39 protein-coding genes (1 of these 39 cut by a window edge) are annotated in these 56,465 nt (G+C 48.6%); 17 read left to right on the top strand and 22 right to left on the bottom strand.

The genetic code is table 11. The features are described from left to right. The coding region (locus tag B7982_RS13305) for an ORF6N domain-containing protein (protein ID WP_144065971.1) at positions 1 to 243 on the bottom strand (243 nt) is incomplete at its 3' end. Positions 244 to 774: 531 nt separating this feature from the next. Here B7982_RS13305 and B7982_RS13300 point away from each other — a divergent pair. The 3 genes from B7982_RS13300 to B7982_RS13290 all read left to right on the top strand — a co-directional run bounded on the left by B7982_RS13300 (position 775) and on the right by B7982_RS13290 (position 6,016). Next, on the top strand, positions 775 to 3,945 hold the full coding sequence (locus tag B7982_RS13300) for a type ISP restriction/modification enzyme (protein WP_088661170.1): 3,171 nt from the start codon (positions 775 to 777) through the stop codon (positions 3,943 to 3,945). Positions 3,946 to 4,046: 101 nt separating this feature from the next. Next, the gene (locus tag B7982_RS13295; RefSeq protein ID WP_088661169.1) at positions 4,047 to 4,289 is read left to right on the top strand and encodes a hypothetical protein; all 243 of its coding nucleotides are present in this window, start codon (positions 4,047 to 4,049) and stop codon (positions 4,287 to 4,289) included. Next, positions 4,280 to 6,016 (top strand): toxin-antitoxin system YwqK family antitoxin, encoded by a 1,737-nt coding sequence (locus tag B7982_RS13290; RefSeq protein WP_088661168.1) that lies wholly within the window; start codon positions 4,280 to 4,282, stop codon positions 6,014 to 6,016. The genes B7982_RS13295 and B7982_RS13290 overlap by 10 nt, the downstream gene beginning before the upstream one ends. Positions 6,017 to 6,025: 9 nt before the next feature. On the opposite strand, the gene B7982_RS13285 is transcribed toward B7982_RS13290, so the two are convergent. Continuing rightward, positions 6,026 to 6,514 carry a hypothetical protein gene (locus B7982_RS13285; protein ID WP_088661167.1) on the bottom strand — a complete coding sequence of 163 codons (489 nt, stop codon included), beginning with the start codon at positions 6,512 to 6,514 and terminating at the stop codon, positions 6,026 to 6,028. A 611-nt stretch (positions 6,515 to 7,125) separates the two neighbouring features. Between B7982_RS13285 and B7982_RS13280 the strand changes: the two genes are divergently transcribed. The 3 genes from B7982_RS13280 to B7982_RS13270 all read left to right on the top strand — a co-directional run bounded on the left by B7982_RS13280 (position 7,126) and on the right by B7982_RS13270 (position 13,458). Then, the gene (locus tag B7982_RS13280) at positions 7,126 to 9,882 is read left to right on the top strand and encodes a valine--tRNA ligase (RefSeq protein ID WP_233138561.1); all 2,757 of its coding nucleotides are present in this window, start codon (positions 7,126 to 7,128) and stop codon (positions 9,880 to 9,882) included. Positions 9,883 to 9,988: 106 nt separating this feature from the next. After that, positions 9,989 to 11,542: a hypothetical protein gene (locus B7982_RS13275; RefSeq protein WP_088661165.1), complete on the top strand. Its 1,554-nt coding sequence runs from the start codon at positions 9,989 to 9,991 to the stop codon at positions 11,540 to 11,542. A gap of 341 nt (positions 11,543 to 11,883) precedes the next feature. Further along, positions 11,884 to 13,458: a hypothetical protein gene (locus tag B7982_RS13270; protein WP_088661164.1), complete on the top strand. Its 1,575-nt coding sequence runs from the start codon at positions 11,884 to 11,886 to the stop codon at positions 13,456 to 13,458. A gap of 111 nt (positions 13,459 to 13,569) precedes the next feature. Here B7982_RS13270 and B7982_RS13265 read toward each other — a convergent pair whose 3' ends face one another. Then, complete coding sequence (locus B7982_RS13265; protein WP_088661163.1) at positions 13,570 to 15,045, bottom strand: amidophosphoribosyltransferase; 1,476 nt, start codon at positions 15,043 to 15,045, stop codon at positions 13,570 to 13,572. A 223-nt stretch (positions 15,046 to 15,268) separates the two neighbouring features. Between B7982_RS13265 and B7982_RS13260 the strand changes: the two genes are divergently transcribed. Further along, positions 15,269 to 16,018, top strand: coding sequence for an MBL fold metallo-hydrolase (locus tag B7982_RS13260; protein ID WP_088661162.1), 750 nt, complete (start codon positions 15,269 to 15,271; stop codon positions 16,016 to 16,018). Positions 16,019 to 16,071: 53 nt separating this feature from the next. On the opposite strand, the gene B7982_RS13255 is transcribed toward B7982_RS13260, so the two are convergent. From B7982_RS13255 to B7982_RS13240, 4 genes are all read right to left on the bottom strand, one after another. Then, positions 16,072 to 17,496: a hypothetical protein gene (locus B7982_RS13255; RefSeq protein WP_088661161.1), complete on the bottom strand. Its 1,425-nt coding sequence runs from the start codon at positions 17,494 to 17,496 to the stop codon at positions 16,072 to 16,074. Positions 17,497 to 17,627: 131 nt separating this feature from the next. Then, entirely contained in the window at positions 17,628 to 18,791 is a 1,164-nt protein-coding gene (locus B7982_RS13250; protein ID WP_088661160.1) for a glycosyltransferase, read from the bottom strand. 9 nt (positions 18,792 to 18,800) lie between these two features. Then, the gene (locus B7982_RS13245) at positions 18,801 to 19,817 is read right to left on the bottom strand and encodes a hypothetical protein (protein WP_233138560.1); all 1,017 of its coding nucleotides are present in this window, start codon (positions 19,815 to 19,817) and stop codon (positions 18,801 to 18,803) included. A gap of 8 nt (positions 19,818 to 19,825) precedes the next feature. Then, positions 19,826 to 20,629: a glycosyltransferase family 32 protein gene (locus B7982_RS13240; protein WP_088661158.1), complete on the bottom strand. Its 804-nt coding sequence runs from the start codon at positions 20,627 to 20,629 to the stop codon at positions 19,826 to 19,828. 57 nt (positions 20,630 to 20,686) lie between these two features. On the opposite strand from B7982_RS13240, the gene B7982_RS13235 reads away from it, so the two are divergent. After that, on the top strand, positions 20,687 to 21,586 hold the full coding sequence (locus B7982_RS13235; protein ID WP_088661178.1) for a glycosyltransferase: 900 nt from the start codon (positions 20,687 to 20,689) through the stop codon (positions 21,584 to 21,586). Here B7982_RS13235 and B7982_RS13230 read toward each other — a convergent pair. Continuing rightward, positions 21,583 to 22,992: a polysaccharide biosynthesis C-terminal domain-containing protein gene (locus B7982_RS13230; RefSeq protein WP_088661157.1), complete on the bottom strand. Its 1,410-nt coding sequence runs from the start codon at positions 22,990 to 22,992 to the stop codon at positions 21,583 to 21,585. The two genes, B7982_RS13235 and B7982_RS13230, sit on opposite strands and share 4 nt — an antisense overlap. A 94-nt stretch (positions 22,993 to 23,086) precedes the next feature. Here B7982_RS13230 and B7982_RS13225 point away from each other — a divergent pair, with 94 nt between their 5' ends. From B7982_RS13225 to B7982_RS13215, 3 genes are read left to right on the top strand one after another with little or no spacing between them, the layout of a single operon-like run. Further along, on the top strand, positions 23,087 to 23,599 hold the full coding sequence (locus B7982_RS13225; protein ID WP_088661156.1) for a hypothetical protein: 513 nt from the start codon (positions 23,087 to 23,089) through the stop codon (positions 23,597 to 23,599). A gap of 4 nt (positions 23,600 to 23,603) precedes the next feature. Then, positions 23,604 to 25,481, top strand: a complete 1,878-nt coding sequence (locus tag B7982_RS13220; protein ID WP_088661155.1) for a UbiD family decarboxylase — start codon at positions 23,604 to 23,606, stop codon at positions 25,479 to 25,481. A 1-nt stretch (position 25,482) separates the two neighbouring features. Further along, complete coding sequence (locus B7982_RS13215) at positions 25,483 to 27,111, top strand: hypothetical protein (protein WP_088661154.1); 1,629 nt, start codon at positions 25,483 to 25,485, stop codon at positions 27,109 to 27,111. A gap of 13 nt (positions 27,112 to 27,124) precedes the next feature. Here B7982_RS13215 and B7982_RS13210 read toward each other — a convergent pair whose 3' ends face one another. The 4 genes from B7982_RS13210 to B7982_RS13195 are packed head-to-tail and all read right to left on the bottom strand — an operon-like array spanning position 27,125 to position 32,670. Continuing rightward, complete coding sequence (locus tag B7982_RS13210; protein WP_088661153.1) at positions 27,125 to 28,723, bottom strand: glycoside hydrolase family 57 protein; 1,599 nt, start codon at positions 28,721 to 28,723, stop codon at positions 27,125 to 27,127. Beyond that, complete coding sequence (locus B7982_RS13205) at positions 28,723 to 29,955, bottom strand: DUF4912 domain-containing protein (protein WP_088661152.1); 1,233 nt, start codon at positions 29,953 to 29,955, stop codon at positions 28,723 to 28,725. The genes B7982_RS13210 and B7982_RS13205 overlap by 1 nt, the downstream gene beginning before the upstream one ends. A 22-nt stretch (positions 29,956 to 29,977) precedes the next feature. Then, on the bottom strand, positions 29,978 to 31,219 hold the full coding sequence (locus B7982_RS13200) for an OmpP1/FadL family transporter (RefSeq protein WP_088661151.1): 1,242 nt from the start codon (positions 31,217 to 31,219) through the stop codon (positions 29,978 to 29,980). Further along, on the bottom strand, positions 31,219 to 32,670 hold the full coding sequence (locus B7982_RS13195) for a hypothetical protein (protein ID WP_088661150.1): 1,452 nt from the start codon (positions 32,668 to 32,670) through the stop codon (positions 31,219 to 31,221). Before B7982_RS13195 ends, B7982_RS13200 begins: the two co-directional genes overlap by 1 nt. A gap of 212 nt (positions 32,671 to 32,882) precedes the next feature. On the opposite strand from B7982_RS13195, the gene thrC reads away from it, so the two are divergent. Together thrC and B7982_RS13185 are read left to right on the top strand one after the other, a co-directional pair. Continuing rightward, entirely contained in the window at positions 32,883 to 34,223 is a 1,341-nt protein-coding gene (gene thrC / locus B7982_RS13190; RefSeq protein ID WP_088661149.1) for a threonine synthase, read from the top strand. A gap of 153 nt (positions 34,224 to 34,376) precedes the next feature. Beyond that, on the top strand, positions 34,377 to 34,616 hold the full coding sequence (locus tag B7982_RS13185) for a hypothetical protein (protein WP_088661148.1): 240 nt from the start codon (positions 34,377 to 34,379) through the stop codon (positions 34,614 to 34,616). A 139-nt stretch (positions 34,617 to 34,755) separates the two neighbouring features. Here the strand turns inward: B7982_RS13185 and B7982_RS13180 are convergent, their stop codons facing one another. Beyond that, positions 34,756 to 36,054 carry a hypothetical protein gene (locus B7982_RS13180; RefSeq protein WP_088661147.1) on the bottom strand — a complete coding sequence of 433 codons (1,299 nt, stop codon included), beginning with the start codon at positions 36,052 to 36,054 and terminating at the stop codon, positions 34,756 to 34,758. 101 nt (positions 36,055 to 36,155) lie between these two features. Here B7982_RS13180 and mutL point away from each other — a divergent pair, with 101 nt between their 5' ends. After that, entirely contained in the window at positions 36,156 to 38,099 is a 1,944-nt protein-coding gene (gene mutL / locus B7982_RS13175) for a DNA mismatch repair endonuclease MutL (protein WP_088661146.1), read from the top strand. On the opposite strand, the gene B7982_RS13170 is transcribed toward mutL, so the two are convergent. From B7982_RS13170 to B7982_RS13155, 4 genes are all read right to left on the bottom strand, one after another. After that, positions 38,061 to 39,227 carry a lipid-A-disaccharide synthase gene (locus B7982_RS13170; RefSeq protein ID WP_088661145.1) on the bottom strand — a complete coding sequence of 389 codons (1,167 nt, stop codon included), beginning with the start codon at positions 39,225 to 39,227 and terminating at the stop codon, positions 38,061 to 38,063. The genes mutL and B7982_RS13170 overlap by 39 nt on opposite strands. After that, a complete protein-coding gene (dnaE, locus tag B7982_RS13165) occupies positions 39,214 to 43,071 on the bottom strand; it encodes a DNA polymerase III subunit alpha (RefSeq protein WP_088661144.1) in 3,858 nt (1,285 codons plus the stop codon). The genes B7982_RS13170 and dnaE overlap by 14 nt, the downstream gene beginning before the upstream one ends. 29 nt (positions 43,072 to 43,100) lie before the next feature. Continuing rightward, complete coding sequence (locus B7982_RS13160; protein WP_088661143.1) at positions 43,101 to 44,078, bottom strand: glycosyltransferase family 2 protein; 978 nt, start codon at positions 44,076 to 44,078, stop codon at positions 43,101 to 43,103. Positions 44,079 to 44,152: 74 nt separating this feature from the next. Then, positions 44,153 to 46,708 carry a LamG-like jellyroll fold domain-containing protein gene (locus B7982_RS13155; RefSeq protein WP_088661142.1) on the bottom strand — a complete coding sequence of 852 codons (2,556 nt, stop codon included), beginning with the start codon at positions 46,706 to 46,708 and terminating at the stop codon, positions 44,153 to 44,155. Between the two features lie 226 nt (positions 46,709 to 46,934). Here B7982_RS13155 and B7982_RS13150 point away from each other — a divergent pair, with 226 nt between their 5' ends. Genes B7982_RS13150 through B7982_RS13140 form a run of 3 tightly spaced genes read left to right on the top strand, consistent with a single transcriptional unit; the run spans position 46,935 to position 51,155 of the window. Then, on the top strand, positions 46,935 to 47,879 hold the full coding sequence (locus B7982_RS13150) for a lysylphosphatidylglycerol synthase transmembrane domain-containing protein (RefSeq protein WP_088661141.1): 945 nt from the start codon (positions 46,935 to 46,937) through the stop codon (positions 47,877 to 47,879). Between the two features lie 25 nt (positions 47,880 to 47,904). After that, positions 47,905 to 49,707, top strand: a complete 1,803-nt coding sequence (locus B7982_RS13145; RefSeq protein WP_088661140.1) for a hypothetical protein — start codon at positions 47,905 to 47,907, stop codon at positions 49,705 to 49,707. Then, entirely contained in the window at positions 49,707 to 51,155 is a 1,449-nt protein-coding gene (locus tag B7982_RS13140; RefSeq protein ID WP_088661139.1) for a hypothetical protein, read from the top strand. Before B7982_RS13145 ends, B7982_RS13140 begins: the two co-directional genes overlap by 1 nt. 50 nt (positions 51,156 to 51,205) lie before the next feature. On the opposite strand, the gene B7982_RS13135 is transcribed toward B7982_RS13140, so the two are convergent. The 5 genes from B7982_RS13135 to B7982_RS13115 form a co-directional block, all read right to left on the bottom strand. Beyond that, positions 51,206 to 51,844 (bottom strand): hypothetical protein, encoded by a 639-nt coding sequence (locus tag B7982_RS13135; RefSeq protein WP_073423419.1) that lies wholly within the window; start codon positions 51,842 to 51,844, stop codon positions 51,206 to 51,208. Between the two features lie 102 nt (positions 51,845 to 51,946). After that, positions 51,947 to 52,756, bottom strand: a complete 810-nt coding sequence (gene murI / locus B7982_RS13130) for a glutamate racemase (RefSeq protein WP_014545465.1) — start codon at positions 52,754 to 52,756, stop codon at positions 51,947 to 51,949. Next, positions 52,740 to 54,953: a UvrD-helicase domain-containing protein gene (locus B7982_RS13125; protein WP_088661138.1), complete on the bottom strand. Its 2,214-nt coding sequence runs from the start codon at positions 54,951 to 54,953 to the stop codon at positions 52,740 to 52,742. The genes murI and B7982_RS13125 overlap by 17 nt, the downstream gene beginning before the upstream one ends. Positions 54,954 to 55,042: 89 nt before the next feature. Further along, positions 55,043 to 56,065: a lysylphosphatidylglycerol synthase transmembrane domain-containing protein gene (locus B7982_RS13120; RefSeq protein WP_088661137.1), complete on the bottom strand. Its 1,023-nt coding sequence runs from the start codon at positions 56,063 to 56,065 to the stop codon at positions 55,043 to 55,045. Further along, positions 56,062 to 56,465: the final stretch of a glycosyltransferase family 4 protein gene (locus B7982_RS13115; RefSeq protein WP_233138556.1), read on the bottom strand. The gene runs 709 nt beyond the window's last position; the window shows 404 of its 1,113 coding nt (coding positions 710-1,113); its start codon lies off the right edge, out of view — the gene reads right to left on this strand; it ends in the stop codon at positions 56,062 to 56,064. The genes B7982_RS13120 and B7982_RS13115 overlap by 4 nt, the downstream gene beginning before the upstream one ends.

Here is a 56,465-nt window from a genome sequence, read left to right as displayed (position 1 = left end):
CGGTAAAATGCATGATGCGTCCTCTAGTTGTGTCCAACTATTCGTCCGCATCCCCTTTTTTGACCTTGAAAGTTCTTCAATTTCGCTGTTTGATAACTGAAAGCGAAAATCCTCGTCAAATTTTTCAATATTATTCTTAACCTGTCGATTGAAAGCTTTAGTGCTATACCCATAAATCTCAGCCAAATCGGCATCAAGCATTACCTTAAGCCCACGAATCGTATAGATTCGCGACTTGAGCATATTCTCATCAATCAGGGAAAATTCAGACTTTGCCGAAACATCAACTTCGCCAACACTTGTGGCAGCGGCAATAACTTTTTTCATTTTTCACTCCTTTGCAGAACAAGCTAAAAATCCGCAAATACAAATTCTACGATTGCAAAATACACAAATGTTCACTATTTGTCAAGAGGTAGAATATTTTTAAACCGAAAGTTGATTTTTCACGTCATTGCAATCGTAGCGAAGCAATCTCTATTCCGCATATTTATATATTTCATTAAGACATAGCCCTGCACCTTGTGGTGTAGGGCGCATAGAAATTTGAGATTCGTCTCTTATTCTTTGACGCAGAAATTCACCACTTCAAAAGTCAACATAAGAATAAGACGAACGCTCACGTCCCATTTGGGGCGTGGGCCGTTTGTGCTTATTTGTTGACTGGGTTGTGGTGACCCACTGCGTCAGTAAGTGCTCACGGTTCCACGCCTTTTTCATTTGGTGGACTTCGCGGTACGGGTTAGAAACGGCTCTCGCAACGCTGGAGCCGCCATGACTGATTTAGATAAAAGCAAGTTTCAATTCGTCGCTCAGTATATCGATGATGTATCTAAACAGTTTGCTACAGGCAAAGCTACAGAACACAGCTATCGCCCTGCGTTGGCTAAACTGCTTAGCGATTTACTCCCGGATCATACGGTCACAAACGAACCAACCCGCATCAAGTGCGGAGCTCCGGATTACATTATCGCAAAAGGGAGTGGTGCAACTTCAATCCCCGTTGCTTTTGTAGAAGCTAAGGATGTAGGCGATAGTGACTTGAACGGAAATCGCCAGCACAAGGAACAGTTCAACCGCTATAAGAATTCGCTAGACCACATTCTCTTTACGGACTATCTTGATTTTCATCGGTACGAAAATGGCGAGTTTTCCAGTAGCGTTCGTATTGCAGAAATCAAAGGGAATAAAATTGAACTAATAGAAGCTAATGTTCCGATGTTTTTGGAGATGGTTGCATCTTTTGCTGATGCCCAACCTCAGAAAATTACGAGTTCTACAAAACTAGCTCAGATGATGGCGGCAAAGGCTAAACTTCTTGCAGAAGTGATTGAAAAAACTCTTGTTGCTGATTCTGAAAAAACGGGGGAATTGGCAGGACAGTGGAAATCTTTTCAGAGAGTTTTGATTCATGATTTGACCGAACGCAAATTTGCAGATATTTACGCGCAGACGATTTGCTATGGAATGTTTGCAGCTAGGCTTCACGATGATACTCCTGAAACATTTAGCCGTCAAGAAGCGGCGACGTTAATTCCTAAGACGAATCCATTTTTGCGTAAAGTTTTCCAGAATGTGGCCGCCTTCGATGTGGATACAAGTATTGCGTGGATTGTAGATGACCTTGCAGAAACATTTCGTGTGACGGATATGTCGAAGGTCATGAAAAACTTCGGAAAGACGACAGGTCAAGCTGACCCGATGATTCACTTTTACGAAGATTTTCTGCACTATTACGACCCTAAGCAGAAAAAATCTTGCGGCGTTTATTACACGCCTGAACCTGTTGTACATTTTATCGTCAATGCTGTCGATGAAATTTTGAAGTCTCGGTTTCATTTGAGTGACGGGCTTGCTGACACGAGTAAAGTGACGGTTCGCCAAACTTCGAACCTCTATACGGACAATCGCACTAAAGACCACAAGAGGTACGAAAACCGTGAATACCATAAAGTTCAGATTCTAGACCCGGCAACGGGTACGGGAACATTCCTTGCTGAGGTGGTGCATAAAATTTATTCCAGCATGGAAAATCAAAAGGGCGCATGGCAAAATTATGTCGAAGAACATTTGCTCCCTCGTCTGAATGGTTTTGAATTTATGATGGCTCCGTATGCAGTTGCTCACTTAAAGTTGGATATGGTGCTTGCACAGACTGGCTATAAGGCTAAACAAGATAAGCGTCTTCGCATATTCCTTACAAATTCTCTTGAAGAATGTGACCACGATACAGGAACGTTGTTTGCTCAGTGGCTCGCTCAAGAAGCTAATGAGGCGAACCTTGTCAAACGCGACACACCTGTAATGGTGATGATGGGGAATCCTCCGTATAGCGTAAGTAGTAGCAATAAAAGTGCGTGGATTCTGAATCTTTTAAATGATTATAAGAAAAATCTGAATGAGAAAAAGCTTAATCTAGATGACGATTATATCAAGTTTATTCGTCTTGGGCATTACTATGTAGAAAAAAATGGGGAAGGGATTCTTGCATATATTTCAAACAATAGTTTCATTGATGGAATAACGCATCGTCAAATGCGAAAAGCGTTGATGGAAAATTTTGATGAAATTTACATTCTGAATTTGCATGGTGATACACGAAAAAATGAAGTTGCATCTGATGGCGGTAAAGACGAAAACGTCTTTGATATCATGCAAGGCGTAAGCATAAACATTTTTATTAAGAAAAAACAGAACGTCACCCCAAACGATTCATCTTGTCATTCCCGGCTTGACCGGGAATCTCCCTCTTCGTTAGCTAAACTATTCCATTACGAACTCTTCGGCAAACGTTTTGAAAAATACGCATTTCTTGCTAAAACATCGTTTAGCGATATTCCTTGGTATGAACTCACTCCGCAAGCACCACAGTATTTCTTTGTACCTAAAGATTTTTCAGTGCAGGAAGAATATGAAAAGGGATTCAAAGTTGACGATTTGATGAAAGTCCGAAATTCTGGTGTAAAAACTGATAGAGATTTGTTGTTTTATGATTGTGATAAAGACTGTCTTATAGAAAGAATAAGTAGTCTTTTGTCAGGAAAACAATTAGAAAAGAATTTTATAGAGCTATATAATGTTGTTGATTCCTCCTCTTATAAAATTACAGACAAAATTAAATGCTGTAAATTTGATAATTCTAAGATTCAAAAAGCAGAGTATAGAGTATTAGATTTCTATTACATCTATTATGATGAAAAATTGGTATCACGAGCTGCATTTAATGTAATGCAACACCTGCGTAAAGCGAATGTAGCTTTGGTTGTTCCGAGACAATGTTCTAGCGATTGGAAATATGTTTTTTGCACAAATACAATCGGAGATCATAACTTGATTGCAAGTGCGGGGAAACTTGGTGCAGGAGATTTATTCCCTCTCTACCTCTACCCAACAGAAGGTGAGAAAAATCTTGGCGAAATTCGCAAACCCAACCTAGACGAAAAAATTTGGAGTAAAATCGACAAGAACGTTAAACTCAAAACAACTCCAGAACAAGTCTTTGATTACATCTATGGAGTTCTCCATACACCAAGCTATCGCGAAAAATACAAAGAATTCTTGAAAATAGATTTTCCGCGTATTCCGTATCCCGAAAATAACGATGAATTCGAACGCATCATTGCTATCGGTAACAAACTCCGCAAATTGCATCTGATGGAAGAAATTCCACCGCAGGCAACATCCTTCGACATCGAAGGCGACAACATCGTAACAGAAGTGCGTTTTGAAACAGAAAAAGTCTATATTAACAAAACGCAGTATTTTGCAAACGTTCCTGAATTAGCCTGGAATTTCTACATCGGTGGCTACCAACCCGCCCAAAAGTGGCTCAAAGATCGCAAAAACCGCACCCTGACCTACGACGACATCTCGCACTACCGCAAAATCATCGCCATCCTTATCGAAACACACAAATTGATGCAAAAACTCGACGAAAAACCTTAAAATGCCTTGATTTTAGGCAAAAATGAACTTTTTTCTGTCAAAGGACAGATTTTGACATTCTGCGAGGGTATATTAATATAAAGCCGAAAGGAGTCCGAAAAATGATCCCCTTTTTCAAACATAAAGGAACTTTAGCAGCTTTAGATGAAGTTGAAAAAAACAAAATTGTTGATATATCTAGGTTTCCCAAAGGTGTTGTTGAAGATTTAAAGGGATATGATAAAGCAGTATATTTCTTCTATGGTCACCATCCATTCGTATTTGTAGATAATACAAAAGGTCAAAACAAAAGCGGTCAAGTACGCCACAAAAATAAAACGCGCAAAAAGAAAAAATGCCTATAGAGACCATATACCATAGGAATGGCGAAATTCGCGAACTACGCCCCATTGAAAAAGGAATAATCAATGGCGTTGTCAAGCGTTATTCTGAAAAAGGATTTCTTGCAAGTGAAATTCCTTATGTGGATGGTCTTATGAATGGCGTGAAAAAGCGCTACTTTCCTGATGGTACGATTAAGGCTGAAATTCCGTATACTGACGGATTGATTCATGGGTTGAAAAAAAGATATAACAAGCATGGAATATTATTTGAATCTATTCAGTATGATCATGGTAATTATGTAGAAAGAAGCTATTATGATTCCTATTTTGCATCTGGGCTTACAGAAGCGGAACGCTTAAGTGAAATACAAAGGGAAAAAATCCGTAAGACTGCAAATTCTGTATTTTTGAACGAATCAGAATCTTATTTTGCATTGGACGAAACATTTCTAAGCTTTAATCCCTCTAAAATTATAACGGACGATGTTCCGGAGCCAGAGGGAAAAGTTTTAGAAAGACCTAAGGAAAAAAGAATCGTCGATCCGAAAGTTGAAGCTTTTACACATCCCGTAGAAAATGGAAGATTCCTAAAAGAACGAATTGACCGTGGCGTTATTGTCGGTGATTCTAATTTCACGAGCGAAACTGTCACATCCTTTGAAATCACGTATTTCAAGGGGATAAATCAGGAAATGACAGCAACTACATCCAAACGTCCTATTAAAGAAAATCCAATCACTGTTTGGATTGAAAAAGGCGATGGGGTGGAATTCAAAACTCGCGTATGGATAAGGAACGGCAAGTGGTTTGGCTGCTTTATAACATCTAAAAACATTAGTTGGGAATACTACATGTGGGTTCTGTTCCAAAAAATCAATATTTTGGAATGGAAATCCGATAGCGGAATAGACGCAAACCCTGGCGAGTATGGTTTAATTCGTATCTATACTCAGAAACTTGAAAAAAGTTTTTCTTGGACAAGTCAAAAGCCTGAAAATTGGGACGAATTTCTGACTTTCTTCAATCGGTTCTTCGGAAAAAATACCAGAACTTCTTTTGAAGAGGGCTTCTTCCTCGCAAAAGAACAAGAATCTTTTCTCGATAATGGCGGTACAATAAAGGATTTTTGTGGTGCTAAATATAATCTACAGAATCTTCAAAAGCCTGATGATATCTTCTATCCTAAAGACACTAAGCCTTGCAAGTGTCCTTGCTGCGGTGGAGATACGAATTATAGAGATTATCAAAATCTTTCAAAAAGATTTTGTTATAAATGCTATAACAAAGCATGTGAGAAATTTCCTTTACCCAATGGCGTTGAATTGGCAGATGTCGTTTCATTTGTTAAAATCGAATTTGCTACGGATCAACTGTTTTCAGAAAATACAACAGGATTCGTATTAACGATTTCAAAAAAGAAAGATATTCTACTCAAATATGCCAATCTAAAGCAGGGCAAATTAGAAAAGAAGTCTTATATAATAAGCAATGATGATTGGCGAGAATTCCTTGAAATTCTATTTAACAAAGCTTTTTGCCATGAGTGGGCTCAGGCGTACGAAAAACATTTATCTCACATGTATGATGGGCGTTGTGATAATTGGGGATTTCTTAAAGTATGTTTCAAAAATTTCCATTTAGGATACAGAAAAATATTGTCCCGTTGGTCTGGTAAAGAGCCACCTTATTGGGCGATTGCTTTTGATGGCGTACAGGAACTTATTGAAAAGATTACTTGTACACCGTAATATTGAAATTTATTTGTAATCGTGCAAAACTATTGCAGATTGCCAGGTTGGTTTCATGTTTAGATATTCGTCGTCGTTATATACGGTTTTTGCGTGGTATGAAAGGTCTTTCTTTCTAATCGCAGGTAAAGAGCCTAATATTGGAATACTTCCATTATGACAGCGCAAACCGAATACATAATCATTTTCATTTTCTAGAATTCCAACAATTTTGAAACTATTAATCCGCTTGTAAATGATTTTGATAGCTTTGATCAAGTTGTCGGTCACGATGCGAGATTTTTTGTGATAACTAGCGTATATTTCGTAATTTGTTATTTCAATTTCTCCCTTTCCCTGATTCGATTGATAAAATTCTCTAAAAATTTCAGTAGGGACAGGCTCATTGTCTGTTACGGTTACAAAATAGTCATCGATCCTCTTATTTATCGAACTTTTCCTAGCATAAGAATATGCGATTACAAAAATGAAAACGCCTTTTTGCTGTTTTATTTCCATATGGCATACGTCCTGACTATTAAGAACAATCTTCTTTAAAATATATATTGTTGAAGTCAATTCGTATGGTTTACTATGGATCTCAATACAACTTTACCCTTCATTCTCGGTAATCCTCGCAATTCCATTTACATTCAGAGGTGCTGATGGCTAAAGAAATGGAATTTTTCAGGAAGCCTTGCAAAATGCTTTTGATGACTTAGACAAACTACTTACGTAGAAAGCCCGGGGCGTTGCGGGGCGCGGCGATTGTGCGCCCGCTCGAAGGGGTGATGGAAGACGCGTAGCGGCTGCAATCAGGGGACAACTGTATAAGGCGAGCGTTGCGACAGATTGCTAGCAAGCTGTCATAACCGAGCCGAACAGTTGAGACTTGAGCGTAGCGAAAGTCTAACGCTTTCCCCCTCCTACCCTATTTTCCAAGACTTTACTAGATCCTGCTCCTACGAACCTAATTCAACTAAGGCTCTAAAGAGCGAAGTTTCATATATCGACTTCGGCGCATTGCGCCTACGCTCAGGATGACGCGATTAGCGCATTTCCCGCTGCATTTCACTTCCTACTTCCTACCACCTACTTCCTACTTTTACTAAATTTGGCGCATTATGGAAATGGAAACTCGTTATAATCCGAAAATTGTAGAAGACCGTTGGCACGCCCAATGGGAAAAGAATAATGATTTTGCCCCGAGCGGAAAGGGCGAACCGTTCTCCGTCGTCATTCCGCCTCCGAACGTTACGGGCGCTTTGCACCTCGGCCACGCTCTGAACGACACGCTGCAGGACATTCTCGTCCGCTATCGCCGTAAGACTGGTCGCGACACGCTCTGGATTCCGGGCACGGACCACGCCGGCATTGCCACGCAGGCTGTCGTCGAAAAGAGACTTTTCCAGGACGAACACAAGACTCGCCACGACATTGGCCGCGACGCCCTCGTGGAACGCATTTGGAAGTGGAAGGACGAATACGAAGCCCGCATCACGAAGCAGCTCAAGAGCCTCGGCGTCAGCTGCGACTGGAGCCGTCAGCGCTTCACGCTCGACCCGGTTTGCGCAAAGGCTGTCCGCCACGCATTCTTCAACCTTTTCAAGAAGGGTCTTATCTACCGCGGCAAGCGTCTCGTGAACTGGGACACCAAGCTCCAGACGGCTGTGGCAGACGATGAAATTTATTACGAAACTGTGAAGGGTCACTTCTGGACATTCAAGTATCCTCTCGCCGACGGTTCGGGATTCATCCCGGTTTCAACGACTCGTCCGGAAACGATCATGGGCGATACGGCTCTTGCTGTGCACCCGAACGACGAACGCTACAAGCAGTTCATCGGCAAGATGCTCAAGGTTCCGTTCGTGAACCGCGAAATTCCGGTGATTGCAGACGCTATCCTCGTCGATATGGAATTCGGTACGGGTTCCGTGAAGGTGACTCCGGCTCATGACCCGAACGACTACGCTACGGGCCTCCGCCACAAGCTCCCGATGATCAACATCATGAACGACGACGGCAGCTTGAACGAAAACGCCGGTCCGTTCCAGGGCATGAAGGGTCAGGCCGCACGCGACGCTGTGGTGAAGGGTCTCGAAGACTTGGGCCTCCTCATCAAGGTCGAAGACCACGAAATGCAGGTGGGTCACTCCGACCGTTCCAAGACTGTGATTGAACCGTACTTGAGCGACCAGTGGTTCGTGAAGATGGACGTCCTCGCCGACAACGCCATGAAGGCTGTCACGAGCGGCGAAATCAAGATCATTCCGGAACGCTATGCAAACAAGTACCTCGACTGGCTCAAGGAAAAGCGCGACTGGTGCATCAGCCGTCAGCTCTGGTGGGGCCACCGCATTCCTATTTGGCACGCCGACGAAACGACGACCGAAGAGGACTTGAACAAGGCATTCGCAGGCCGTAACGACATTTACTACTACAAGGCACAGAACGGCATCTGGCTCATCTGCTCCGAAGAAGAAAACTTGAAGGAAGATGCTGTTGCCGGTCACAAGATTGTGCAGGAAGAAGACGTGCTCGACACGTGGTTCTCCAGTGGTCTCTGGCCGCACTCCACGATGGGCTGGCCGGAACAGACGGACACGCTCAAGAAGTACTACCCGACTTCTGTGCTTGTGACGAGCCGCGACATCATTACGCTCTGGGTCGCCCGCATGGTGCTCTTCAGCCAGGAAAACATGGGCACGGTTCCGTTCCACACGGTGTACATCCACCCGAAGATTTTGGACGGCAATGGCATGACCATGAGCAAGTCCAAGGGCAATGGCGTGGACCCGATGGATATCGAAAAGAAGTACGGCACGGACGCTCTCCGTTTCGTGATGGCAAGCCTCTGCACCGACAACCAGGACGTTCGTCTCCCGGTGAAGAAGGAAAAGCAGGAAGATGGTTCTGTCATCAACACGAGCGAAAAGTTCGAAATTGGTCGTAATTTCTCGAACAAGCTTTGGAACGCTTGCCGCTTCTTGTTCCCGCACTTGGAACAGGCTGGCGCACTTTCCAAGGACATGCTCCCGATGGATTCTTCGATCTTCGCACTCGAAGACCGCTGGATTCTCTCTCGCTTGAACTCCACCATCCAGGACGCAACGAAGATGCTCGAAGAGTTCCACTTTGCTGAACTCGCCGGTTTCCTCTACCGCTTTGTCTGGGACGATGTCTGCTCTAGCTACTTGGAAATCAAGAAGGCCGTGATCAACAGCGAAACGCTCACCGCCGAAAAGAAGAACGCTATGGCTATCCTCAGCCACGTGCTCCGCGGCGTGATTGACCTGTTGCATCCGGTGATGCCGTTCATTACGGAAGAACTGAACGCAACGCTCTTCCCGGGTTCTGAACGCGTGATCAACAGTGCATGGCCGAAGGCTGACACGAGCCTCATCGACGCCAAGATCGAAGCAGCTTTCAACCAGGCATTCGCCGTCGTGGAAAGCGTGCGTGGCGTGCGCGGTCGCTACAACGTAAGCCCGGCGACCAAGCTCAAGGCTGTCGTGAGCGTCGATACCGCCGAAACCGAAGCAAGCGTGAAGGATTGCCAGGCCATCATCACCGAACTCGGTGGACTTGAATCGTTCTCTGTAGCCGTGAAGGCCGCAAAGCCGAAGTTCAGCGCAAGCTCCGTGGTGCCGGGTGGCGAACTCTACATCCCGCTCGAAGGTATCCTTGACCCGGCTGCAGAAATCGCACGCCTCGAAAAGGAAATCGAAAAGGCCAAATCATTCGCCGCTTCTATCGAAAAGAAGCTCTCCAACGAGAAGTTCGTCAATGGAGCTCCGGAAGCTGTCGTGAACGCCGAACGCACCAAGCTCGCAACGCAAAGAGAAATTATCGCCAAGGACGAAGCAGCCCTGAAGGATCTGCGCTAATAGCGACAATCAAGAATGTCAAAAGAGGTGTTCCTAACGGAGCACCTCTTTTATTTTGTCCTATTTCACTCCAAATAACTTATATTTAAAAATGGAGGAAAAAAAAATGCATTTGAAGAGATGTGGATTAACGCTGTCAGCAATCGCTGCAGCATCTTTTATGGTTTCTGCGTGTAGCGATTCCAACCCGGGTGCGCCTATTGAAGTTTCGTCAAGCAGCGAAGCTCTCTCTAGTTCGCAGATTCCACAATCAAGTTCTACGCAATCGAGCTCTAGCGCACAATTGCCCGCCACACAGTCCAAAGAGGCAATTTGCGGCGACATGTGGTGTGCTCGGAGAGACAGAGAATCACGCGTCAACACCGGTTTCGATGCAGGTTTCCAAACATCCGGTTATTGGTTTGAAAGAACCGACGAAGGATATCAAGACGAAGGCTCTCAAATCACCTGGAATGGCTTTACCAGACTAGACTGCGACTGGTCTGAAGATTGCTTTACGCGAATGATAAACCAATACGGAGGCATTAGCGTCACGCAAACGCTCAAAAAGCGAGACAAAGTCAGCAATTTATACGCAGGCATCGGATTTAACATTGCTGGCATTGACGAACTAGATAAGATTTATTCCGCTGACGTTTCCAACAAAGATGGCATTTGTGTCGTTTACACATCCGATTCGGACATTTCGCTCGAAATGCACATTGACGAAAATTCGAACACGTTTCTCGAACCCGATTTTCCTCGCGTAACGCTCCCGCCTGCAACCACGCCTGTCATGAAAGAATTCACTTGGAAAGACTTCAAGCAAGACGGCACGGGCAATATGAAAATCACCGGCGTAGATGCGGCCAAAAATCTTGTCTCGCTCATGTTTATGCTAAGAGGCAACCAAGACAAATCCAACCAATTGAACATCATGTCTATCGGTCGTTACGGGAGTTGCAGAACTTTACCAAATGTAGACTCCGTCGCGCAGCTATCTATAAACCCATTCCAAACTTGGCACGGATCTAGAGATTTCGAAATCAAAACCGGTTACGACAACGGGAGTAAAACATCGGGTATATGGTTCAGCATTTTCGATGACCAGCAAAATGGCACTTCATCAATAACCTGGCCGATAGACCCACCTTATGACAACTTCAGCGAAGACTCCTTTGACAGTTGGAGAATGGAGCTTATAGAAGAATGTAAGGGAATTTGCGCGGAATACTATCTTAACAAATTCCAATTCCCTGACGAAAAAGAGCCATTTGTAGGAATTGGCATCATTATAGCTGGAGAAGAAATCGATCCCGAGAGCAATATATCCTACCTGACAACAGTAGATGCAACAAACATGGGCGGGGTTTGCGTTTCGTACACATCCGACAACGACATGTATATACAAATGGGACTCGGCGATAAAAAAGACGAAGAACTGAATTACGCGTTGCCAATCGTTTCGGTTCCTGCAAGCAAAGAAGTCAACACGGTGTACGTGAAATGGTCGCAATTCCAGCAGCCCTCATGGTACGATGGAGACAAAAAGATTACAGGAGCAGAAGCCGCAAAATCACTAGCCGCAGTTCATTTCCTAGCGCACGGTAAAAGTGGTTCTGCAGGCAAGCTCAACATCATGTCTATCGGCCCGTACAACAGAGGCTATTGCTACCCATAAACGACACTATTCAACTTGAAAACAGGCGCTCCGCATGGGGCGCTTTTTTTGCGTTTTTCAGTGTCATATTTATGAAAGCAAAAAATTACATTCAAAAATTAGCCCATAAAAAGCGTATCATAAAGAACAAAATAAGCATCATTTTCTGTATTATATAAAGCAAAAGCTATTACCATACAACATTTTCAACGTATAATGAAAAATTTTTACTTTGTATTATCCAACTATACATTAAAACAAATAAAGTAATAAAACAAGCATTTATTCAAAAAACGGGTTATCTTTTTCAAATTATTTTATTTATGTTTGTTAACATCCTAGAACAATCAAGGAGGAAGATCATGAGATACAACAAGTTCCACAAGAAATCAATCTTAACGGCAGCGGCAGCATCTATGCTTTTTGTCGGCTGCGGTTACCTCGACGACCTCATCCCGCCAGATCACGAGCCAAAGAGCTCTTCTAGCAACTTTGGCATTTCATCTTCAGCATACCATCCGTATGGCCCATTCGAGACCTGGTACGGTTACGAAGGTTATCCGCAAATTCAGACCGGATTCGGCAACGACACAGAGACATACGGCTACTGGTATGAATACGCCGACGATCTCGACGGCGGACGTTCCAAAATTCTTTGGCCGACATACAAAGGCAACGAGTATAGCGAAGATGCAATGGATCCGATCATCGAGCTTTGCAACGGCGTTTGCGGAACTTACAGCCTTAACAAAGGTTCTTTGACTTACAATCCGTTTGTCGGCCTCGGTTTCCACCTCGTCGGCGAAAAGAACATTTTCGACGGAACCCCAGATGTCGCAGACGCATCTAGCATGGGTGGCGTTTGCGTCTCATACGCCTCCGAAATGGCCGTTTCTCTCGAAATGGGTCTCAGTGAAGAAGCCGAAGCAGAAATCGGTTACGCCGTTCCTGCAGTCACTCTTCCCAAGAGCGCCACGGGCATAACAAAGTATATCGCCTGGTCCGACTTCAAGCAGCCCAGTTGGTATAAGGGCGCAACCAAGATGCCAGGCGAAGCAGCGGCCAAGCAGTTGGCATCGCTCAGATTCAAGTTCCAGGGCACCAGCGGCACCCTCGGCCGTTTCAACATAGCTGCAGTCGGTCCGTACGATGGTTGCGGAGCAGCCAAGTTCCCCATTTACTTGCCCACAACGACGCAACCGGATCCGGTTGACCCTGACCCAATCATTCCAGATCCGATCAATCCGCCATCGACAACAAATAGTTTCGAAACCTGGTTTGGCACCAACAGCGAATACCAAATTCAAACCGGCTACGATAACGGCACCACAACGTCTGGCTACTGGTTCAGCTACGGTGATGACGTCGATGGTGGCGCATCTGTAGTCGTTTGGCCTGTTGAACGCGGGAACGAATACAGCGATGACGCCTTGGATCCAGTTATTGACTATTGCGGCGGTCTCTGTGGCACGGCCGTTCTCTCCAAGGGAACAATGACGTTCAATCCGTATGTTGGCGTTGGTTTTGGTTTGGCCGGTGAATCGGACTACGGCGACCTCGAACCGGCCGATGCCGCAGGCATGGGTGGTGTATGCATCTCGTACACCTCTGATATTGCCCCAGCCCTCGAAATGAGCCTCGGCGAAGAAATGGACGCTGCGATCGGTTACGCATTACCGATGGCAACACTCCCGAAGAGCACCGTTGGCACGACAAAGTTCATCAAATGGGCCGACTTCAAACAGCCCTCTTGGTACAAGGGAGCCACCAAGATCACTGGCGAACAGGCATCCAGAATGCTCACCTCCCTCAAATTCAAGATGCAGGGGACTCCGGGGTCATACAAATTCAACATTCAGGCCGTTGGTCCGTATAACGGAGGCACGTGCAGTAACAACTTCACAGCGCTTCCCAACAACAAGAAGAAACGTCACTAAAAAGTCCCATAGACATCTCCTGATATAAAAAAATCCGGCCTCGTAAGAGGTCGGATTTTCAATTTCAAAGAACTTGAAATGGGGATTCCCGCTCGGAGGCGGGAATGACAACTACTTGTCTTCTTCCTTTTCCTTGTCGTGGCAATGGCACGGGCAATGATAGCAGTCACCCGTTTCGGCGTAGTCCTTGCCAGTCCAGCAGTAAGTGCAAAGGTCTTCTTCCGGGAGGCCGATAGCCTGGATCAAGTCGTCAATGCGCTGGAACGCAAGCGACGTGAGGTTCAGCTTCTTGCGGATGTATTCGACCATGTCCTTGTACGGCTGGCCATTCGGATCGGTGTACTTGTCGAGATCGGCGTTTTCACCTTCCTGGTCGCGAATGTAACGGCGCGTGATGAGGTCGTATTCATTCTTGGAGCGTGAGAAGTTGATGAACTTGCACGGATAAACGAGCGGCGGGCAAGCGATACGCATATGCGTTTCCTTGCAGCCCATCGAATAAAGTTTTGCAGCCTGCTTGCCGAGCTGAGTTCCGCGAACGATGGAGTCATCGCAGAAAACGAGGCGACGGTCCTTGATGAGACCCGGAATCGGAATGAGCTTCATCGAGGCAACGTGTTCGCGCTGGCGCTGGTCCTGCGGCATAAACGAACGTGCCCAAGTCGGCGTGTACTTCACGAACGGACGGGCAAACTTGATGCCGGCTTCGTGTGCATAACCCAAAGCGTGAGAAGTACCGGAGTCCGGAATACCGCAAGCGGCATCGGCTTCGGTCGGGGTGCGCTTCGCAAGAGCGGAACCGCAACGGTAACGGGTCATTTCCACGTTACGACCTTCGTAACTGGAGGCCGGGTAACCGTAATACACCCAGAGGAACGAACAAATTGCCATCTTCTTGCGCGGAGGAACAAGCACCGTTTCGCCATCCGGTGTGAGCTCGACCACTTCACCCGGACCAAGATCACGGACGTATTCGTAACCGAGGTTCGGAAGAGCGCAGCTTTCTTGCAAGGCAATCATGGCGCCATCCTTCTTACCAAGGATTACAGCCGTACGGCCCCACTTGTCGCGGCAGGCATAAAAACGCCCCGCACTATCCATAATCAGCACGGAGCAACTTCCCTTCACCTTGTCCTGAACATACTTGAGACCGTCAATAATTGAATCCTGCGTAGCGATAAGCGCTGAAACAACTTCGGTCGGACCGACCATGCCACTCGTTGTAGAGAACTGGAGCTGCATGCAGTTGTTGCGGAAAAGTTCGTTCTTAATATCTTCAATGTTCGTGATGAGACCAACGGTCACAATCGCGAACGTTCCCAGCTTGGAGGTCATGACGAGCGGCTGCGGGTCCGTGTCAGAGATGACGCCTAAGCCAACCTTGCCGGAAAAATGTGTTAAATCGTGTTCAAACTTACTGCGGAACGGAGTGTTCTGGATGTTGTGAATCGAGCGATGGAAAACTCCATCCGATTTCAAAACAGCCATACCGCCGCGGTGAGTGCCAAGGTGAGAATGGTAGTCGGTTCCGTAAAAGAGATCGCAAACGCAATCTTCTTTGGAAATAACACCACAAAAGCCGCCCATATAAGACTCCTGGATAGAAAAGGATTTTCCACGCACAAAAATAGAAATCTTAAGCAATATTCAAGCCCTAAAATGCGAAAAATTTTATTTCAACCGCCGAGCGAGCCCCGCAAATGGCCATTTTTTTTGCTTACACCCCAAATTGGAGTAATGCCCCATTTTGATTTGGGACCTTTTGAGTATATATTGGTATAAAAGCATACATTTTCAGAAGGGGAAGCATATGGAAATTAAAGCCGTACGCATGTTTGACCATGGTTTCATGAACCAAGCGTTTGCCTTTGGCGGTGAAGAAGGCAAGGACAAGTTCGACGAACAGATTATCTACCGCAGCAGCCTGCAAAACTTTCTTATCGACACCGGGAGCGAAGTCATCCTCGTCGATACAGGGTTCGTCAACGACTTTGAAGCGCCCGAAAAGAAACTCGGCGCACCGCTTTACATGGGTGAAAAGTTAAAGGACTACACCAAAGCCTTTGCGGAACTCGGCTACAGGCCCGACCAGGTCACGAAAATCCTCATCACGCACAAGCACCCGGACCATTCAGCGGCCATCCAGTACTTCAAAAACGCGATGGTGTTCGTCTCGCCCGAAGATGCCGACGCCATGAAACTCGAAGGTCCGCACATCGTGCGTTGTACATACAAGGACGGGCCTTACCACAACTTCCCGAAATGCGAAAAAATCGCAAACGGAATCTATTTCATTGAAGCGAAGGGACACACCAAAGGCAACAGCATCATCGTCGTCGAAAACGACGGACTCTTCTACATGATGCACGGCGATGTGACCTACTGCGATGCAGCCCTCAAGGCAAACAAATTAAGCATCGTTTTTGAAGACATCATTGCCGCCCGCGAAACGCTCGACCGTGTCCGCGAATTCATCGCCAACAACCCGACCGTTTACCTCTCGACGCATTGCCCCGAAGGCTATGAAAATCTCGAGATGAAGCGCGTGATGAAGCTATAGAAAAATCCACAGTCTCACACTTGTCATCCCGGCCTCCGAGCCGGGATCCTTTTTTACAAATCCCCCGATTCTGGGCCGTATTTGATTGTACCATCGCGGCGGATGATGAGGTAGTTACAATAGCCATCACGAAGTGAATTCTTTTTTGAGTCGAACCCTTCACATCGTTCTATGCGAGGTTCAACACTATAAGTCCTTCCAAACCGATTTCTTTTGAAATTTTCAATATTGAAGAACTCTTCCATATTTGGAACAAACGCAAATGTAACGAGCACATCACCATTATCGCTTAACCAAAATTCATACTGAGGCAAATCATTATCTCGATACCGTATCGTGGCCACATACTCGCCATTCATTCCAACATCTCTCCAAATTTTTTCTCTTGAAGCAAGTTCTACACGAGCATCGATTAAATCTTCACGTTCAATGGCAACATCCTGATAATTCATCAAAGGACTTTTATAATTCAACCATTTTTCAAACGACGGATTTTTACGAATGGCGATAAGAGTTCTTAAAAACAACTTAATAGACTCCACCGGGTCTTTTTCAAACGTTTCATATTTGCGGAGTCTAAAGATTATTTCTTTAAATGGAGTTTTTCCTTTAGGCGATACATAAAAAACATAATGGTCATCCGATCCAAACCGATCATAATACCACATGCTTATCGCATTAATTTTAAAGAAATCTTCAAATTTTTTAAACCTCGGATCTATCCTAGATTCTTCAAGATATTCTTCCATACCTTTATCATCTAACACTTGGCGTAAGCTATCTAAAACTTTGTAATAATCGACAAACGGAGAATTTCCTTCTTGATAGAGTTTCGGACTCAGCAAATCTGGTTCAGCATTCATTCTTTTGGAATTATGTTGCATTACAGGTTTTGTACCACGACCACCTACAAGCATTCCTTCATATATTATTTTCCGAGGTTCAGAAACAACCCTACCTTCCTTTACATAGCTGCTATAACCCGATTCACATTCAAATTTAATGGTATCGCTAACAAAATCTGCAAACAATGGTTCGCTCTTTTGATTTTTGAAAATTCGTTTTTTTGCAGATGTATTCAAAACAATTTCCTGCGGGGGAATACTCACCGAAACAACTCTTTGGTCATCACTCTTTGTATATAAAGAACGCGAGCAAGCATTTATCTTCACGCTATCTAAATAAAGCGATGAATCTCGAAAACGCCAAAAAGCAGTATAACCGCCACCATTTTCAGGACCAAAATAAGCAAATATCGGGCGATTACCAAGCACTGTACAAGCATTTATCGGTCTAAATGGCCACTCCGCATAATGTTTGGCGACAAACTCGTTAAGCGGATGCGTTAAAATACTGCACATTTTACCATTGAAATAAACATGATCCGACCCGCCTTCTTTATACACCCACAAAGGAATCTGATGTGCAAGCACTACACACGCAAACGCAACAACCAAGAAACAGATTTTCTTTATCATAATTACAAATTATAATAAAATGCTCATGCAAGAGCATGTACAAAATGTATATGGAGATGCCCGCATCCTTCGACTTCGCTCAGGACAGGCTCTAGCGGGCATGACAGAATCGGAGCTATCACTCCTAATAATTATTCACCGAGGACAAAGGCGACGGCTTTTTCGAGGTCTTCTTGTTGGCGTTTATGCACTTCACCGTATCGGGCAAGGCCGCGGGATGCGTACATGGCATAGATATCCGAATCCAGCAATTGAATCATGCGGTTCTTGATTTCGCTCACGGAATACGGGTCAAAGTAAAGTGCCGCATTTTCGCAGACTTCGGGCACAGACGTCGTACCGCTTGCAGCAACTGGCACGCCATAACGCATCGACTGCACTGGCGGATAGCCAAAGCCTTCGTTCAAACTCGGGAAAATAAACGCATACGCGTTCTTGTGCAAAAATTCGAGTTCCTTCGATTCCACGTAGCCGAGGAACACAAACGCATCCTTGTTGCGGATATGTTTGCGGTAAACCTTGACGTTTGTCGCCCCCGTAATCACGAGTTTCATATCGAATTCATGATTCGTCGAACGCATCATCGTCACGAGTTCGTCGAACGCCTTGACCGCACGCAGGTTATTCTTTTCCCAGCGGGCACCGCTCGTGAGCAAGAAATACTTTTTCGTTTTCACCGTCGGCGGCAAGAATCCTTCCGGTTCGTAATCCAGCATTGGGCTATAGAAAACTGGAATTTCTTTGTCAAGAAGCTCCGGGAAAAACGACTTAATAGAAGCGCGGCTGTGTTCGCTCACGGTAATGCATTCGGCACGGCCATCGGCAATGCGGGCCGCCAAATCGCGATACTTGGGCGCATAGAAATACTTTTTCCAACTGTCGCGATAACGTACAAGCGCTTCGAGCTTTTGTGCAAGTTTTTTCGCAAAGCCAACGCCTTGCCAGCTATACTGCATTTCGAGAGCGCGCACTCCATGCCACGTGAACACAAAACGCTTCACCTGAATTTGCCATTTGCCTTCCAGCGAATAAAGCGGCGTGTAAAACGCATCAATCGCATTTTCGTCGATAATCTGCTGCGGAGTCTTTTCGGCAATGTCAAAAAGCGGGATGCCACATTTTTCGCAAGCCGCAATAATATCCGGGGCCAAATACTTTCGGCTATCATAGACGCAACTGAACTTTGCGCCACGTTTCACAAGCGCCCAGAATATCACTTCGCCATAGCTGCCGCCACCGTGAAATTTTGCACTGTGAATCGGCTGCACCGCCACGAGATTAAAAAGCAAATTCATAAACGTCCCCTAGAAAAGCTTGCCCAAGATTTCCAAAGGCTTCACGAGAAAAGGCACATTCTTGTACAGCCAGGCGAGCGACTTCGCAAACGCATAGCTACGAATAATGTAAGCGCCCGCAGCACCAACTTTGTTCGTCTGGTACATGAAAGCGTCCTTCGCGTGGGCAATCACGTCATCGTAATACTCGTTGATGTGAATGGACTTGTCCGCGTTTACCGTCACGGGGAGGTTCTTCAAGTTCGTATAAAAGTCCTTGCGCAAAATTTTCGGCAAAAAGATGTTCATCGATTCCGGCACCTTGCGGCCACGCGTATCGATAATGCGCGAACCGAAGAAATGCAGCACTTTCGCCGTCGGCAAAAAGCGATTGCCGTAAGCCAGCTGGCAGTTCCAGCCGCCATCCATCTTTTTCGTCACGTAACCGAACTTGTAGTTCGTCTCAGCAAGCGAAGCCATGTCATACGGGAAATTTTTCGAAACGCAGTAAAGCCAAAGTTCATGCCAAGTCTTGAAGAACTCGCGAGCTTCCGGCGTATCGGCGGCAAACATCACGCCCCCGTTGAAAATCTCATCGTTGAGGATTGGCGAAAAGCCCATCATCTTCGCGTTGTTCAAGACCTTCTTGCGGTTAATTGCCTTCGAAAGATTCGTGTGGAAGTCGAGTACCGCGTAAATGCCACCGCGCCATTCGTCCGGAATCGAGAGGTCATCGACAATCGCGATGTCCGAATCCATGTACAAGAAGTCGCCATCGACCACATTACGCATCACCGTCTTGAGGTAACGAGAACGAAGCATCGGCGTGAACTTTTCATCAAGCGTGAGTACCTTGAGTTCATCGACAGCGTCCTTCAAGACCGCACGCTGCCCCGTCAGAGTTTCGGCCGTTTTGTCGTCCGTCAAAAGCGTCACGAACGCATTCGGGTTATGGACGCGCAGCGAAGCAATCGCCACAAGCGTCTGCTCGCAGAAAAAGTCCTTCGGGGAACTCGTCAACACAAAAAGATATTTCACAGAAGGCATAGTCATCCTTAAAGCTCAATCGGTTTCTTGTTTTCGTATGCGGCAAGGCGGCTTTCCATCGTGCCACGCGGTGCATTTCGGAGGAAGTTCTTGATGCGTTGCCAAAGCGGGCGCCAGCTGCCGTTCGTCACGTGAATCGCAAAAGGTTTCGTCTTTGATTCGTTCAAGCTCGGCAAAAACACATCGCCCGGATAAATCGTCATTCCCTCAGAAAGTTTCTGCAATTCATTTTTATAAACAAAACCAAATTGCTGTGCCGTATGCGCATAAACAAACGGAGAAATATTCTGGATATTCAATTCACCATTCGGCAAAATGAACTTCTGGTTTTCGTAGTATTCCATGCACTTCTTAAGGAACGGATGCCCCGCCTCGCCACCGAAAATGGCCGCCTGCAAAGCAAGCCCCGGGAGCGCAATCTGGTTCGGGTCCTTCTTGGTTCCGTCCTCGTTCAAGTACTGCCAAGACTTGTTTTTCTTGAAGTGCGATGTAAACTCTATATTCGTGAAATAGCGATTGTCCAGGAACGGATCAAAGCTCTGGTACATGTAAACATCGCTATCCAAATAGATTCCGCCCTCGCTATAGACGGCATAAAGGCGAATGTAGTCGCTTGCGAAAGCCCACTTAGAAAGCGAAACCGCCTCGCGCACAAACGGGACCGAATCGATAATCTTCTGGCATTTTGCCATATCCCAGTGGACAATTTCGTAATCAGGGCAATGACGTTTCCAGCTATTCAAGCACAACTGAGGAAGTTGCGGCAGCGGGTCATTGGAAAGCCAAATATAGTGCAACTTTTTAGGAATCATAAAAATAATGTAGAAAATTACTACTGTTCGGCCACTCCAAATAGCTATATTTATGTCATGATTTCAATTGCAATGGCGACATATAACGGCAAGACTTTTATTCGGGAACAGCTGGACTCGATTCTGGCACAGACCGAACAAGATTTCGAAATCGTAATTTGCGATGACGCTTCGACCGATTCCACGCCCCAAATCCTTGACGAATACGCCCGCAAGGATTCGAGAATCCATGTTTACAGGAACGAGAAAAACTTAGGTTATCGCGAAAACTTCAACAAGGCCGTATCGCTTTGCAAAGGTGATTTTGTCGCATTCAGCGATCAGGACGATTTGTGGCTCCCGAACCACCTCGAAACTTTGCATAAAGCCATTGGTGACAATCTCGTTTGCGGAGGCCGCACAGTCCGTTGCCGCGAAGATGGGTCCACGCTCAAGGAATTTTCCCCGACGCCGTACCAGTCTAATTGCCTGACTTCGCAAAAAGACCGTTTCATTTACCAGTGCTACGCCTTCAATCTTTATCAAGGCGCATCGCAACTCATCAGCCGTAAAGCGGTCGAGAGGTTCTTCCCTATCGAAAACGACGAATATGCCCACGACTGGTCCCTTGCCGCAAACGCCATTGGCGAAAACCGATTTGTCTATACCGACACTGTCGTGACAAAATGGCGCAAGCATTCTTCGCAGGTGACACACAAGAGGCATTCAAGAGAAGTCCGCAAGAACCGTCTCGCACAATTTGCGCTGTACATGTGGTCGCATAACGAAAAACTCAAAAAAGACCACGATATCAAGGAAATCTTGCGCAAGGCCATCGAGTTCCATACAAACTCTAGACTTTCGTACCGTCTCAAGAACCTCGCCCATGCGTGGAGAACATCCAAGACAATTTACGGGCGCAACTTCACCGGAACGCTCAAGACCGTTCTCGGCTACTTGTTCACCGCATCGCTTTAAAATTTTCTCTTGTAGAACAGGAACTGCGCCCCAAGCAGGAGCAGCACGCACACGTAAACGGCAATCTTTCCGACCATCGTGAGCGTAACCACTTGGGCGTTAATCAAGATGTAAAGCGCAAGCAAGAGCACCATCCACACGATATCAATCCAAAGCTTGGAAGAATACGGCTGGAGACTTCTCTTGAGCAGATACACGTTGCAATAAACAGACGAGACGATTCCGTAAATCAGCATCGAAAGCGCAGCGCCCAAAAGTCCAAATTGCGGGATCAAAATAAAGCCCGCCACGACAGAAGTTAAAAGCTGGATAACGCTCGCCTTCAAGTTGACTACGCTCTTGCCGATGCCATCGATGACCGTATTCACCATGCCAAAGAACGTCACGACAAGCTGGAAGAAGAGCAAAATGCCAAGCGCCATCGGCTGCACCACGTAACTCTTGCCCGCAATCGACATGATTTCTTCAGGGAAAAGCACGATGAAAAATCCAATAATCACCTGAATCATCGTCGCCATCGAAACGCAATACGAATAAACAGGTTTCAAGTCCGTCTTGAGGCGGGATTCATCCATGCCCGAAACGACCGGCGTAATAATCGGGTTAAAACCGTTTCGAATCGTCTGGAGGCCGTTCGCTAGCGTCATCATCAAGGCATAAACGCCAGAAGCCTCTGCCCCGAGGAAGAACAGAACCATCCACAAAGTCGAACGCTGCAACAAGTTCCCGACAAACACCGTCAAGCCAAGCGGAATGGAATACATCACCAGTTCCTTAGATGCGCGGCCCTGCGGAATCACCGGCATCGTCTTGAACTGCTTGCGCACTGCCTTTGCGTGCAAAGTAAATCCAATCACCTGTCCGAACAAAAGGCCAAATGGGAGCGCATGCGGAATATTCAAGTAATGGAGCACAATCGACACGAGCGGCGCCATCACTGCAATCACAAAGTCATTGATGAAAATAGAGATCCACGGCTTACGGTTCCCTTCCGAAGAACTGCTGAGCACGTACATTCCCGAATAGAACACCAACGAAATCGCGTAGTACGGGAGTTCGTCCGAAATAAGCGACGTGAACGAGCCTAGGATAATCACCACCGTGATGAACAACGAAACGGCAACAGAAATCCAGAACGATTCCATAATGCCGTTGTACGCCACACGCCCATGAAGCTTGTTCTGAGGCAAATACCAGCGGAGCCCAATATCCAGGCCAAGAGTCGAGGCACGAGCAATCGTAAGCAACAGGCCCTGAGTCGAGACAAATATGCCGAATTCGCCTGCGCCAAAGATGCGCGCAAGCATAATGGTCAAAAGCGGGCCGCAAATTTTGAGGACTGTACCCAAAATATTAAAGAGGGTACTTTTTTTCAAAAAACTTTTATCAACATCTAACTCGTTCATGCTCAACGCAATTTAAAAAAATGGAATAACAGATTAAACCCTAAAATTTAACGAAATGCGTATAAAAACAAAAAAATTTACTACATTATACGGCATGGTTCAATTCAGTCAAACTTCTTGGCAATACGGCACGCTTTCGGATACGCTTGATATCTTGCGCTATGCGCCGATGTCTCTATCCGTCGGAACAAACGCCGTACTCTATTACACATTGCCCAAGACCATTGAATCTGGCGAGTTTATCCGCTACACCATTATGGCGGGTTTCAGAAAATTAAGTTGGACTGGCATCATTGGAGCGGTCACGCCGGGCAAGACGAGCAACGTTGTTGAAATCGCCGTGCGCCTTGGCGAAGGTCCTTTCCGTGGCTTTACGGCAACTCACACGTTTGATTCCGTTAAAGGCATGACGACCTGCTTTGACAACCTCACCTTCCAGGGATGCAAGGATTTTGCAGAAGACACGTTCGCCATTGTCATGAACAGCGCTAGCCTGGTTTACGCCATGAAGGCTAGAGAAATGGCTCGCGAACAAATTGCTATTGTAGAAGCAAAGAAGAAGACGCAGGCTTTCGAAGCGTTGGATCAGTCCGCAACCGCCGGATAAAATCATGTACAAGTCCCTCGAACAGGCCCTGCTGGATTTGGAAAAAGCGGGAATGCTCAAACGTATTCACGCCGAAGTCGATCCGCATTTGGAAATGGCCGAAATCGCGAGGGAAAATTTTAGGCAGGGTGGCCCAGCACTCCTTTTTGAACATGTCAAAGGGAGCAAGTTCCGTGCCGCCTGTAACATTTTCGGAAGCGACGAAAGGTTCAATTTTCTGTTCCGTGAAGGCTTTGAGCAGACGAAAATCGCTGTAAATTTCAAGGCAAATCCGGTCGAATTTTTCAAGAACGCATTCAGGCACCCGCTGCAATTGTTCAAGGCGGGTTTTGCCGGAATAAGCTCTTTGCCGAGACGCTCCGGTGGCATCAAGGACTTCGAAGAATGCGGCCTTAGCGACTTGCCACAGCTGGTCAGCTGGCCGCTAGACGGCGGAGCGTTCATCACGCTCCCGCAAGTCGCCACACGCCCGAGCGAAAATGCAAGCGTCATGCAGACAAACGTAGGCATGTACCGCATCCAGATTTCGGGGAATGAATACATTCCGAACGAAGAATGCGGATTGCATTACCAAATCAAGCGCGATATTGCAAGGCACCACCAGAAGGCAATTGAAGAAGGCCGCCCGCTCAAGGTGAGCGTTTTCATTGGCGGACCTCCATCGCACACGTTTGCCGCCGTGATGCCCATGCCCGAAAACCTCTCGGAACTCTTGTTTGCAGGCATGCTTGGCAACCGCCGATTCCGTTACTTTGAACATGAAGGTTACCTTGTCTCTAGCGATGCTGACTTTTGCATTCTCGGAGAGCTCGAGCCCGACTTAAAACCCGAAGGTCCTTTTGGCGACCACATCGGTTACTACTCCGGCAAGCACGATTTCCCTTGCATGAAAGTCAAGAAAGTCCTCTGCAAAAAGAACGCGATTTTCCCGTTCACGGTCGTCGGGCGCCCACCACAAGAAGATACGCTCTTTGGCAAGTTTATTCATGAAATCACAAAGCCGATGGTTCCCGCTTCGCTCCCGGGCGTTTACGGGATTCACGCGGTCGATGATGCTGGCGTACACCCGCTTTGCCTAGCGCTCGGTTCAGAAGCATTCCGGCCATACGTGAGCCCCGAAGAACGCGAACCGATGGAACTTTTAAAGACGGCAAATGCGCTGCTCGGATTCAACCAGGCAAGTTTAACAAAGTATTTGCTCATCGCCGCAAAAGAAGATGCGGGAATCTCCGCAGACGGAAATGCGGCGCGCCTCGATGTAAACAACGTTCCTGCGTTCTTCGGACACATTCTTGAACGAGTCCACTTCGACCGCGATTTGCATTTCCAAACGGCGACGACCATCGACACGCTCGACTACACCGGCACAAGCCTCAACCACGGTTCCAAAGTCGTGATTGCAGCCGCAGGCGCCAAGATTCGCGAGCTCCGCAACAATCCGAGCGATTTAAAAACTCTTGCACTCCCGCAAGGTTTCAAGAAAGCAACCATCGTGATACCCGGCGTGCTCATGATCGAAGGTCCATCTTTCAACGAGACGCCCGCGACTCTCGAAAACAACATCGAGCCTTTCCGCGAACTCAAAGATGCCCTCGCCCATTGGGAATTCCGCGAAAACTATCCCTGGATTTCCATCATTGACGAAGGCGCCCTCAGCACAGACAACATCTTGAGCGATTTTCTCTGGCTCACGTTTACGCGCTCCGACCCCGCCCAAGATATTTATGGTCTCGACGAAACTGTCGAAAACAAGCATTGGAAATGCAAGGCGCCATTGATTATCGATGCCCGCATCAAGCCGCAGCACCAAAAACAGCTCACCATCCCGGCCGAAATCACCGCCAAGGCAAAGCAAATCCTCAAAGAAGCCGGAGTACAGTAAAATGCGATTCTTAGCACTAATTTTTGCTGTTGCCATTTGCGCAGCCCACGCATACGAGGGCGAATGCGGTACTCTGAATGCACTCCTAAACAGCGACAAGATCAAACAAAACGGCTACGCAGCGTCATTATACCGTAGCGGAAAATGCAGTTACGAACAATATTACGATTCAGTCTACACCATTGAAAAGCCGCACGTTCAGGTTTTCTACGTTCTAAACGGCCCTCATGCGACCACAAAAGCTTTTGCCGACAGCACCGCATCAAACATGGAAGCCGCATGGAACCTTTATGTCAATCAGCTTAACATGCGTGCGCCTCAAGGTCCCCAAATCACCTATCACTACCAACAAAATGTCAAAGAGGGTTTGTACCCCATCGAAATTCTCGACATCGGTCAAGTACGTGATCCATACGGAATCTACTCATGCGCAACCTGTTTCGGGCAAACAATACTACTCGAAAGCGGAACCAAAACTGAGATTCTCCTTGAAAATGATTTCTACGGAAGCGCCACTTCTAGTAACGCCCGAGACACCATTTACAGCAATGGTGACACTTGCATCTACCCCATAGCAAAGCATACATTAAACAACAGCACTCACGGTTTTTCATATGCCGATGAATGGGCTAAAGGCATCCGCCTTACCTCTTTCCACGAGTTTTACCATGCCGTCCAGCTCCGCTATATAAGCTCAATAGCAAGCAATACCGCATTCTGGTTTGAAGCCTCTGCCACAGGCTATGAAGAAATCACCAATCCCGATATAGACGATTATTTTTCTTATCTCCCAAATGTCTTTAGCGAAATGGGAATTCCACTATCGACCATAACCAAACAATACACCCATAAAGCCTACGGAGTTTCAACTTTATTCCTTTATCTATATCATTACGTTGCTAAAGATATCGACAAGGCCATTTGGGAAAACTATTCAAAGAACCCCAATAAATCATTTGAAGTACAACTCGAAGCAGCGCTCAAAAAGTACAAAATAGACGCAGACAGTTTATTCCACGATTACGCCGTCCGACTTTCACTTTCTGGGGAAAGGAGCAATACCATTTCTAAAAAAGACTGGATTTGCGATGACCAAGATAAATGGGTTTCAGCAAATTTTTACAATGTCGATTCCATAAAGCCACAAATAGAAAGTTTGTCCTTTATGTTTTATCGCGCTCCAAACAACTACGTTGAACCAGACCTAAACAACTTTGTCGGTAAAGCATCCATCATTACGTTCACCGAAGGCAAAGCGGAATTTCACAGAATTAAAAATTCTAAAACACTCGACAGTCTGACATCCGTTCTATCTACGAGCGATTCATCTTTATGGGTATTCAGCCGTTTTGGAGATTCCGAAAGCATCCCGTTAGTCAATAACAACGCCGCACCGCATGCATTCCCGGTTCCGTGGCGCGAAGGTTCGCTCTGCTTTGCACCTCTCCCCCGCGACAAGAAGTTCATCGAAATCCGCAATAGACGCGGTGATTTAGTCTCGCAAGAAAAATATGACGGAACATCTTTCTGCCTGCAAGAAGACCAAGTCAAAAAGATGATGGCTCCAGGCATTTACCGATTCCGCGTTGGGAATAAAGGCAAAACCACCAGCTTTATGGTGATTTATTAGTCCATCTCGTCAATTACAGACATTCGCTTATGAACGGGAACAAATTATTCTTTTGTTCTAGCTTCTTGAGCAATTTAGTGTCGGGATTAGCCTTCACCGCTTCTTTATAAAGAGCACAGACATTTTCATAATGCCCGTTTAAACGAGCGCGTGCATAATCTGCGGCCGAATTGTTATGAATCATAAACGCCCAGTCCGAAGCCTGGAACAGCACGAGTTCGCGCGCCATCTGCGCCAAGAAACGTTTTGCGGTCGCATTTTTCGAGCTGCGCGCATTCCCTGCAACTTTAGAAATGCGCAACTTCAAATCGTCCATCATCTTACGCATTCTAAAGAACATCGGGTACTGGAAAGCGACTTCATCGTTCATCCAGACTTCACCAAAGCCGCCCTCGCCCCAAGACGAGAAAATCGGCTTGTGAACATCTTTATCCGCAGGCTCGCGAATCGAGTCTTCAAGAGAAGCCATCTCGACCACGCTCGAGCTTGCCGCGCGTTCAAACATTTTCTCGATGAACAGCGGACCTTCGAACCACCAGTGTCCAAAAAGTTCTGCATCGTACGGACAAAGAATCGAGACCTTATTGCCATCCATGTTCGGAAGCAAGCTCGACACAGTCGCTTCGCGATTGGCGACAAAAAGTCGCGCGTGGTCTTCCACAAGACGTAACGCATTCCACGGGCGATAAATCTTCTTGTCTTCGCTTCCCGTGATGCGGTAATACTTGAGGCCCGTTTCAATGTGAGCACCTGCCGCCAAGAAGTAATCGCCTAAATACTCGCTTTCGCGTTCGTGCGCAATGTCCTTAAAGAACTCGCGATATTCCGGATGCCCCGGGTAGCCTGTTTTGCGGCTCCAGACTTCCATGGAACTGCTCTGTTCGCGGCCCATGCAATAAAGCCCAGCCGGAGTCTTGACCGGCGAGAACACGCCATACTTTGGCGCAGGCTTTGCCAAGAGCACGCCATGCGTTTCCAGGAAGAAATACTTGAATCCGTATTCTGCAAGAATATTGTCGAGGCCTTCAAAATAGCCACATTCCGGAAGCCACAGCCCGCGAGGCTTTTTGCCAAAAGCTTCTTCAAACGCGCGGACTGTAATCTTCAGCTGCAGGCGGATGGCATAAATATCGTTCTGGTACGCCGGCAAAAACGGATGCGTCCCCACGCACGTGAGCAAGTTGATTTTCCCAATCTGCTCCAAGCGCTTTAACGCAGGGACAATTTCGCAACCGCAATCGCGCTCCCATGTATTGATGAGAGCAAGCTGCCTGCGGTAATAAAAATCCACCACTTCCATAAACTCGGAATTGCCCTGGAAGCGGACTTTTTCGCGTTCAATCAGTTCGAGCTGTTTGTGCAAATGCGCCGAAAAACGGGTAAGCAAAAGCTTATCCGTTAGCATCGCTAAAAGCGCCGATGAAACGCTAAAATTGAGAGTGCCCGGCACGCCCTTTTCTTCCAGACGATTGAGCATCTGGATGATGGGCAAATACGTCTCCGCCATAGCCTCAAAAAACCAGTTCTCTTCCAAGAACCGGTCAAAAGAGGGTTCACGCACAAAAGGTAAATGTGCGTGAAGCAAAAGATGTACACGACCAGGCTTCGCCATTATTCCGTGCGCTTCACCACGATCGGAACGATTGTCGTCGGGAAATCGCCATCCTTATCGGTAGCAAAGACAGGGATAATCTTCGTCACGTCCGGGAGGTCTTCTTCAAAGCTGAAGGTGCCATCCGGGTTGAGCGGGAACGGTTCGCCACGCACCTGCAAGTGCGCATCCGGACGCGTGCCACCGTAGACGATCAAGCGGGTCTTGACCCACAAGAAGAAGTCCTTGCCGTAGTTCACGGAATCCTTCGGGAGTTCAAGCTTGTTGCTCTTGAGAGCGGCACTGGAAAGTGCGCCAGAGAACATAGAGCCCGAAGAACTCGAAAGCGATTCAAGCCAGTTCTTTGCAGACATCGAAGAGAGTCCCGAGCTGCCAAAGCCACCGAGAGTAGCACCGCCGAGGGATGCACGAACAAATACGTTGTCCGTATTCACTTCGGAACCTTCGAGCGTGAACGTCTGCATCGGACCAGCTTCGACGAGCGGTTCAAACTTGCCAGCGGCGACAACGCCGAGAGCTGCAGCGCAGTTCTGCGTAGCCTTGTTTTCCACGTACCAGCTACGAGCATCTGCCGGAACTTCGATATCGTGGAACTTGAGCTTCTTGTTGCGCTTCACGGTCAAGTCGTTCGAGATGTCGAACAGGCGGAGCACGAGCTTGCCCTTGCCCTTCTTGGCGGCCTTGATGCGTTCTTCAGAAACTTCCCAGAAGGCTTGCATCCAGTTCGGATCCTTCTGCATGAGCACGAGGTATTCGGCATCGAAGGATTGCGGCAAAGCTTCCGGAGCGGAGGCCTTAGCGGCCTTTGCCTTCGGAGTTTCAACAACTTCGATATCGACCTTCTTGGCCTTCGTTGCAGCCTTCACGACCTTCTTGGCGGCGGCAACAGACTTTTCCGTCTTTGCAGAAACCTTGGCAGTCTTCGTAGCAGTCTTTGTTGCCGGCTTTTCAGCCTTTTCGGCCTTAGCCTTTACAGTCTTCTTTGCGGGAGCCGTCTTGGCGGCGACCTTTTCAACCGTCGCACTTGGCTTCTTTGCAATAACCTTCTTTTCTGCGGCCTGCTTCTTTTCCGCAGTAGCCTTCTTGGCAACCTGCTTGGTTGCTGCACTTGCCGTAGCGTCGGCAGCAGCTGTAGCCTTCTTCGCTACAGTCTTCTTTTCAGAAACTTTTGTAGAAGCCGTCTTCTTAGTAGCGGTCTTCTTGACTTCGTCTTCTATCTTCTTAGTAGTCATTTCGATCTCCTTCTATTGAATCTTATTGACCACGGGTCTTACCCCAATTGCTAACACCAACCAATCCCAAGCGAATTCCAATAAAGGATTCACTCCAATTGCGGTCGTCATCAGTCAGGCGAACCCCACCCTGAATGGCAAGATCCAGCATCGTGCCCTTTCTCCCAAGCGGGAAACCAGCACCAATGGATCCACCAATTTCAGAAACATCATCAACATACCAATTTTTGTACCAGGCGCCGGCCCTATACGTTATACGATCCCAGTAGGAATCATAGAATATATCGCTTCCATCGCGTTGGTAACCAACAGAAATATTAAAATCATTCTGCGTCTTTGTCACCCCGGACATGTTCCAACTACCGGCCGCATTTTCAATATCACGGCTCCAAGCACGCCAGGCAACATCCGCCATGACATTGTGACGTTTGTTTATACGATAATTGACACCCGTGGCAAGCATTGCAGGAATCTTGATGTTGCGAGTGTGCTTAGTCGGTGCAAGCGTGTCTGTCTCGCTGAATCTGAAGTTGTATTCAAGTTCGTTCTTGAGTGTGTAGGGCGTCGAGAACGAGAAGAAGTACGAAGCCATGCGGCCACGATACTGGGCGGCAAAAGTGAAATATGCCGAGTTCTTGATTTTCCAGTCGCCCGTCACATGGTCCGTAACATCGGCATCGTTTGTAGCCCAGGAATCATCTTCGGCAACGGCACTGACATCCGGCCCAAGCGTGAGGTCGCGGTTAAAGCTACCCATTACAAAGTGAGCCGAGAAGCCAAGAGAAATGGCACGGAAGAACGGGAGCCTAATAGCGTATGTCGGCACCAGTTCATAGACGCTGCTCTGGTATTCAATTTCGGCTTTCCAATTTTCTTCTTCGTTTTCAATGTCTTCGCGCAAGGCGGCAGAATAATGTTGCCAAAGCGCAAAGCCCAACGTTCCAAAGTCATTCATCGGGAACGTCAAGTTCATCGACGGGAGCGAGACGTTGGTGTTTGTAAAATGGGAATTCGAACGATCTGCAGTCGAGACGTCGAGCAAGAAGTTCAAGTTGAACGAGACCTTAGAATCAAAAGCCTGACGCGCCGGGTTCACAACAGAAACGCCCTCGGCATCGCCAGTCTTTGCGCTACCGGCAAAACCGCGACCAGCCATGGCGGCAGAACCGCCGGCAATCTGCTCTTCGCCAAGAGCATCAACACCAATCATCGACGCAAAGGAAAAACTCGAGACACAAAGCAAAGCACTGATAAACTTTTTCATTAGTCCTCCCCGCGCTTAGAGGCAAGCCACAACTTGAGCGTTGCAGGCTTTTCCTTAATGGTAGAGAAATCATAGCGGGCATAGTCAACATCCGGGAATGCAACACGGATCGTGTCCCCGGTAGCAAATTTCATCGTATCGCCAGTAGCAACGACCGTCTTTATCGTATCCTTCTTGGTCGTTATGCGGTTAGTGAAATACGGGTCCTTGTCCAAGACAATCGAGTTTCCAAGAGTCATCGACATCTTGAACGTGCGGCCATCATGAGCCCTATTGATAAAGTCGCGCATGCCTGCAGTCACCTGCAAGGTCAACGAATCGCCTTCATGGAACACGAGATTCTGGTGACCTTTCTTCACGACGAGGGAATCATTAAACTTGTAGTAGGATTCCGTACGCTGGACAGAGGTATCGGCACTGTCGAGGAAAGATCCCGCCAAGACCATAATCGGATAGTCCAGCTCACGGCTTCCCTTGGAATCATCCCTGAAGAACGTCATCTCGGCCATCACGACCGCCTGGCGCACATCAAAGCCATCATACGGGAACTCATCACCATAGAAATCAGACAAAGCCTTCATAATCGGCTTAGACGGGAATTCCACAACGAGGGAATCACCGACACCGCCATGCAACACAAGGCCGTCCGAATCATCGAGACTGGAATAAAGGGTCGCCGCACGCTTAGCCTTAAACAGCTTAGGATACGACTTAGACTTCATCGCCACCAAGAAAAATTGCGGATAGTACTGAGAATGACCTACACCATAGAAACGGAAAACACGCGAAGCCTCAGGAGCCGACAAACGGAGTTGCAAGCGACGGTTGCCTGCGTTCTTGCTGATATCTTCCACAAATGCCTTGGGAAGGTCAAGCGTCAAAGTCAACACGGAATCTTTTTTAGAATTCAGGGAAACAGAAATAGTCGTATCGGCTTTCTTCTGCGGTTTCCAGGATTCAAGTTCTTCAAACCAGACAGAGTCGCTTATGCTACCCACATCGTTGAATTCCTTCTTGCTCAACTTTCCCGAAATAATCCAGCTGACCTTGAGCTTCATTTCTTCTTCAATCGGGAAGTAATTAGAAGGCAAGGCCGTAGCCCCGTAATACGAGGTGAGGAGCTTCAAGTGCACATAAGACCTTACCGAGTCTGCAGAACCCAAAGTATCGAGGAACGCACTATCCAATGCGAAATCATAAGCGACATCAAAAGTCATGCCCGGCACAGCGCCAAGCATGCCACGATACCAGCCCGTTTCCGGAAGCGTATCACGGGACACCTCGGCAGACACAGGACTCAAGTCTTTGACCGTTACAGTTTGGACTTTATAACTGCTAGGCATTCCCTGGTCAGAAAGCCAGCTAGACAAGCCATCGTCATCCGTATCAAATAGGCAGGACGACAAGAAAAGCGCCAAAAACGGGAATAGGATAAATTTTTTCTTTTTCACTCAGAACTCCGAGTATTACTTGTAAATAAATTTCGCCCATAATATAGCAAAAACGCAATTGGGAAATTAAAGTTACTAGTTAGTAGTTACTAGATACTAGTTAATCGTAATAGAGAATTTCATATTAAGATATTCTAGTAACTAACAACTCAAAACTTGGAACTCTAATCCAAAATGCTATATTTGCCTCGTAAAAATTCAAGAGGATTACTATGTCTCAGTTTAACGCTCATTTTAGAAACATCAACGGCGACGATACCTACCCGCTGACCGACGTCATTTACCGCAGCAAGGTGGACGGTAGCCTGCTCGAAGTCGAACACGACCGCGCAGCGCTCGCCAGCCGCAGCCCGGAAGAATGGAAGAAACTCTTTGCCGAACGCCGCATGAGCTTTAAGCCCGAAGACATGAGTGGTATTTGGAGCAAGCGCGAAATGGTGCTCCCGGACATTCCGGTCGAAGACATCGTCACCATGCGCGAAGGTTGGAGCCCGCTCTTTGACGCAGCCCCGCTCGCCAAGGAACTCGGCATCGGAAGCCTCAAGGTGAAGCTTTGCGGTAACTCCCACACGGGTTCTTTCAAGGACCTCGGCATGACCGTTCTCGTGAGCCAGGTGAATCACATCATCAAGAAGGGCATTCACCCGATTGACGCCGTCGCTTGCGCGTCTACCGGTGATACCTCTGCAGCCCTCAGCGCCTACTGCGCTAAGGCTGGCATTCCTTCCATCGTGTTCCTCCCGGCCGGCAAGACCAGCACCGCACAGCTCATCCAGCCGATTTCTAACGGCAGCATCGTGCTCGCTCTCGACACCGACTTTGACGGTTGCATGAAGATCGTTCAGGAAGTCACGAAGGACAATCGCATTTACCTCGCCAACTCCATGAACAGCCTCCGCGTCGAAGGCCAGAAGACGATTTCTCCGGAAATCTGCCAGGAACTCGGCTGGACCGTTCCGGACACCGTGATTATCCCGGGCGGTAACCTCGGTAACGTGAGCGCACTCGCCAAGGGTTTCGAAGACTGCAAGGCCATGGGCCTCATCGACCGCATCCCGCGCATCATCGTCGCTCAGGCCGAAAACGCCAATCCGTTCTACCAGGCATACGAACGCGGCTTCGACAAGCTCGTTCCGGTTCAGGCCAAGAAGACTCTCGCCTCCGCTATCCAGATCGGTAACCCGGTCAGCTACCCGAAGGCAGTCCGCGCTATCCAGAAGACAAACGGCATGGTCGTAAGCGTCAGCGAAGAAGAACTCGCCAACGCAGCACACCGTGGCGACCGCATCGGTCTCTACTGCTGCCCACACACGGGTGTCGCTCTCGGCGCTCTCGAAAAGCTCGTTGATGCAGGCAAGATTGCAAAGGACGAAAACGTCGTCGTCATCAGCACGGCACACGGCCTCAAGTTCACGGAATTCAAGGTCGGCTACCACGAACAGAAGCTCGAAAACATCGCCAGCAAGTACGCAAACCCGGTGTTCAAGGCTCCTGCCGAAATCGGTGCCGTCATGGACATCCTCACGAAGGAAATGGCTGCCCGCCGTCGCTAATGCGCAAGCATTAGTCAATGGCCCTAAGCCGTCGCTAATCGACTATTGTCATGCCCGCTACCGAGCGGGCATCTCCCTTTCAAAAGCTCGCCAGTCGGCGAGCTTTTTTGCATTTACAAGAAGGCGATCCCGCCAATTGTAAGACGAGAAATTATGGATCCTATCGCCTTCGGCTCCAGGATGACAGCTTCGGCATGGATCCTATCGGCTGACGCATCCAGGATAACAGGCTGCGGAATGTCAATGCATAAAAAAAGAGAAAGGGCTCTAGAAGAGCCCTTTCCTAAGAAGGAGAAAATATTGAGCGGTTTCCAGAACCTTGAACCTATCAGGAGGGGAGCAATGATAAAGTCGTTTCAGGATTTACCTTTCCAACCATTCTCAACACTCTAAATATACCAAAATGATAGGGGTCCGATTCTTTCGTTTTTCTTATTTCTTCACTTAATAAAATTTACCGTTCTTACCTTTTACTACCAATCATAAATTTCACTTTACAATCCGCATAAAAAGCGGTAAGAACAAAGTAATTTTACTCTTCCCTGAAGATGATTTTGCACTTCGGAACGAAGCGGAAACCACCACGGCGGTGGCGTTCGATTTCGAAGTACTTCTTGACACCTTCACTCGGATGTTCCGGATCGTCAGAGCCGTTGATATGGGCAATGACGCGGTTCAACCTGCTCTCGAAGTTCGGACGGAGCGGGTCCATGCAGATAGCCGGATCGCGTTTGAATTCGCGGTTTTCATATTCTTCACGGCCAGTCACAGTGTATTCGCGGAGCAAGTTGCGGAGGATTCGAGCCGGAACGTTACGCATGAGGTGCTTGCTGTTCACGGAGATGGAATCATCGCTCTTGTAGTACACGATTGTGACGGAATCGTTCATGGCATCGAGGAGCTGTTCGTGAGCCTTCTGGATCGGAGCCCAGGCAGCGAATTCCTGTTTCACAACAGAGCTCATGAGCTTGAGGAACGGTTCGGAAGCATTCACGTTTGCCTTGAAGTTGAACTCGAGAATGTAAGCCGGAGCGCCGTAGTAGCAATCCTTTTCGATGAGGAGAGCGCCTGTCTTCGGGTCGCGGATGTCGGTCAAAGAGCGGACGCAGCCAATGCTCTTTTCAACATCGTTCTTCCATTCGAGGTTGTGTTCCTTGATGCAATCTTCAAATGTTGCATGGCGGCCAACAAGTTCACCCTTGATATAGACACCACCGTCTTCCTTCATTTCGGCGGGGACACGATTTTCAAGAGCTTCTATAAACGAGGTCTGCGTGGCGAGGTAGCTAATGTGTTCGTATGCAGGCGTGTTCAAGAGAAGCGGTCCGATGTTGATCATGCTACGGATCCAGCGCATCGGGTTCGCGGCGAGCACCCCCGGAGTCTCGAACTGGAACGTGAAGTCCACCCTGCGGTTACCGTCGATAACTTCGTTACGAAGAATGTTTGCCTTCGTGAGGAACGGGTAACGTTTCGGTATGATTTCCAAGCAGAGTTCGCGAGCATCTTCAGCTGAGTAGAACGAAGAGACGAACGGCAAGTAGGAGCGGAGAACGCTACGAGCGGGAACTGCTTCAAATGCAGCGCAACGCTTCACAATGCGTTCGATGAATTCATCAGGATTTTCACCGCGTTCGTACAACCACGCGACGATGTTGTCCATTATGAAACGGTAAGCGCTTTCATCTACGTACGAGTCTTCGAAGTACAAATCATTTAAGAGTTTCACGTTGAATCGTGAATCTCGTTTGACCAAGGTCAAAATGTCCTTGACCGGGTAAGACATCAGTAATTCAATGTGTGCTAGCTGAAGGAATAGATTTGAAACCATTTCACTCACCTCACTTGTTCATAAAAATTCATTAGCTATATTTATAATATAGCAATCAAATATTAAAAAGTATATACAAAGAGCTACATATAAAAGCGAAAATGGCTGAAATTCACCTTTTATCCGATGAAATCATCAATAAAATTGCTGCAGGCGAGGTCATTGAGCGCCCTGCATCGGCAGTCAAGGAACTTATAGAGAACGCAATCGACGCCGGAGCAACCCGAATTCAAGTCCAGATTGAACAAGGTGGAAAGAAAAAAATCCAGGTCACAGACAACGGTAAAGGCATGGGTGCCGCCGATTTGGACCTGTGCTACCTCCGTCATACTACATCCAAACTAACAAATGCAGACGACTTATTTCACCTCCATACAAATGGTTTCCGTGGTGAAGCAGTCGCCTCTATCGCCGCCGTTTCCAAGCTGACCATCACGAGCGCCACGCAAGAAGGCGAAAGCGGTCGCATCGTCGTGAAGGGTGGCGAAGTTATCGAAAAAGAGGACATCCAAGCAAGCCGTGGCACCACGTTCCTTGTAGAAGACCTGTTCTACAACACGCCCGTGCGACGCACGTTCCTCGGCAGTGAAACGTCCGAATGTTCCCGCATTTTAGACATTGTCCTAAAGACAGCCATTTCGCACCCCGAAATCCGCTTTGACTATAAAGTGGGCGATAGAACGGTCTTTACAGGCGTTCCCGGAGAACTCCGCAGCCGCATCGCCGAAGCCATCGGTTCCAAGGTCGCGAAGGGTTTGCTCCCCGTCGATTACACCGAAGCAGGCGTCCATGTGACAGGCTACATCTCGCCCACGACAGAGACTAACGGCAAGCGCAACCACCAATTTCTCTTCATGAGGAACCGTCCCATCGAAAACAAGATGGTGAGCAAGGCCGTTTCGCAAGCGTACGAACCGTATGGAGCGCAGTGCAAGCCCGTAACGGTACTGTTCTTGGACATGCCGGACATGGAATTCGACATCAACGTGCACCCGGCCAAACGTGAAGTCCGTTTTGCGAACGGGAACCTGGTGTTCCTCGTCGTCACACACGCTATCCGCGATACATTTACTAAGGATTTGGAAGCGCACTCCCCCATCATCGACTTGAGCGATGAATTTATGGGAAGTCCATCTCCAGTTTCTCAGACGACGCCAGCGCAATCCGCAATGCCCGAGATGCCGGCTTTCGATACGCCCGCACAGTCTTCGTTTGCAACACCGGCAGCACCGGCTCAGCCGCAAAACGACTTGCCGTGGGAAAATCCGTTTCAACAGGCAAAGCCATACGCGGCCTCTGTAAATAAGCCGTACACAAAGCCCGCAAGTGCCGCAAACTCGCTTTCGGACAAGAAGTCGAAATACGATGTAAGCGACGATGTTCAGGACCTCTTTTCACTCCCTGAATACGGCAAGATTATTTCGCTGGAACCCGATCACAGCAAGCCCGCACCGCCTCCCGAGACGCCGTGGGCGCCGCCCTCGTTCTTCCAGATTGCAAACACCTACATCGCCGGCGAAGATTCCAATGGTCTCTTGATTATCGACCAGCACGCAGCCCACACGCGAGTGCTCTTTGAACAAGCGATGGAATCGCTCCAAAACAACATCATGCAGGATAGCCAGGAACTATTGTTCCCAGAACTCATCGACCTTTCCAAGCAAGAGAAAGAAATATTCCGAAACGTCGATGAGCAATTGCGCAAGCTAGGATTCTTTGTCGAGCCGTTTGGCGGAGATACCTACCAGATCCGCTCGATTCCAAGCGCTCTCCCGCTTTCGCGTGCCGCCAAAGCGGTTCACGACTTCTTGAACGATGTCGATGAAAACGACACCAAGAATGACATGGTCAAGTTCCAGGAAGCGATTGCAAAATCCTGGGCAAAGACGAACGCGTACCAGGCAGGCGACAAGCTCAAGCCCGAAGAAATCACAGCTCTCGTCGGTCAGTTGATGATTACGCAGGATCCGCTCAAGTCCCCGTTCGGGAGCCCGACGCTCATGCGCTTAACGCTTGAGGAACTGAGCAAGAAATTCAGACACTAGTTCACTAGAAGTCTTACCGACATCCAACGCCTTGCGGAGACGCAAGGCGATTTCGTCTGCAGTCCCAATGTCCTGCTGGAACAAAGCATCGACAATGGCGTCGGTCATGCGGTCGTTCAGCTTATGGCGAATGATAAATTCCGGTGTCACGCCGCAACCAAAAATGGCATTCGGGAGCGAAAGGAACTCGGACTTGACCATAAATTTGCCCATCGCATAAGTAAGAAAGTCCGGCACGATGCAGGCCGCAAACGGAATCCCGACACACGCCATTTCGAGCGTACTCGTTCCAAACGAGGTAAGCGCAGCCGAATAGCTTGAATAAAAATTCAAGCGTTCGCTAATAAGCTTAGGCGCAACAACGACCTTCAGCCAGCTCGGCAAGCGGCCATCGTAAAGCGATTCTAGAGCCACCAGCAAAGGCACTTCCAAATGCTCGCGCGAAGCAACAACGATCACATCCGGTAGCGGTCCCGAATTGCGATCCGCCCACACATTGCGATACCTTTCGGCAACAGTCACAAACGAAGGCAAGTTACGAAGCGCACTATCACGGCGGCTTCCCGGCAAAAGCAAAATATCAGAACGCGGCTCGACCTGGTCATAGACCCAGCTTGCAATCGGATGCTTGATACGGGCCGTTTCGACACCCATCTGCTTATACGCCTGGGCCTCGATATCGAAAAACACCGCCAAGCGTATATTGTGAGCCTGCTTAAAAAGGCTAGCCCGCTTGGACTTCCAAGCCCAAATTTGCGGAGGCGCCACATAAAGCATGGGCTTTCCCCACTTTTTAGCAAGGCGCGCAAGCTTCATGTTAAAACCAGGATAGTCAATCGCCACAATGCCAAGGCATTTCTTGGATTCAGCGGCATCGCTCAAGACTTCAAAAACGTTCTTTAACGAGAAATACTTCGGCACCACATCGCCCACACCCGAAACCGGGAGCTCATTGTAGTCCCACAAGGGCTGGAGCCCTTTCTCCTGCATCAACGGACCGCCCAAGCCAACGACCTTGAAGCCCTGCTGTACGGCAGTCGATACCATCTCGGCGCCAATCATGTCGCCGGAATCCTCTCCTGCACAGAAGAGGATGTAAGGAGAATTTTCTTCGTTAACGTTTTGCACGATTCGATACCCAAACCTTCAGAGCGCCTAAATCTGTTTTAAGCCACTGCAACAATTCCTGAGTATATACAACTTTATATTTTTTTAGGACAACGGCATGCTCAAATCCGGAATCTGCCTCCAAATGGAACACCATTTGGCACCCATGGCAGTATTCATCTGCCAAATTGGCCTTCATTTCGACTTCAAGCTTGTCCAAGAACTCGTCTGTAAGCATGCCAACGGTGAAATTCGCATGGATGTAATCCACCATGTCGCAACGCACGCGGTCGAGCTGAACCACTTCTTCGACGATAATCTGGTAGCCATCGCGGTCGCGTTGCTGTTCCAAAACGCCCTTCACAAGCACACGGTCATCGACAGAAACAGTATCGCGCAAGCGTTCCCAGACGTCCTTCTTGAAGAACATTTCGATTTCACCCTGGAAATCCTGGATAGCACCAGAGCCAATCGTATCGCCGCGCTTTGTTTCGATGGAGCGCATACGGATAACGACACCGCCCACGACAACCGTATCGCCCACATAGCGGGTAATTTCGTCTTCCGAGAGGGAGCAGCTCGTAAAGCCCGTGAGTTCCGGACGGAATTCATCAAGCGGGTGCCCAGAGAGGAACAAGCCAAGCACGCTGCGTTCCTTGTTGAGCATTTCCATCGCCGTCCATTCTTCGGCTTCTTCCAAGACTTCAGCAGTGTTCGGCATAGCGGCAGGGCCACCCAAGTCAAACAGCGAGACCTGGCCCTTGGCCTTGTCTTCCTGGCTGCGCATGGCGACTTCCAAAGCGCGGTCCACCGTTGCGACCTGCACGGCACGGCTGCCCGGCAAATCGTCCAAGGCGCCAGCCATAATCAAGCATTCCAAGACCTTCTTATTGAGCGGCGGGCGTTTTTCAGGCTGAGCCGCCTGGTATTCCGTCACGCGCTTACAGAAATCAAAGATGTCCTTGTAGATGCCACGGCGTTCGCGTTCTGCGACCACGTCTTCGACAACCGCGATACCCACGTTGCGGATACCCGCGAGACCGTAAAGAATCTGGCCCTTCGTATTCGCCGAGAACACACCCAAAGACGTGTTGATGTTCGGCGACAAGACCGGGATTCCAAGGCGCTTGCATTCCAAAATGATGGTCACCGTATCTTCGGTCTTACCCATCTTGGAGGTCATGGATGCAGCCATGTATTCCGGGCCGTAATGCGTCTTGAGGTACGCCGTCTGGTAAGCCACGTAAGCGTAAGCTGCAGCATGGCTCTTGTTAAATGCGTATCCGCAGAACGGGAGCACGGCGTCCCAGACCTTCTGGATCATCGCCTTGTCGTAGCCCTTGTCCAAGCATTTCTGGAAGAATTCCGGCTCGAGTTTTGCCATCTTTTCCGGCATCTTCTTAGCCATGATACGGCGGATGTTGTCAGCGCCACCCAGCGAGTAGCCACCCAGAATTTGGGCAAGCTTCATCACCTGTTCCTGGTACACGATAACGCCGTACGTTTCGCCAAGCACCTGTTCCAAGTCCGGATGGTAGCAGTCAATCTCTTCCTTGCCGTTCTTACGGGCAATGAAGTGCGGAATCTGGTCAATCGGCCCCGGTCGGTACAGGGCGTTCATAGCGATAAGGTCAAAGATTCGAGTCGGCTTCAGCTCGCGCAGGTACTTCTGCATACCCGGAGATTCGAACTGGAACACCGTCGTCGTAAGGCCCTTGCCCAAAAGTTCGAACGTCGCCTTGTCATCAATCGGAATCTTATTCATCACAAGCTTGATGTTGCGGTTCTGTTCGACCATTCGCACCGTATCCTGAATGATGGACAAGTTGATAAGCCCAAGGAAGTCCATCTTCAAAAGTCCGATGTCTTCGGCGTAGTGCTTATCGTACATCACCACCGGCGTATCTTCCGGAGCGGCACGGTACAGAGGAGCAAGGTTGTAAATCGGGGTCGGCGTAATCACCACGCCGCAAGCATGCACGCCCGTCTGGCGTGGCAAATCTTCAAGTCGCTTTGCGACATCCCAAAGGTTCTGGTAGCTTGCGCGGCTGCCAATCATCGCCTGCAACGGTTCCGGGCTGTAACCATCTTCGAGGTTGTTGCCCTTCTTGTCCTTACCCGTCCAGGCCTGCTTTAGGCTAAAGTTCAACGTACGCTGCGGGAAGAGCTTCGTAATGGCCTTCGCTTCGGCAGGCGGAATCCCGAGCACGCGCGCGACGTCCGTAATCACCGCCTTCGACTTGAGCATACCGTAGGTAATAATCTGGCCCACGCACTCCTTGCCGTACTTGTCCGTCACGTACTGGATCACGCGGCCGCGGTCACGGTCTGCAAAGTCCGTATCGATATCCGGCATGGACACACGTTCCGGGTTCAGGAATCGTTCAAAAAGGAGGTCGAAAGTGAGCGGGTCGATGTCGGTAATACCGATGATGTAAGTGACCAAGGAACCAGCAGCGGAACCACGCCCCGGGCCCACGGGAATGCCGTGTTCACGAGACCAGTTGATGAAGTCCCACACAATGAGCAAGTAGCCCGCGACGTTCATGTTACGGATACAGTTGAGCTCTTTGTACATGCGCTTGCCCACGTTCGTTTCGTGAGCCGGGAACTTAAAATCTTCGTCGGGGAATCGCCACTTTAAGCGTTCATTGCAAAGATGCGTGATGTAGATATCGGCATCGCCCCCCGGTTTGCACCAACGGTGTATGTTCTTGTTCCAAGCCTTGTTGTCATCTTCATCAAAGAATTCCGGCTGAGATAGGCGGTCGATTTCGGCATTGTCCGCATCGGTCAGCGCATCTTCGGCAATGCCTTTTTCAGCACAGTAATTTGCCTTGACCTTCTTTTTGCGGTCCTTGATGATACCCTTGAGTTCACGTTCGCGAACGACCGGATATTCCGCATCGTATTCCGCCTTCATGATGGCCTTGATGTTCTGGTATTCCTCAGAAGCGAGGAATTCATCAGGAATCTTGAAACGCGGCCAGAATTCATCACCGATACCGGTTTTCACGGTAAAGTTACAGCGTTCGGCAATCTTGACCGTATTCTCGATAGCGCCCGGGATATCCCCGAACAGTTCCACCATTTCCTTTTCGGTGCGGAAATAGAACTTTTCCGTCGGGAAACGCTTGTCTTCAAAACCGTTCAGCGTGACCTTAAGCGAGATGCAGCGCAAAATCTTGTGCGATGTGGCATCTTCGGGCTTGATGTAATGGACATCGCCCACGGCAACGACTTCACGACCGTACTTTTTCGCAAGTTCCACGTTAAACTTGTTCACGTTCTTTTGCTGCGGAATCCCGTTATCGCAAACCGAGATGTACAGGTGGTCGTGGTCAAAAATCTCGTTCAGGCGGTCCATGTATTCGAGCGCAAGAGAATCCCTGCCCGAAGCTACATTCTGGCCGTAACGGCTAAAATAATCGCCCGCAATGGCGATAATGCCTTCCTTAAATTCGTTAATCGTCTCGAGCGGCACGGACGGAATTTCTGCCCAGCGCTCCCCGTCTTCGTAGCGGTAACTCACAATGCGTAGCAGGTTGTAATAGCCCTTTTCGTTCTCGACGAGGAGCGTCAATCGTTCAAATGTTGTCGGATCTTTCTGGCTTGCACTCGGCGTGTCCACGTAAATGTGGCAGCCATAAACCGTCTTAACCGGCGGGAGTCCCTGTTCCTTGCGCTTTTTGTTCAGTTCCTTGCCACGCGTCTGGATTTCAAGAATACCAAACATGGCACCATGGTCCGTCAAAGCAACAGCAGGTGCGTTTTCTGCTGCGGCAGCCGCCAAAATATCATCAAGTCGGGCCGAAGCCTGCAAAATCGAAAATTCAGAATGAGTCTGTAAATGAACGAACGCCATGCTTGCAATTTAGTAAATAGCTATGAGCACTACTTATCTTGCAAGGGATATGAGGCAAGGAGTTCACGAACTTTTCCCGTCACGTTCCCATATTTGCGTTCGTACTTTTTGCGGGTCGCCCATTCCTTCGGGAGCGAAACCAAAGCCTCTAGCCAAGCCTTTGCAAGAGCCTTGCAAATAGCGACTTTCGAAAGCTTTTTCCCATCGCCAGACTGGCCGGGAACACCGCCCTTTGCCATGTTCAGGTAACGCACAAAACCGCGCACCGGAAGCACCAGGATACTCCCCAACGGCAACAGACGAATCGCCGAACGCAAACGGTTGCGTTCCGAATAAAATAATTTCAAAGGAGAATAGCGCACCGTCGTCATCGAGCGTTCATGATACACTCTCGCCTCGGGGCAAAAAACGGTCTTGAACCCCGCCAGATTGTGGCGGAAATACCATTCCGTCTCTTCAAAGAACAAGAAGAAGCTATCATCCATCTTGCCCGCCGCCTGCGCTGCCGCCTTGCGGAAACTCATCACGGCACCATAGCAACCAAAGACGTCCTTCTCGCGGATATCCGCATCAGATGCATCAAGACCACTGCCTTCATTTTTTGCAAAGAGGTCCGCGCCAAGCAAAACGCCCACAGCATTCACAAAGCCGCTCTTTTCCATCACGAGACTTGCGACAGAACCCGCCTCCGGGTGGCGTTCAAAGCATTTGAGCAAGTTTTCTGCCCACGTGGGGTCAAATTCCAGGTCCATGTTGCAAAGCACCTGAATCTCGGAATCCATCTGTTCCAAGAGACCGTTACAGGCGCCCGCATATCCCAGATTCTTGGGGCACTGCGTAATCTGGCAATCCAGCCCCTGTTTTTTCAGGAGTTCAATGGAATCATCCGTCGATGCGTTATCAAAAACAAAAACCCGAACCGGGCTAGACTGCGCCTTTAAGCTCTTGACACATTCCGTAAGTTCCGATCCACCATTATAATTGATAATTCCGACGTCTATAACCATAATTAACCAAAAAAAGAAGGGCTCCCGAAAATCGTGGAGACCCTTCAAATATACATTAAACCAGGAGTAAAAGATTACTTTTCGAAGTAACGGATGTAATCGATTTCACCGACAAAGAAACGGTTGTGTACAGCCTGGTTCATGGCATCATAACCGATACCGATGTCGTAGCCCAGCTGAGACACATCGCCCTTGGCGGCAGCCTTAACCGTCAGTTCGCCATTCTGGAACACCTTGATAGAATCAGCGCTGCGTTCTACGCGAATCGTGGTCCATTCATCGAGAGCAAGCTTTTGACCATAGAGGGAATTCCAAGCAGTACCATCGGTGTTTTCATCGCGGAAGTAAACATCAAGAACGCCATCATCGAGACGGATAATCCAGCCGTCACCGAGGCATCCAGGAGGTTCAGCCACGATGATGTTCTGCATACCGCCAAACTTAGTCGGCTTTACGCGAGCTTCAACTGCAAAGGTATTGCGAATGAAGGTCGGAGAGAGATACACCTTCAAGCCAGATTGACCATCGAGCTTGAGCGTCGTATCTTCAACAACCGGGGCCCCGGCGTGGAACTTCGTAGAATTGTTAGACATTGCATCAAGTCCCACAAAGGTCGGTTCGTTAAATTCCCAAGCGACGAGCGGCTTCACTTCGGTCAAGGAGGCATCATTAACGTCGGAGAAACCTTCAAACTTGCCAAAGCGGATATAATCCATTTCACCAATGAAGTAGCGGTTGTGGAAAGCCTGGTTCATGGCATCGTAGCCAATACCCCAATCATAACGCATCTGGGTCAAGTCACCCTTATAGGCAACAGAAACCGTCAGTACGCCATCCTGGAAGACCTTGAGAGAATCATTGCTGCGTTCAACACGGACCGTGCTCCATTCGCCGAGAGCCATCTTCTTGCCCGGGAAAATGTTCCAGTCATCGTAATCCTTATCGGTATCACGCAAATGGACTCTCAAAACACCTTCGTCAATGCGGAGCTGCCAACCATCAACACCGCGTCCAGGAGGTTCAGCCACAATGATATTCTGCATCGTACCGAACTGAGTCGGCCTTACACGGGCTTCGACCACAAATTCGTTGATGTTGATATCCTTAGCAAGATCCACATAGAATCCAGACTTGCCATTGAAAGCGGCGATACCGTCAATAGCGACAACCGAGCCTTCGCCAATCTTTGCCGTGTGACCGTTTCCGGAGAAATCACGACCGACATTGGAGTCGTCATTGAATTCCCAAGCGGCAAGCCAATCGCCTTCGACTTTTTCAACAGGCTTCTGTTCTTCAACATCTTCCTTTTTCGGTTCGGCAACATTTTCGCCAAAGCGGATGTAGTCGATTTCACCGTCAAAGTAACGCTGATGGAGAGCCTGGTTCATGGCATCATAGCCAACGCCCCAGTTATAGGTCAGGTCGCTGACATCGCCATTGAATTTGACCCTTTTCACCAAATCGCCATTGATAAAGAAGCTGATTTCGTCACCAAGGCGTTCGACACGTGCAACCGTCCATTCGTCCATCGGGACAGGGGCGATTTCGAATTCAGACCAGCCGGTACCATTAGCGGCATCGCGGATGTTGAAATACAGCTTACCGTAGCCGAGGCGGAAGATCCAGCCATCGCCGTAACGTCCAGGAGGTTCAGCCACCAAGATGTTGTTAAAGCGGGAGGAGCTAGCCGGCTTGAAGCGGGATTCGATTACGAAATCGTTAATCTTCAAATCCGGAGTCAACGGAACGCTAAAGCCGGACTTGCCATCAAACTTTGCAATGCCATCAGCCGTAGCAACGGCGCCTTCGCCAATAACAGCCGTATGGCCGTTTCCAGTGAAATCGCGACCGACGTCGGAGTCGTCATTGAATTCCCAAGCGGCAATCCACGGATAGTCACCGAGCGTAGATTTCGGATCTTCTGTCACAACAGCGCTGCTAGAAGATTCAACCGGAATGACGTAGATATCGAACGTATATTCTACGCGAATAACGGCGATACGCCCACTATTGTTGGCATCATCCCCTTCTGCGCGATCAAAACCAATGGTTAAATCGCCGTCCAAGTTCCCCAACTTGGACGAGTGCTTGTAAGCACCGGCGATTTCACCATTAACGATAAGGACACTCAACGAGTCCACATGTTCCAGGCGGACATCGTTCCATACCCCTTTATGGACATCCTTATCGGCTTTAAGGACGCGCCAGCCTCCTTCTTGACTGTCGCGCCACTTAAAGACGACTTCGCCATTTTCAACCTGAAGCATCCATGCAGAGCCTGTGCCTCCGATACCCGCAGAAGCAACTGTATATGCATCTGATTCATCTACTGCAACGTTTGCCTCAATGGCGAAGTTCTCCCCTTCAAAAGCAGATTCGGCAGAAACGGTTACCGCTTTCTGTTCGACTGCCGTCGTATCCATTTCCCACTGGTTCACCACAGCGTGGGAGCAGCGGGAAAGCTTCGTTCTTGCAGCATTGTAGCTCGTATTCGAAGCAACAACACCACCCACATCAATTGTACCGCCCTGTTCACCTGCGACAGGTGATGGCGTTGTCGATTCCGAGCACCCCGCAAACACTCCAAACGAGGCCAATGCAGCAACGGAAGCTAAATACTTTATGTTCATACCTACTCCTTCTTGGATGTAAAAGAAAATAACATTTTATGATTTTCAAAGCAAGGCATTGGCAAGGTTTTTATTCAAAAAAATCACGATTTTAGAGTCAAAAATTGACAATTTGTATCATCAGAATACAACCCGTATCATGAAAATACAAAAAAGCTCATTTTTAGGCACAAATAAATTATGACAACCTTTACAAAAACAGCCGTAAAATGCTATAATATAGCCGATGGCAAACGATAAGACGAACAAAAAGAGAATCCTAAAGCGTATCATACAACTACTCGTAAGTGTGGGTGGTTTTGCCTATATTTTCCACAAAATTCCGTTAAATGAAGTCATCGAAAACTGGAATTTTGGCATGACGCCATGGATCATTGCCATGCTCGTTGCAGCAACGCTTGTCATGGCTATCCAGGCCAACCGCTGGAAGGGACTTTCCGTGCAAGGTCCGGAAATCCCGTTCAAGACCTATTACGCCTACACGGCCATGGGGTATTTCTTCAACAACCTACTCCCGACAGGCTTCGGTGGCGACGCCGTAAAGTCACTTGCATTCGGCAAAAACTTCAATCAGACAAGCCAATCCGTATCTGCGGTCCTGATAGCCCGCATTCAAGGGCTACTTGCCATGTTTTTCTGCTTTTTTATCGCCCTCCCCTTCGCCTTAAGCAAAGCAGAAATCCCATGGATTTACACTTTGATCATGACGGTTGCAAGTCTCGCCTGCATCATTTTCATTTCACTTTGTCTGTTTTCGGATAAAATTCCCGTCCCGGCATCTATCGCAAACAAGCTTACCTTCATTGCTAAGCTTCAAAAAAGTCTTTCCATTTACAGGCACCACAAAAAACAGATTTTACTTTCTTCGCTAGATTCCCTCTGGTTACAGCTTTTGACGCTATTCACCGCATACGCCTATTTTAAAGCAGTCAACGTCGATATCGACATCAGCATTCTCGTCGTATTTACAAGCATTACCATCGTCATTTCGATGTTACCGATTTCCCTCAACGGCATAGGCATTCGCGAAGGGACGCAAGTCGCCTTGTTTACAGGGATTCTCGGGATACCTGCACCAGTTGTTTTGTCTGCAGGATTGTTAGGTTATATACCATTACTTTTTCAGGCTATGCAGGGAGCCGTAGTACTTTTAACTTATAAAAAATTGTAATTTTGTACTAAGAAGGGGGTTCAAAATGAACTTTTTAAAATCATTGCCTATTTTATCTTTAGGGGCACTATCATTTTTAGCGGGCTGTAGTGAAGAAACGCCCAACGGGCCTTTCACACAGGCGACAACGCCAACCACGCCCACATTCACCGCCTACAGTTGCGAAGCCGTCACGGACCCGTCCGTTGCTGCACAACTTGAAGCCGCAAAGTCTAACATTACGGACATCTTAAAAGAGCTGGACCGTGGTAATCTCAAGAACGCACAGGCCGTAAGCGCATCGACCAAGAGCACGTTCAAGGCCGTTTTGGACAAGTTCCCCGGCAACTGCGAAGCTCAACTCGGCTACGCCCTGAGCATCATCACGGACTTGATGAACAACACCAAGATTAAGTCGTTCATCGACACGGTCACGAACAAGGTCGACCTCGCCGACATGGGCGTCGACGATTTCAACAAGCTCCTTGTCGCAGGCGATGGCAAGCACCTCACGAGCATGGGCCAAGAAGCCATGGCAACCGCCATCTCGTCCGTAGACTCCGCCATTATCTACTTGAAAAATATCGTAGGTGACGACAAGTTCGTTTGCAACTACACCCTCGACGATAGGACTTTTGAACTCGACCGTGGCGAATTCGCCCCGACTCTTGCCGCCATGTATGTTGCAAAGGCAGCCCTCACGTTCGGCGCAAGCATCAATATCGACTTTTCTGACAACGGCAAGTACGATTGGATGAACGACGTCGACCAAAACGATGGTCACACCCCAACCGTTGCAAAACAAATTGCCTCATTTATGGACAAAGGCAGCTCCTTCTCGACCGTCTATGACAGCTGGAAGCAGCGCTACACCAACATTCCGAACCTTCTCGATTCCGCCATCCAGTATGTCGAAGTCGGCCTCCAGTACGGCATCGAAGAATCCAAGACTGGGCTCTTGACGCAGGCAAACGACCTTTACGTCGTCGGTGACGACGAAATGTCCGACGTAAGCGCTAAGGATTTCCAGAAAGCAATCGACTCCCTGGAACATTACCGCAAGGCTCTACACACGGGTGTCACGGTGACACTCCCGGCAGGTTCCAAGGTCACGGTCAACATTGCCAAGTTCTTCCAGATTACCGACGGCTGGCAAGATTACCTCCCGTACCACAAGCTTTACGACTATTCCGAATGGTACACCCCGGTCGACGGATTCTACTGGACAACACAGCTTTATGGCGATTCTCACGCTGAATACGAAATCAACGAAGCCGTCCGAAAGCAGATTGCAAAATCCGCAAACCTCGATTACTTCTACGGGTACCTCTATTCCAACCGCAGCTACGTAGCAGGCACCGCCGAATACTGTGCCGATGTCGAAATTTATGGTTCCGGTTATTCTTACAAATGTTTCTACGTCACAGCAAACGGTTGCACCCTCACATTTGAAGACGATGACGACTATTACGGAGACAGGACCGTCGTGACGACACCCGCTCCGATTACGCTGAGTCCTTCGATTTGCCAGGTTCAAAACGGAGTTCCGCTGTTCGCAACCGCATACGATGACTTTGTAGAAAACGTATTCTACTTCACCGACGCCATGGGCAACAAGACGATATCCATTCAGGGTCTGGTAAACGGCAAGGTTGACGAATTCAGACTCGCCGATGCATTGCAGAACAACAGAAGAGTGGATCCTGTAGACTACACGCTTGACGACATGAAGAAGCTCATCTTCTTCCCGGATATCACGTTCAGCGGAGTCTTGCCCGGCATGACAACAGACCAGTTCTGGGAAATTCTCAAAACCGAATCCCGTAACGACGACGCATACGACTGGTAGTGAAAACCGTTAAACAAATACTCATTGTTCTTGGGCTCGCGGTAAACGCGGCCCTTGCCTTAAGTAATGTTGGGCTCGCCGATTGCGGCGGGCTTTTTTTGCTCCACCTGAGCGACAAACAGTTTTCTGCAAGGTCTTGTAGCATACGCGATTCGCTCACCGTTGGCAGCTATGATTTTTACGGCGCATTCGAACATATCGCCATTCAGGGACGTTACTCAGACCAATGGCATATCAAGGGCGTCAACGAACAAAATATTGCAAGTGCCGGTTTCGAAAAGCACTTTAAATACGTTTCGGTCGGTCTAAACATCAATAGCTATCCCTTTGTGACTGCCACCATCTCGGCGCACCGCCTAGACTCCCTTTTCCGCGCCAAGGCGACCATCGCTAGCGGAACAGTAAGCTTAGGGAGCATCAGCTGGTTACCCGAGCAAGAAAACAACATCATCAACTCCATCACGGCAGATTGGGAATCCCACGTTTTTTACGGGAGCCTCGAAGCCGATTATAAAATCGACAACCACTATATTAATTTATCCCTTGCCTACACAAAAACTGAACCGCATAACCCCGAAAAGCTATACTACGTCAGAGACTCCGCAAGCATCATCACACTCGGAGCCCGCTACGGACACGCGTTCAGTCATTCCCGTTTGAATGCAGGATATTCATTTACAAAAGCCGACGTGACTCTCTACGGGATATTCCACAGCGAAGAAAGCCACAAGCGGTTCATGTACATGCCGCTCGATGCGACAATGCACTTTGGATTTGCAAACTGGAGTTGGGAACGTCTCCGCACGCATTTGGAATTTGCACATATAGCGGGGAGATTGCGCAGCAATCCCAACCGTTTCTTCGAAACGCTTGCGCCCAACCGGGCGCTCCCCGCCTCAGTCATCAAAGGGCTTTCATTCTCCTTTTTGCAAAAAGTCTTCCGCATTGACGCGAACCTAGAAGCATCCGCCATTCTCAGCGGCGCCTCTTACTACTGGAATCTCGGGAGCCGATTTATTTTCACCCCAAAGGTTGAACTCGATTTCTTTGGCGCCAGCGGAGAACTCAACGTCGATAAGCAAATCGAGACGACCATGATTGCCACGCGCCAAATCAATTACGAGAACACACGGCGAAAGCTGAACAGCATCGGAAGCGTCCTCATGCTCAACTGCGAAGTCCGCAAGCCAAGCAAGAACAGCCCCGTCATATTTGCGCTGGAATACGGCATTTCCCAAATCATCCCGTTCTACATCGACTACAAAGATTACAACGCCGACAAGCCGGGAGAAGGTTCTGGTTCCCAGTCTGGAATCAGCCTTCCGGGAATCGGTGGACAGTCCAGCAAGAAACCCAAGGACAAAGAAGGTTCCCTGGACGGCGACATTTCGTCGCTCATTTTCCGCAACGGATTTGCCACCCACCTCGGCATTTCAATCCGCTTCTAACAAAAAAATCCCCGCCGAGGCGGGGACTTTAGACTTCGCTTTTCGAAGAATTATTCTTCGGCGAGGGCTTCCTTGTATTCATCGACGGTAGCGATATACTCGTCAATCATATCCTGCTTGGAATCCAAGTGAGCGAGAATCTTTTCGAGGTGTTCCTTGGAGAACACGGTCTTGAGCTGGCGGGAAGCATGGCCCTTGTAACCCCATTCCTTGAGAATTTCATCGGTCACAACGAAGGAATCGTCGAGGGAGACAAAACGCATCGGACCGTAGACAGCCCAGTTGTGTTCCATCTGCATGCATTCCGGTTCTTCCATTTCCGGGTTTGCCATATAGCGCTGCACGTGACGGGTACGTACATCCTTGATCTTATCAATACGCATGTAACCCATGATAAGGTACTTGTTGCGCATTTCGGAATCGCTCAAGCCTTCGTAGCGGGTACCGAAAAGAATGTAACGGCTTTTGCTCTTCACAATCGTGTTGATAGCCTTCACATTGTAGCAGCTCATCAGACCATAGGTGCTGGTTTCATAGTTCGGTTCGTAAAGAAAACCCTTTTCATTTTCATTCAGCTGGTCGCGGACAGGCATTTCGGACTGATGGCTAGTTTCGACATAAAGCAGGCTACCCGCCATGTTGCCACGGTAGTCTTGCCAACCTTCGAGATTGATCTGTGTTTTCGGCATTTTATAAATCCACTCAAATAGTTTAAAGTTCGAAAATTAAAACGAGTACAAGCGGACCGAGTACGGTTCGTCAGTAACAATTATCAAAATACAATTTACTTATTAAAAAGTCAACGACTCCGCCGAAATATTTTCCATTCCAAAGCGAAAAGCGCCTTTTTTGAAGAATTCTGCGGTATCGGTCGTCAAATAATGCACGGAACCGCCCTTCGAAAGCCGATTTTCCATGTCCACATGGCGTTTGAGGTAGTCCAAAGTCTTGTCGGCGACGATATCGCCCTGGACCACCAAGCGGACGTGCGGTGGAAGTGCGGCCCGAATTTCATCCTCGAGGAGCGGGTAATGCGTGCAGGCCAGTAAAACTGTATCGATTTCAGGGTCAGCCGCAAGCAGCTGGTCCACGTCCTTTTTCACGAAGAATCGGGCGCCCTCGGTCCCGCGTTCGCCGTATTCCACGAGCGGCACCCACATCGGGCAGGCGTGCTGCGTCACCTTCAAGTTCGGGAAAAAGTGGCTGATTTCAAGAACATAGCTATTCGAAGAGACCGTCCCCGCGGTGGCAAAAATGCCAATATGCCCCGTCTTCGAGAAGTTCCCAATCTCTTCGGCGGTCGGGCGGACAATGCCCAAGACGCGACGGTCCGGGAATTCAACCGGGAGCACCTGCTGCTGGATGCTGCGAAGCGCTTTTGCCGACGCCGTATTGCACGCGAGAATCACCAGCGGGCAGCCGCGGTGGAAAAGTTCACGCACGGACTGGAGCGTGTAGCGGTAAATCGTCTCGAAACTGCGGGAGCCATACGGCGCACGGGCGTTATCCCCCAGATACAGGTAATCGTACTGCGGGAGCGTGTGGCGAAGCTTCTGCAAAATCGTGAGCCCGCCAAATCCAGAATCAAAGACGCCTATCATAAGCCTCTTCCATTTTGCTGCGGACATACGGGAGCAGTTCATGACGCGGGTCCATTTCATCGCCACCGTGAGTTTTCTTGAATTCAACCGTATCTATCGGTTCGAGAATCTTGATGTTGACCGGGTGATGCTTGGAATCCTTGCGGTGTTCCCAAAGCAAGTCGGAACCACGAGTGACCATCGGCAATATAATAGCGTTTGCCTCGACGGCAAGTCTAAAGCAACCGCTCTTGAAAGCGACCATGCCATCGCGCTTGCTACGGGTGCCTTCCGGGAAAATGAAGAGTCTCGGCATCTTGCCCGACTGGATAGCCTTTTGGATAATCGCGGCGCCGCCGCCCTTTTCGCGGTCGATAAAGACGCAACCGAGCTTGTGCATCCAGAAGTTCAGAATCGGGATGCGCTGCAACTGAGTCTTCGCGATAAAGCCCACAGTACGCTGCAAGGCAAGGAACGCGAGCGGGATATCCAGGTACGAACGGTGGTTGCCCATCACGAACACCGGGCGAGTCCAGTCCACTTTCGCAAGTTGCGCCTGGTCTTCAATCGTCAAATCCACACGCAAGACCTTCATGCAGAAGCGGGAGAATACCTGCACCTTTTCTTCAAGCCATGGATCCAGGTCTTTGCGACGGAAAATGTACATGAATGCAATCTTGAAAATATATTCGAGCATAAACGCAAAAATTCTTGCCGCTCCATATATCCTAAATAACATAACTGGCATATTACACTCTGTTTTTGAATTTTCCCTGGGCAAAAAACGAGACCGTTTGAGTTTCGTCAGGCGCCCTTTCCAATATCTACGTTTGCAATATAGCAAAACCAAAAAAGATTCAGCCCGCGTGACCCCGACGTAAAACAATCGGCGTTCCTCATCGAGCTGTTTTTGACGTTCCTTACGCGTGCCCAAGCACGAACCCGGCGTAAGCCCCTCGGACATTCCCGCATAATAGACCACCGCATACTGGAGCCCCTTGGACGCATGGACCGTTTCCACATGGATTCCATTTTCAAGGACTTCGCCCTCCCCCTCTACGTTACCCGTCTCCGAAACGACCGTCCCTGCGATCGGGAGGCGCGCATCGCGGAGAGCTTCTTCGTAATATAGGCGTTGCCTATTATAGCGCACGAGGATTGCAAAGTTTTTCCATTGGAGGTCATAACTTTCGCGGAGCAACTTGATACTCGTGATGATTTTCTGCATTTCTTCAACGGGGTCTTCACTCACCCATATTTCGGGTTCACGGTTTTCCTTGAAAATCGGCGAGCCGCCCGAGCCGTTCATGTTACCCGCACGCAAAACCTTCCGCAAATGAATAGGCTTGTTTTCAAAAATCCTATTCGAAAAATGTAAAATGTTCGCGACCGAACGATAATTCCATTCCAAGCGGATAAGCGAGCTCTCCTTGAAGTCATCGCGGAAACGGTTGATATTCCCGATGTCTGCCCCACGGAATCCATAAATAGCCTGGTCGTCATCGCCCACGACAAAGAGTGACTTGCGATCACCCAGCAGCGCTTTGACAAGCCGATACTGCGACGGGTTGATGTCCTGGTATTCATCGACAAGAATTTCGGTCCATTGATTTTGGAAATATGCACGCGCCGCCTCGTGATTTTCGAGCAGATTAATCGCCTGATAAATGAGGTCTTCGAAGACGACTTGACCCGATTCCAAGATGCGATTACGCAATGGTTCAAGTTTTTTGAGGAGCTTCGCGGGATGTGCATCCGAGAAAAGCTCTTCGCGAGAAAAGCGGAATTTTCGACCGCCGACTTTCGCGAGTTCCTGCATAAAAGTCTTGTCCGCCGATTCCGTCGGGACCGGCATTTTTTTGAATCCGACAAGCTCGTACGCAGGGCAAGAGTTGCAAGAGTCCGCCGCTGGGACTTTCGACTTGAGGATAAACAGCGCAAGCGAGTGGAACGTGCAGAGCCGCACCCCCGCATTCGGGAATAGCTTTTGCACACGTTCCCGCATTTCAGCAGCCGCCTTCGCCGTGAACGTGAGCGCCAAGATTTTCTCCGGCTCAACGCCCGACATAATCCGGTACTGGATTCGCTTAGTCAAGACCGAAGTCTTTCCCGAACCTGCCCCTGCTAAAATTAAAAGTTGTCCGTTCTTTTCATGATCGTGGAGTACCGCTGCACGTTGGTCGGAGTTCAGCCCGACCAAAAGACTTTCTACATCCATTTTTTATTTTGCGCCCCTTAAGCGCGAGGTTCATATAGCAAAGGATATAGACAAGAATCTAAGAAATTATGGATCCTATCGCATCGACCTTACGGTCTTGCTTCAGGATGACCATTCGCAGGTTCGGCCGGCACGGGCTTCTGCCCCACCAAAAAAGCGACCGCGCCAAACAAGCTCAAAATCAAACTTACAAAATAAGCGAGCAACTGAATCACAACCGATTCAAGTCCTGGCACTCCTGCACGCGCAAAAAGCGACTGCGCCAAAAATTCACGCGGACCAAAACCGCCAATCGAAATCGGAAGCGCACTCACAATAGCGACAAGCGGAATGTAATAGAAGTACCACGACATCGAGAGATTCACGCCCACCGCAATCCCGCAGAAAAAGTGCACAAAGATGCGGAGCGACTGAGTGACCGTCGAAAGGCAAACGATGTTCACCCAAAGTTTCTTGGAGCGGAACTTCTGGAAACGTTCAAACATGCGCAACAAGCGTGTCTCGATTTTTTCGGGCAACACCTTCCCTGCCATGCGGCAGAAGAACTTGCCAATGCGACGGCTCAAAAGCCCAGCAAACATCACGCAGAAACCGAGGAAAATCCAGACGGACGGCCACATGAACGCACGCTGTTCCGGATCGTGAATAAAGAACAAGGCGCCCACGCCAAGAGCAAACAACGTGATAAAGAAAAGTCCAAACAAGCGGTCAAACACCGTCGCCGTAAAGCCAGCGCCAACCGTATCCTGTCCGCCCTGCATGCGGATATCGTAAACCTTCTTGACGTCACCACCGACGTTCCCCGGCATGAAGTTGTTGAAGAAGAGCCCCACGTGATAAAGCTTGAGGAGCCTAGCGTACTTGAGGCGAGCCCCCTGTTTTTCGAGCAAGAGTTTCCACTGGAGGCAAGCGGTAAAGTTCGAAACCGCGAGGCAAAGGAGCGCAAGCACAAGCGGGAAAACGCTGTTTTTCTTGAACAAGTTATAGAGGTCGCCAACATCCCATTCCGGGTCGCTCACAATGTTACGATAGACAAAGTAAGCAGGAACGAGCGTCACCACCAGCTTTAAGCAAAAAACAATTACCGACTTGAGTTTCGGATTCAACTTCATTTTCGTACGCTCCCCTCAACCGTACGTTCCAACAGTTCCAACGTTTCGCGAGCAGATTTTTCCCAGCTGAACGATTCGGCATAACGCTTGGCATTCTTGCCAAGACTTGTGCGCAGTTCAGCATCGCTATAAATCTTTTCCATGGCAGAAGCGCACGCGGCCGCATCTCCCGACGGGAACAGAATTCCCGTCTCGCCGTCACGGACGCTATCGCAGAGTCCCGGCACATCCGACGCAATCGTCGTCTTGCAGAGCTGCGCCGCTTCCATCACAGTAAGGCCCCAGCCTTCCTTGTAGCTCGTCTGCAACAGCGCAAGCGAAGACGAAAGCAATTCGTACTTGCGAGCGGCAGGCACAAAACCCGTCAGTTCCACCTTGCCATCCAGGCCGTGCGATTTGA

This window comes from Fibrobacter sp. UWB2 (genome assembly GCF_002210425.1).
GTDB lineage: Bacteria > Fibrobacterota > Fibrobacteria > Fibrobacterales > Fibrobacteraceae > Fibrobacter > Fibrobacter elongatus.
Note: the sequence above shows the minus strand (reverse complement) of the source record. Positions and strands in the feature narration are given on the sequence as shown.

Bases quoted from the DNA above. Each gene is read 5' to 3' on its own strand.
- B7982_RS13250 (WP_088661160.1), bottom strand. From the start codon at position 18,791: ATGAATTTGCTTTTTAATCTCGTGGCGGTGCAGCCGATTCACAGTGCA.
- B7982_RS13210 (WP_088661153.1), bottom strand. From the start codon at position 28,723: ATGGCGAAGCCTGGTCGTGTACATCTTTTGCTTCACGCACATTTACCT.
- murI (WP_014545465.1), bottom strand. From the start codon at position 52,756: ATGATAGGCGTCTTTGATTCTGGATTTGGCGGGCTCACGATTTTGCAG.
- B7982_RS13205 (WP_088661152.1), bottom strand. From the start codon at position 29,955: ATGACTACTAAGAAGATAGAAGACGAAGTCAAGAAGACCGCTACTAAG.
- B7982_RS13225 (WP_088661156.1), top strand. From the start codon at position 23,087: ATGGTTCAATTCAGTCAAACTTCTTGGCAATACGGCACGCTTTCGGAT.
- mutL (WP_088661146.1), top strand. From the start codon at position 36,156: ATGGCTGAAATTCACCTTTTATCCGATGAAATCATCAATAAAATTGCT.
- B7982_RS13230 (WP_088661157.1), bottom strand. From the start codon at position 22,992: ATGAACGAGTTAGATGTTGATAAAAGTTTTTTGAAAAAAAGTACCCTC.
- B7982_RS13245 (WP_233138560.1), bottom strand. From the start codon at position 19,817: ATGCCTTCTGTGAAATATCTTTTTGTGTTGACGAGTTCCCCGAAGGAC.
- B7982_RS13255 (WP_088661161.1), bottom strand. From the start codon at position 17,496: ATGATAAAGAAAATCTGTTTCTTGGTTGTTGCGTTTGCGTGTGTAGTG.
- B7982_RS13125 (WP_088661138.1), bottom strand. From the start codon at position 54,953: ATGGATGTAGAAAGTCTTTTGGTCGGGCTGAACTCCGACCAACGTGCA.
- B7982_RS13135 (WP_073423419.1), bottom strand. From the start codon at position 51,844: ATGCCGAAAACACAGATCAATCTCGAAGGTTGGCAAGACTACCGTGGC.
- B7982_RS13215 (WP_088661154.1), top strand. From the start codon at position 25,483: ATGCGATTCTTAGCACTAATTTTTGCTGTTGCCATTTGCGCAGCCCAC.
- B7982_RS13275 (WP_088661165.1), top strand. From the start codon at position 9,989: ATGCATTTGAAGAGATGTGGATTAACGCTGTCAGCAATCGCTGCAGCA.
- B7982_RS13270 (WP_088661164.1), top strand. From the start codon at position 11,884: ATGAGATACAACAAGTTCCACAAGAAATCAATCTTAACGGCAGCGGCA.
- B7982_RS13265 (WP_088661163.1), bottom strand. From the start codon at position 15,045: ATGGGCGGCTTTTGTGGTGTTATTTCCAAAGAAGATTGCGTTTGCGAT.
- B7982_RS13300 (WP_088661170.1), top strand. From the start codon at position 775: ATGACTGATTTAGATAAAAGCAAGTTTCAATTCGTCGCTCAGTATATC.
- B7982_RS13280 (WP_233138561.1), top strand. From the start codon at position 7,126: ATGGAAACTCGTTATAATCCGAAAATTGTAGAAGACCGTTGGCACGCC.
- dnaE (WP_088661144.1), bottom strand. From the start codon at position 43,071: ATGGCGTTCGTTCATTTACAGACTCATTCTGAATTTTCGATTTTGCAG.
- B7982_RS13240 (WP_088661158.1), bottom strand. From the start codon at position 20,629: ATGATTCCTAAAAAGTTGCACTATATTTGGCTTTCCAATGACCCGCTG.
- B7982_RS13150 (WP_088661141.1), top strand. From the start codon at position 46,935: ATGGCAAACGATAAGACGAACAAAAAGAGAATCCTAAAGCGTATCATA.
- B7982_RS13145 (WP_088661140.1), top strand. From the start codon at position 47,905: ATGAACTTTTTAAAATCATTGCCTATTTTATCTTTAGGGGCACTATCA.
- B7982_RS13260 (WP_088661162.1), top strand. From the start codon at position 15,269: ATGGAAATTAAAGCCGTACGCATGTTTGACCATGGTTTCATGAACCAA.
- B7982_RS13180 (WP_088661147.1), bottom strand. From the start codon at position 36,054: ATGGTTTCAAATCTATTCCTTCAGCTAGCACACATTGAATTACTGATG.
- B7982_RS13295 (WP_088661169.1), top strand. From the start codon at position 4,047: ATGATCCCCTTTTTCAAACATAAAGGAACTTTAGCAGCTTTAGATGAA.
- B7982_RS13155 (WP_088661142.1), bottom strand. From the start codon at position 46,708: ATGAACATAAAGTATTTAGCTTCCGTTGCTGCATTGGCCTCGTTTGGA.
- B7982_RS13285 (WP_088661167.1), bottom strand. From the start codon at position 6,514: ATGGAAATAAAACAGCAAAAAGGCGTTTTCATTTTTGTAATCGCATAT.
- B7982_RS13185 (WP_088661148.1), top strand. From the start codon at position 34,377: ATGGATCCTATCGCCTTCGGCTCCAGGATGACAGCTTCGGCATGGATC.
- B7982_RS13120 (WP_088661137.1), bottom strand. From the start codon at position 56,065: ATGAAGTTGAATCCGAAACTCAAGTCGGTAATTGTTTTTTGCTTAAAG.
- B7982_RS13220 (WP_088661155.1), top strand. From the start codon at position 23,604: ATGTACAAGTCCCTCGAACAGGCCCTGCTGGATTTGGAAAAAGCGGGA.
- thrC (WP_088661149.1), top strand. From the start codon at position 32,883: ATGTCTCAGTTTAACGCTCATTTTAGAAACATCAACGGCGACGATACC.
- B7982_RS13290 (WP_088661168.1), top strand. From the start codon at position 4,280: ATGCCTATAGAGACCATATACCATAGGAATGGCGAAATTCGCGAACTA.
- B7982_RS13160 (WP_088661143.1), bottom strand. From the start codon at position 44,078: ATGGTTATAGACGTCGGAATTATCAATTATAATGGTGGATCGGAACTT.
- B7982_RS13200 (WP_088661151.1), bottom strand. From the start codon at position 31,219: ATGAAAAAGTTTATCAGTGCTTTGCTTTGTGTCTCGAGTTTTTCCTTT.
- B7982_RS13235 (WP_088661178.1), top strand. From the start codon at position 20,687: ATGATTTCAATTGCAATGGCGACATATAACGGCAAGACTTTTATTCGG.